Below are 52,690 nucleotides of genomic sequence, written 5' to 3' on the forward strand. Positions count from 1 at the left end.
CGTCTTCCTCTTCCTGCATGACGACTCCGCGAACGGCACCTTCTGGGCCCTGCCCGGCGGCGGCATCGAAAGGGACGAGACCCCGCGCGAGGGCGCCCTGCGCGAACTGCGCGAGGAGACCGGCTGGACCGACCTGACCACGGGCCCCCTCCTCTGCACCCGGGAACACGACTTCACCCGCGTCGGCATCCACATCCGGCAGCACGAGCACATCTACGTCGCCCACGGCCCCCACCGCGAACCCACCGGCCCCGACCTCGCCACCGCCCACGCCGAGGACGGCATCCTCGCCTGGCGATGGTGGACCCGGGAGGAGTTGCGCGGAGCGACCGAGACCGCTTGGCTGCCCGAACTCGCCCGGCTGCTCGACGAGTTGGAGGAGGGGCCGGACACGAGCGCGGGAAACGGATGATCGCGTGACCGACACCGAGGACCGCCGGCAGCCGGACCGTTCGCCGTGGCCCGCCGCCGGTCGAACGGTCCGGGCGGACACGGTCAACTCTCCACAGCAGCACCACAGTTGAACCCGTATATCGACTTGCGTGCCGGCGGCCACTTGGCGTAGTTAATGGACGCCTGTCAGTGATCTCAGGGGGACTCGTGGAGAGAACCGAAGTGTCCGGTTTCCCGGACATCCCGCCGCCGCCCGCCACACCGCCGCAGGGGTTCCGCGCGATCGATCTGCGGGTCGGCAAGCGCCTGTTGTGGGTCGGCACGGCCACCTACCCGCTGGAGAACATCGCCAGGGTGCACACCTACATGCTCATGCCGAGGCGCTGGGAGGCCACGAGGCTCTTCCTGAAGCGTCTCGGGATCATCCTGTCGGTGGCGTTCGCACTGACCATCCTCGGCGGTATCACCGGGCTCGCAAGCCAGAACACGGCGAGCACGCTCATCATGTGGGTGTGGCTGGGCTCGACGGCCGCGCTGATCTTCTGCGCGGTGGAGTGGTTGCAGGTGCTGTCGGCGCACCCGCTGTACGTCCTGGCCGTGGAGACGTCCGGCCCGCCCATGGCCGTGGTGACGAGCGCGAACCCGTACCAGCTCGACCAGTTGGTGGGCTCCATCGTGTACGCGATCGAGCACCCGGAGACGGAGTTCCACGTCACGGTGGACCGGCTCATGGTCAACCCGAAGAACTACTACTTCGGCGACAACGTCAACATGTACGGCGGTACGGGCAACGTGGGAGTGGGACACGCATGAGCGGCAACAACTTCTACTTCGGCGACAACGTCAACATGCACGGCGGCACCGGGAACACGGGCATCGCCAAGCATCAGACACCGGCCGGGCCGCCCTCGGTCGACCCGGCCCTCCAAGCCGCCGTCGAGGAACTTCGCCGACTGGTCGAGACGCTGCGTGGGCAGGTCCCGGCCGCGAGCGCGCAGGCCATCGACGACTCCCTGCCGGCCCTCACCACGGACCCGGGCGCCGCCCCGCAGGACCGGCACCGCGCGCTGATGGCCGTCGCGGGAATCGCGGCGACGGTCGGCGCGGTGGGCCAGCCCGCGCTGGAGGCGGTGAACCGGATCCTGAGCCTGCTCGGCGGCCGGTAGACGGCCGAACAGCCCCCGCCGCCGAACAATGGGATCGTGCGTGCGTCCCTGCGTCCGTCCGTCCCTGCGTCCGTCCGTCTGTCCGTCTGTCCGTCTGTCCGTCTGTCCGTCAAGGGCGGGCCGGTTTCCCCTTCCCGTACAGCCAGTCCTTCCAGATTCCGCTGAAGTCCTTGCCCGGCGCCATCTTCTGCACGTACGCCGTGAAATCCGCCGTGTTCGCGTTGCCGTAGCGGTGTGCGGCTGCCCAGCCCTGGACGATGTCGTAGAAACGCGCGTCGCCGACCGTCTGCCGGATCTTGTGGAGGACCATCGCGCCGCGTTCGTAGACGGGGCTGTCGGAGATGTGGGCGGCGGAGGTGGGGCGGGCTGGGGGGAAGGACCAGATCGCCTCGTTGTCGGACCTGTTGGGGAAGTAGGTGCCCTTGTAGAGGGCGTCGAAGGTCTGCTGGGCCGTGTCGCCGTCGTGGTCCTCGGCCCAGAGCCATTCCGCGTAGGTCGCGAAGCCCTCGTTGAGCCACATGTCGCGCCAGGTCCTCGGGGTGACGGAGTCGCCGTACCACTGGTGGGCGAGTTCGTGGACGAGGGTGGCGGTGTCGGGGGCGCCGGGGAAGAACGGGCGGGTCTGGGTCTCCAGGGCGTAGCCCGCGTCGCCCCGGCGGTCGACGATCGCGCCGGTGGAGGAGAAGGGGTACGGGCCGAAGTTGTACTCCTCCCACTCCATGATCTCGGGGAGTCGGGCCAGTACCTTGCGGCTCGCTGTCGCTTCCTGCGGGTCGACCGCCGTGTACACGGGGAGGCCGTTCTTCGTGGTGGTGCGGGTGATGTCGTAGTGGCCGATCGCCACCGTGGCCAGGTAGGTCGCCATGGGGTGGGTCATGCGCCAGCTGTACGTCGTACGACCGTCCCCCGTCGTCGTCTCCGTCCTCAACTCACCGTTGGAGACCGCCTGTAGGCCCTTCGGGACGGTGATCGTGATGTCGTACGTCGCCTTGTCGGAGGGGTGGTCGTCGGCGGGGAACCAGGTCATCGCGCCGGTCGGTTCGCCGAGGGCCAGTGCGCCGTCCGCCGTGGGGAGCCAGCCCTCTTCCGAGCCGTCGGGGTCGGTGATCGTCTCGGGGGTGCCGGAGTAGTGGACGGTCGTCCTGAAGGTCTTGCCCTGGGGGATGGTGGAGGGTGGGCGGACCGTCAGTTCCTGGTCGGTGCGGGTCCAGGAGGCATTCTTGCCGTTCACCGTCAGCGAGTTGACCCGCATGCCCTTGAGGTCGAGGTCGTAGGTGGAGAGGTTCTGGGTGGCGCGGGCCGTGATGGTCGCCGTACCGGTCAAGGGAGTTGGGGTGTGAGGGGTGTCGGGGGTGTCGGGGGTGTCTGAGGTGTCTGAGGTGTCTGAGGTGTACGCCAGGGTCAGCGCGTAGTGGGTCACGTCGTAGCCGCCGTTGCCCGCCTCGGGGAAGTACGGGTCGGCCACGCCCGCGCTGCCGGCGGTGCCGTGCACGCCCCCTGTTCCACCGCACGCCGTCAGGACGAGGGCCAGCGCGCACGCGGTGACCGTGGGAACAAGCGGTACGGATCGGGACACGTGCGCGATCCTATGAGTTCGGGGCTCGTCGACCTGGAGTACGGCGGTCCTCGTACGCTCGGGTCCATGCCCCGTTCTTCCAAGAAGCCTCGCCGACTTGTTGCCGATGGGCGCGTGTACATGTGGTCGCTGCGTCACAGTCACCGCGACAGCGGCAGCGGCCGGGGCGGCGGCTCCGTGGTGTGTGTCCACACCCTCCCCCTGAATCCCCAGCCGTCCGGCACCGGCGGGGTGCTGCGGATCGTCTTCGTCGCGGGGCCGGGGCGGTTCGTCCCGGGCGGGGCTCCCTTCGGTTCCGGGGACGTGGGCCACGTCCACGGCGCCACCCTCAACCTCCACGAACCCGGCGCCGTCCGCGCCCTCCTCGACGCGGCGGCGGCCCGCGGGTGGCTGCCGGCGCCGGGAGAAACCCGGGCGGTGGAGGTCGACGGCTGGGCCCTGCTGGAAGCGGCCGCCGCCGGGCGGGACGAGGCCCTGTGAGAGGGCAGCTACGGCTGCCGTCAGCTCGCTCTCCGGCCGTGACACCATCTCCTACGTGCTCGACATCGGCTATGCCCTCTCCAACCGCTTCCCCGACCCCCCGCAGACCGACTACCGGCGCGCGGACGTCCACGCGCTGCGGCACGACCTGTTCTGCGGTGACGTGTACCTCGCCGACACCAAGGCGGACCGGGAAGTGTCCACAGCCTGGGGATGGGTACCGGTGCTGGACTTCGCGTGGGCGTTGTGCGACATCGTGGAGCAGATCGATCAGGACCCGGCGGGGTCGCGGGCGTCCCGGCCGCAACGCGCCGAACTGGACTTCACCGAGTCCACCGACCGGATGTTGTTCGAGCGGCGGTTCGGGTGGGTGGATGTCGAGGCGGACTGGATGCGGCGGGACGAGGAGGCGTTGACCTTCTCCCACTCCGAACTCCGGCGTGAGGCGCGGGACTTCCTGCACGACCTGATCGCCGACCTCGTTGATCTGCACGATGCGCTCGGCGAGAATCCGGCGATCTGGACGTTGCAGGCGAGGTTCCCCAGAGTGCCGTGAGCCTCTCGGATGCAGGAACTTCCCGGGTGCCCTGAGCTGGTGGCGCCGTCCCTGGGGGCTGCGCCCCCAGACCCCCATCGGCCCTGAAGAGGCCTCGTCCTCAAACGCCGGACAGGCTGGATATAGGCGGCCTGTGTTGGAGAGGCGCCGGACGGGCTCGATGGTGCGGGCCTACGCTGAAAAGTGACGGACGGCCGGGTGGCGCGGCCCCGTGCCCAAAGAGCGGGCGGACTGGATGGTGTCGGCCCGCGCTGGAAAAGGCGCCTCCTCGAAGCCAAACAGCGCACCCCTCAGTCCCCCCTCCCCTCTACCTCCCGCTCACCCCTCCACCCGAATCCCCATCTGCACAGCCAACACCGGCGCCAGATCCAACAGTTGCCCCATGCTGATCACCGCCCCCGACAACCGATCCACCCCCCGCGCGATCTCCAGCTCCGCCACCCCCCGCAGATCCACGTCCGTGAACGTCACCCCCGTGAAGTCCACCCCCTTCAACGCGCAGTCCACGAACTCGACGCGCTCCAGCCGGGCATCAAGGAAGTCCGGCTCGACGAGGACGCACCCCTCGAAAACAACATCCCGGAGCTTCGCCTTGCGCAGGTTCAGGTAGTCGATCTTGCCCCCGCGAATCACCACCCGCTCCAGCACCGCGCCATGCAACTGCACCCCACCCATCCGCGCGTCGATCACCTCGACGTCACGCAGGGTCGACTCCGCGAGATCCGTACCCACACCCCGTATGCCGGTGAGGACCGAGTCCAGCACCCGCGCGTGATGCAGTCGCGTCTCGTCCAGCGCGCAGTCCGTCAACGCGCAGTCCATGAAACGAGCACCCCCGCCGTCCTGCCCGACGAAGTCCTCGTCCCGGAACTGCAGCCCGTCGTAGTCCCCGTCCGGCTCCAACTCCCCACCCCCGTAAGCCTCCAGAGCCGGCAACCGCACCTCCGGCCGCCGCGCCCCTTTCACTCCACCCGCCCCCTTCACTCCACCCGTCCCCTTCATTCCACCCGTCCCACCCGCCGCTCTCCTCGCCATGCCCCCATCCTGCACCCCACCACTGACATCGAGGACGACGGACAGACGGACACTTGACCTCAAGCGCACTTGAGGTCGAAGAGTGACCCCATGCAGGCCATACGACTCCACGCCTTCGGCCCCGCCGAGAACCTCACCCACGAACCCGTCGACGCCCCCTCCCCCGCCCCCGGCCAGATCCGGATCGCCGTGGCCGCGGCCGGAGTCCACCTCCTGGACACCGTGCTACGGAGGGGAGAGCGGGGCCCGCTCCCCACGCTCCCCGCCCTCCCCACCATCCCCGGCCGCGAGGTCGCCGGTGTCGTCGAGTCGCTCGGTGACGGGGTCTCCGGGCTGTGGCTCGGGAAACGGGTGGTCGCGCATCTCGGGCTCGCGCCGGGCGGATACGCCGAGTCGACCGTGGTCGATGTGGACCGGGTGCACGAGATCCCGGCGAACCTGGACTTCGCACAGGCCGTCGCGATGATCGGGACGGGACGTACGGCGATGGGGATCGTGCAGTTCAGCAAGCTGGACGGCGACTCCGTGGTCGTCGTACCGGCCGCCGCCGGAGGTCTCGGCACCCTGCTCGTGCAGTACGCCGCGCACGCCGGTGCCACCGTCGTCGGCCTCGCGGGCGGCCCGGACAAAGCCGCCCTCGTCCGCGCGAACGGCGCCGATCTCGCCGTCGACTACACGGACCCGGAGTGGCCGGGGAAAGTACGCGCCTGGCTGGGTGGGCGGCACGCGACCGTCGTGTTCGACGGGGTGGGCGGAGCCCTAGCAAGACAGACCGTCGACCTCCTCGGGCCGAACGGCCGGCACATCGTCTTCGGATGGTCGAGCGGGCAGCCGTACACCCGCGAAACCGCAGGTGTGTCCGAACAGGTGCTGGGGCCCGCGATGATGCGGAAGGCCGGCGGCCCGAGCCCCATCCGAACCCTGGAGTTGCGCGCGCTCGCCGAGGCGGCGGAGGGACGACTCACACCGACCGTCCAACGATTCCCGCTGGCCGCGGCGGCGGACGCGCACCGGGCGCTGGAGAACCGGAAGACAACCGGAAAGGTGGTCCTGGAACCATGACCACACCGAACGTACGCACGAATACGACTGGGGATGCGATACCTACCGATTCATGGTCTTCTGACCAGATGAGCGTCACCCGATCAGGTGAATCAAGCGCGGCTACCGGTCCCGATCCCCGGCGCTGGTGGGGCCTGGTGATCATCGCTCTCGCGCAGCTCATGGTCGTCCTCGACGCGACGATCGTGAACATCGCACTCCCCTCCGCACAGCGCGACCTGGGCATGTCCGACGGCAACCGGCAGTGGGTCATCACCGCGTACACGCTCGCCTTCGGTGGACTGCTCCTCCTGGGCGGCCGGATCGCCGACCTCGTGGGCCGCAAACGGACGTTCATCATCGGCCTGATCGGCTTCGCCGGTGCCTCCGCACTCGGCGGCGCGGCCACCACCTCGGGCATGCTCTTCGGCGCCCGCGCCCTGCAGGGCGTCTTCGCCGCCGTCCTCGCCCCCTCCGCGCTCTCCCTCCTCACCACGACCTTCACCGACCCGAAGGAACGCGGAAAGGCCTTCGGGATCTACGGCGCGCTCGCGGGCAGCGGTTCGGCGATCGGCTTCATCGCGGGCGGTCTGCTCACCGAGTACCTGAACTGGCGCTGGTGCCTGTACGTGAACATCCCCATCGCGATCATCGCCGTCTTCGGCGCCGTCGCCCTCCTCCACGACCGCCCGGGCCACTCCGGCGCCCGCCTCGACGTACCCGGCGTACTGCTCGGCTGCGGCGGACTCGTCGCGATCGTCTACGGCTTCAGCGAAGCGGAGCCACGCGGCTGGACGGACTCCCTGGTCCTCGGCCTGTTCGCGGCCGGGGCGGTCCTCCTCGCGTCCTTCGTCTGGTGGCAGACCAGAGCCCCCAGCCCCCTCCTCCCCCTCCACATCGTCAAGGACCGCAACCGGGCCGGCTGCTTCCTCACCATGGGCCTCGCCACCATCGGCATGTTCGGCATGTTCCTGTTCATGACCTACTACCTCCAGGTCATCCTCGACTACTCGCCCGTGAAGACCGGCCTGGCCTTCCTGCCCCTCACGGTCGCGATCATCATCGGCTCGACCCAGATCTCGGCCCGCCTGATGCACCACGTACCGCCGCGCACCCTGATGGTGCCGGGCGCGATCCTCGCGGCAACCGGCATGTCCTTCTTCACCCGCCTGACGGTCAACTCGGACTACACGACCGAACTACTCCCCGGCCTCCTGCTGATGGGCCTCGGCATGGGCCTGATCTTCATGCCGGTCTTCGCGACCGCCACGGCCGGAGTCGCCCCGCAGGACTCGGGCGTGACCTCCGCGACCGTCAACACCGCCCAGCAGGTGGGCGGTTCGATCGGTACGGCCCTCCTCAACACGATCGCCACCACCAGCAGCACGGCCTACATCGCCGCCCACCTCACCAACCCGGCCCAGAAGGCCCTGATCACCAGCAAGGGCATCGTCCACGGCTACACGGTCGCCGTCTGGTGGGCCGTAGCCGTCATGCTCACGGCGGGACTCGTAGCGGGCCTCATGGTGACGGCACGAGCCCCCAAACACGGGGCGACGGCGCAGTCACCGGTACCCGAGCCCAAGTCAGTGGCGTGAGCACCCCGGCCACCCGCGCACGGCGGCAAGGCGACGTGTCGGGGGGGCCGCCCGCAGCGGTTGGCGCGTCAACACGGGTGAGTCGGTGAACGCCGGTCCCCGCGCCAATCCGAGGACGGACACCCCCCGGCGCGGCGCCGACCCCCTACGACGGCCCGGCAAACCACAACGCACCGGCACCCAGACACAGAGCCGCACCCCAACCCCCCCCCAGGGGCGCGGGGAACTGCGCGACCAGCCACACTCAACCCGCACCCGACGACTCTCAGTGCCGCCCAGCCACCCGATCAGCAAGCCGCGCCAACCGACTCGACTCCGCGCTGTACCCGCCCAGTTCCCGCCGATCCGCCGCCCGATACGTCGCGTACATCCCCTGCACCCCCAGCCAACGGAACGGCTCCGGCTCCCACTTCCGCACCTTGTGCCCGACCCACGGCAGCGCGGTCAGATCAGTCGCCCCCGCCTGCCCCGAGTCCAGCTGGACCAGATCCCGCAACGTCCGTGCAGCGAGATTCGTCGTAGCCACCCCAGAGCCGACGTAACCCCCCGCCCACCCCAGTCCCGTAGACCGATCCAACGTCACCGTCGCGCACCAGTCCCGCGGCACCCCCAGAACCCCCGACCACGCATGCGCGACCCGCACCCCCGCAAGCGACGGAAAGAACCGCACGAGAATCTCCCGCAACGCCTCGACCGTCGCCGCCTGCGTCCGCCCGTCGTTGTCGGTCCGCGACCCGAAGCGATACGGCACCCCACGCCCACCCAACGCGATCCGCCCATCGGCGGTGCGCTGCGCGTACATGTACGCGTGCGCCATGTCACCCAGCGTCTCCAGACCGCCCCACCCCACCGACTCCCACTGCGCCGCACTGAGCGGCTCGGTGGCGATCATCGAGGAGTTCATCGGCAACCAGGTCCGCCGCTGCCCCTTGAGACTCGCGGTGAACCCCTCCGTACACCGCAGAACATAGGGCGCGCGAACAGTGCCGTACGGCGTCACCGCGTGCTTGGGCCGAATCTCGGTCACCGGCGTCGACTCATGAATGGTGACGCCCAACCCCTCCACCACCGCCGCAAGCCCCTTCACCAGCTTCACCGGATGCAGCCGCGCCCCGTGCGGCGTCCACGTGGACCCGACGGCGTCCACGACCCGGATCCGCTCACCGGTCTCCCGCGCGCCGTACAACTCGCGATCCGTCTCGCCGTACGACAGCTCGTGCTCGTGGAAGGCCTTCAGCCGCGCCAACTGAGCGGGCGTACAAGCGACTTCGAGCACCCCGCCCCGATGGATGTCGGCCTCGATCCCTTCCGCCTCCGCCACCGCGACGACCTCGGCGACGGTGTCGTTCATGGCCTTCTGCAACCGCACGGCTCCATCCCGGCCATGGAGTTTCGCGTACCGATCGCGACCGGCGATGCCGTTGTACAGCCACCCACCGTTCCGCCCCGAGGCGCCGTACCCGCAGAACTTCTGCTCCAGGACGGTGACCCGGAGGAAGGGCGCCGCCTTCTTCAGGTAGTACGCGGTCCACAGCCCGGTGTACCCGCCGCCGACGATCACGACATCGGCGGAGGCGTCACCCCCGAGCGGCTCCCGTCGCGCCGGAAAGCCGTCATCCGCGTACCAGAAGGAGACGCCACCGTTCACGACACCACTCACCGAGCTGCTCATGCCCGGACGCTAACCCCTGAGCGCGGCGACTGTCTCCTTCGGATTCCATGCTTTTCCACAGCCCCTGACCAGCGGATAACACGCCAGCCCGATCACCACGGACGTGAAATGCCCAAGATCGGTGAAGGTCCGGCCGGTGGCCAACGGCACCCCGTACACGGCCAGTACGACCACCAGATACGGATACCTCCACGGCACCGCGATCCGGTACACCAGCACCCCGACCACCCCCGCCAGTGCGTAACTCACGCCGATATCAAGGGTGTTGACCGCGGACTGCGGCGCCACGCCCCTCCTGATCGCCTCCAGCAGCGCGCCCTCGCTGATCAGCGTGGCCAGCACATGCGCGGCCACGCACACCATCAGCCACCGCGCCGTCCCGAGCCACCGCTCCGCCTGCGCGTGGAACACCGTGTAGAGCACCGCATACGGCAGCCAGCGCCCGCCGTCTATCCACATCGCGCTCGCGAACAGCACCCGCACCGGATTGTTCGACAACTCGTGGATGTTGGTGGACCGCTGCCGCAGGAACTCCTGCTCGAACTCCGGCGACATGTGGTGCACGGCGACCGTGGTGACGAACAGGATCCCCAGCCAGACGTACGTGCCGGGGGCGCTGCGGACGTACGCCCACACCCTGTGGAGGCCCCGGGTAATTCGCATGAGCCGATTCACGCACGCAAGTATCGTCGGAGCCGTGATCGACATTCCGGCCGCGCTGGTCGCCAGTTACGAGAGTTTCGGCGGGAGGGCGGGAGAGGCCTTCGCCACCGCTCTCCGGGAGCGGGCCGCGCGGTTCCTCGACCAGTGGGAGCTGCGCCTCGACGGACCGTCGATGAACGGCCGGTGCGCGCTGGTCCTGCCCGTGCTGCGGGCGGACGGGACACCGGCCGCGCTCAAGCTCCAGGACGTGGACGAGGAGACGGCCGGGGAGCCGGTCGCACTGCGGGTCTGGGACGGCGAGGGGGCCGTACGGCTGCTGGAGGCCGACGCCGACACGGGCACGCTGCTGCTCGAACGGCTGGACTCGGGCCGGGTGTTGGCGGATCTGCCGGACTCCCGCGAGGCCACGCTGGTCATCGCCCGGCTGCTGGCCCGCCTGACAGCCGTCGAGGCACCGGCGGGGCTGCGGCGGCTCGGTGACATCGCGGCACAGTTGCTGGACCGGACCTCGGCGGTGCTGGACCGCGTATCCGACCCGGCCGAGCGGCGGCTGCTCGCGGACTGCGCGGCGGCGGTGCGCGAGGTCGTCGACGAACCGGGCGACCGGCTGCTCCACTGGGACCTGCACTTCGAGAACGTGCTGGCCGCGGACCGCGCCCCCTGGCTCGCCATCGACCCCAAGCCGCTCGCGGGCGACCCCGGCTTCGACCTCCTCCCGGCCCTGTGGAACCGCTTCGACGCGGACGAGGTCGGGTGGCGGTTCGACGCCATGACGGAGGTGCTCGGCCTGGACCGGGACCGGGCACGCGCCTGGACGCTGGGCCGGGTGCTGCAGAACGTGCTGTGGGCGGTGGAGGACGGGCGTCCGGCGGCGCCGGATCACCTGGAGATCGGCCGGCGGCTGCGCGGCTGAGGCGTGGGCGTCACGCCCACGCCGGTGTCCAGGTCTCCGTGTCGGAGGCGGCGGGCCGCGTGGTGTGAAGGTGATCGCGGAGGGCGGCCAACGCGGGATGCCGGTTGTCCCGGTGCCGGACCAGGGAGTGCGGATACACCGGGGTCGGATTCCGTACGGCGATACGGCGCAGGTCGTGACCGGCGGGCCAGACCAGCCGGGTCTGCTCCCCGACGAGGGTCGCCAGCGAACGGGACCCGGCGATGGTGTCCAGCAGCGGCTCCACCCCGAAATCGGGCCCGTTGCTCTCGATGGTGAGTCCGAAGGCCGCGGCGAGCGCGTCGTAGTAGGCCGCCCACTCGGTGCCGGGGACGAGGCCGGGCATCCAGATCCGGTGCCCGACGAGGTCGGCCGGGGTGAGGGTGCGGGCGACGGCGAGTTCGTGGGCCGGGCCGGTGAGGAGCTGGACGGGTTCGTCGAAGGCCCGGCTGACCTCGATGTCGTCGGGGAGCCGGCGTCCGGTCATCGTGACGGCGCGGAAGGACGCGTCGACCGTGCCGGAGCGGATGGCTTCCACTGCCGCGTCGGCGTCGAAGAGGGTCACGACGTCGAGTTCGAACTCGGGGCGGGCGCGATGGAAGTCCCGTAGGAGCGCGGCCGGGGCGAGCCCGCGGCCGATCACGTCGACGCGCAGGGCGCGATGGCCGGGCCGGACGGAGGCGAACGCCCGCGCCTCGGCGCGCAGCAGATCGCGGGCGGGCGGCAGGAACGCCCGCCCGTCGACGGTCAGTTCGGCCCCGCGCGGGGTCCGCGCGAAGAGCCGTACGCCGACGGTCCGCTCCAGCGCGGCGATCCGCTTGGAGACCGCCTGCTGGGTGATCGACAACTCCATGGCCGCGTCCTGGAAGCGGCCCGCGTCCGCGATGGCCACGAAGGTGCGCACAGCGTCGAGATCCACGTCGGCGAAGATACTGGCGGCCACTGACAATCGCCGTTCATCAGCGGATACAACCAGCGGTTGTGGATTCGCGGCGAGTCGGTTGTTTGATCTCGGCGTCCGGCACTCGCTTTGATGCCGGTGGCCGAAGTCGTGGCCGTGGTCGTGGCCGTGGTCGGCGGGTAGGTGTCCTGGAAAAGTGTGTCAGTTTCGCCGAAAGTGTCACACTTTTCGGGAGAGGGTGGGGCAGGGATGGCAGGGAGGCGGGCGCTCGGGCGCCGATTCGGGTGGCTGTGGGCGTCGTTCGCGGTCAGCTCGTACGGCACCGGGCTCGGGTTCGGCGCGTTCCCCTTCATGGCGATCCTCGTGCTGCACTCCGGGCCGACCCAGGTGGCGGTGCTGGCCGCCTCGGGGCGGGCGGTGGGGGCCCTGGTCGCCGTACCGCTGGGGCCGTGGGTGGAGTTCCGCCGCAAGCGGCCCGTGATGATCGCGATGGACCTGACCCGGTTCGCGGCGCTGCTGACGGTCCCCGTCGCGTTCGCGTTCGGGCTGCTCACCTTCGCCCAGCTCCTCGTGGTCTCCGTCGTCGTCGCCGCGGCGAACATCGCCTTCAACGCGGCCAGCGGCTCGTATCTGAAGGCGCTCGTGCCGCCGGAGGACCTGCTCGTCGCCAACTCCCGCTTCGAGTCGACGACTTGGACCTCGACCATGCTCGGACCGCCGCTCGGCGGAGCCGCGATCGGCCTGTTCGGCCCGGTGACGACGGTGGTGGCCGATGCCGCCAGTTATCTGCTCTCGGCCCTCGGCATCCGGGCCATCGGCGGGACGGAACCGCGCCCGCAGCGGAGCGGTGCGCCGCGGCTGCGCGCGGGCGATCTGCTCGACGGCTGGCGCTACCTCCTCGCCCACCCCACCCTGCGCCCGCTGCTCCTCAACGCGATGGTGGTCAACGGCCTGATCATGGCCGCCGAGCCGCTGCTCGCCGTACTCATGCTGGGTCGCCTCGGATTCTCGCCCTGGCAGTACGCCCTCGCGCTCGCGGCCTCCTCCGGCGCCGGGGGCTTCGTCGGCTCGCGCCTCGCGCGCCCGCTCGCGGCCCGGTTCGGGCAGCACAGGGTGCTGCGGGTCTCCGGGGTGCTGCGCGCGTGCTGGCCGGTCGGGCTCGCGTTCGTCCGGCCCGGAGTCCCCGGGATGCTCCTCGTCATCGGCGTCCAACTCGGCCTGGTGACCTGCATCGGCGTCTTCAACCCCCTGCTGGCCACCAGCCGACTCGAACACACCGCCCCCGACCGGGTCGCCCGCACCCTGACCGCCTGGTCGGTCAGCACGAGTGCGGCGATCGCGACGATGACGGCGGCATGGGGGGTGCTGGCAGCCGCGGCCACCCCGCGCACGGCGATCGCGATCGCGGGGGTCCTGCTCCTGGCGAGCCCGCTCCTCCTCCCCCGCCGCGAGCACACTCCCCGTACCGAGCCCGGCAAGGACGCGAGCCCGTCTACCCTCTCGGCATGATCCGCACCGCGACCCCCACCGACATCCCCGTCATCCACGCCCTGATCCGCGAACTCGCCGCCCACTCGAAGGAACCGCAGGAGGCGAAGGCGAGCCCGGAGCAGCTCCACTCGGCCCTCTTCGGCGAACACCCCGCCGCCCACGCCCACATCGCGACCGACGACACCACCGGCGAACCGGTCGGCTTCGCCCTGTGGTTCCTCAACTTCTCCACCTGGCGCGGCGTCCACGGCATCTACCTGGAGGACCTGTACGTCCGCCCGACCGCCCGCGGCACCGGCCACGGCAAGGCCCTCCTCACCGAACTGGCCCGCATCTGCGTCGAACGCGGCTACGAGCGCCTGGAGTGGTCCGTCCTCAACTGGAACCGCCCCTCGATCGACTTCTACGAGGCGCTGGGCGCCCGGCCCCAGGACGAGTCCACGGTGTATCGACTGACGGACGGGGCGTTGCGGAAGTTGGGGGCACCGCACGGGAGTTGAGGGCCGACGGCGAAAATTGGCGCGCACGATCATGTGGAGACTGGGCAGGGTCCGGGCATGAGCTTCACGAATATGCCAACTTTTTTACCGGGCCTCGAACTCTCCCGCCGTTTCTACACAGAGACCGTCCGCCCGCTCCTCGAGGACGCCGCCCCCGACCTCCCGCACTCCGCCGCCCGCATCGGCAGCGGCTCCGAGGTCCTCGGCTACGACACCCCGCGCTCGACCGACCACGACTGGGGCCCGCGGCTCCAGCTCTTCCTCCGCCCCCGTGACGTCCCCCGGCACGCGGGCCGCATCAGACACCACCTCGCCGAGCACCTCCCGAAGGCCTTCCACGGCCACCCGACCCACGACTGCGTCGAAGTCACCCACACCACGGCCTGGTTCACGGCGACCCTCGGCTTCGACCCCACGCACGACATCACCGCCGCCGACTGGCTGAGCACCCCCACGCAACTCCTCGCGGAGGTCACAGGGGGCGCGGTCTTCCACGACGGCCTGCACGAACTGGGCCCCCTGCGCCACAACCTCCGCTGGTACCCCCGTGACGTCTGGCTCCACGTCCTGGCCCGCCACTGGAACCGCATCTCCCAGGAGGAGGCCTTCGTGGGCCGCTGCGGCGAGGTGGGCGACGAACTCGGCTCGGCGATGGTCGCCGCCCACCTCACCCGGCACCTGATGCGCCTGTGCCTCCTCATGGACCGCCGCTACCCCCCGTACAACAAATGGCTGGGCACCGCCTTCTCGCGCACGACGGCCGGCCACCGTCTGATCCCGGTCCTCACCGCGGCCCTCTCCGCCACGGACTGGCACACGAGGGAGAAGCACCTCGCCTACGCCTACGAAGCGGTGGCGGGCATCCACAACCAACTGGACCTGACCGACCGCGTCGACCCGGCCACCCGCCCGTACCACTCCAGACCCTTCCGCGTCCTGCACGCCGAACGCTTCGCCGGAGCCCTCACCGCCCGCATCACGGACCGAGCGCTGAGGGAACTGCCCGACGAGATCGGCGCCGGGTCCACGTACGAAGGCTGACTCGGCCCGGTCCGCGCCGGTCCGCCTGGCCAAGATCGGGCGGGTGGCGGAGCAGGGCGCGGTTTCACGCGGCAGGAGCAGCCATTCCGATGGTCGCCGGGCGGCTCGCTCACGCTCCGTCGCTCACCGAGGCCCCGGCCCGCCGCCGAACGCGTTTGGCGCAGCAGTTCCGCGTCCTGCTTCGGGACCGCGAGGTCGTACGTCCCGGCGCCGGTGACGAGTTCGTACCGCTCGAACTTCGGCGCGAGCCGGACCTTCCCGGCCGCCGGCTTCAGCCGGAACGGTGCCTGGAGGGTCGCGCTTCGGCCGCCCCGCGTATCCCTGCCGGATCCATGTCCAGCGCAGCAGCACGTCCAGCACGGTCTGGGTGCCGGCGGAACGGCGTTCCGCGCGTATGCCCGTCATTTTCCCGCCCCGGTCGCCAGTACCGCGTCCACGAATTCCTGCGGCGGCCGGTACCCGTGGTCCGCCACGTAATGCACGACCAGCGCCGGGGCGGCGTAGACACGGCCTTCGCCGCCCCGCACATGGACCTCTCCGCTGCCGATGAACACATCGCGGAACCTGACGTTCTGCCGCGCTTCCTGAAAGGTCGGGCAGAAGGCGCAGAAATGCATGCCCCGGTAGACGTTCACCGTGTCCTTGGCCAGCTCCAGGAGGGCTTCCACGAATCCCTCGGGAACGTCGCCGCGCGGGACCTCCTGCCCCTCGGCGAGCCACCCGACGTTCAGCAGGGACGCGCCGGAGTCCGCGCCCTCACCCGTCTCGTCCACGTCGTCGGAGTAGTCGTACGGGCTGAGGTCCTTGTAGTACGCCATCGCTCACCTCCTCCTGGGGTCCATATGTTCGCGGCAGATCACGACGCGCGGGGCACCGACCCCCTTGCCCACCCGCAGGCTCCTTGCCGTCCGGTCAGGCCTCGATGTCGACGACGATCTTGGCGTCGGCCGAGCCGTCCTCGACGGCCGTGTGGGCCTGGGTGACCGTGTCCAGGGTGTAGCGGCGGGGGTCCAGCAGTGGCTTGAGCAGGCCCGCGTCGGCCAGGGCGGCGGCTTCGCGCAGGATCTCGCCGTGGTGCTCGCGGCCCTTGCCGGTGAGCATGGGCAGCAGGGTGAAGACCCCGGAGTAGGTGGCGCCGCGGAAGGAGAGCGGGGCCAGGCTGTGACTGCCCCAGCCCAGGGCGCTCAGGACGTGGCCGGTGTAAGTGCGCACCGCGGCGAAGGAGTTGTCGAGGACAGCGCCACCGACGGTGTCGAAGACGATGTCGAAGCCTTCGCCACCGGTGTGGGCGGCGACGTACTCCTCCACCTCGGTGCCGGCGTAGTCGATCGCGGTGGCGCCGAGCCCGCGGACGGTCCCGGCGTCGGCGGCCGAGGCGGTGGCGAAGACCTCGGCGCCGCGGGCACGGGCGATCTGTACCGCGACGTGGCCGATGCCGCCCGCGCCGCCGTGCACCAGGACCTTGTGCCCGGCGCCGACCCGGGCCCGGTCCACCAGGCCCTCCCACGCGGTGACGACCGACAGCGGCAGCGCGGCGGCCTCGCGCATGCTCAGAGCGGCGGGCTTGTGGGCGAGCAGGCGGGCGTCGGCGGCGGCGTACTGCGCCAGCGATCCCTGCAGGTCACCGACGCCGCCGCTCAGCCCGTACACCTCGTCGCCGACGGCGAAGCCGGTCACCTGCGGCCCGACCTCCTCGACCGTGCCGGCCAGGTCCAGGCCCAGCACCGCGGGCAGGACAGCGCGGGCGTGGGCGGCCTGACCGGCGCGGATCTTGGTGTCCAGGGGGTTCACACCGCTGGCGGCGATCCTGACCAGGACCTGGCCGGCGCCGGGCACCGGCTCGGCGATGTCGGCCAGTTCCAGCGGGGTGGCGAATTGTCTGAGCACGGCTGCGCGCATGGTCACTGTCTTTCGGTGGGTGGGGGCGGGTGGTGGCCGCCGTCATACGGGGCGGTGGAGGTGAGGGTGCGTGGCTTCGGTTGGGTGCGGGGTGCGGGGTGCGGGTGGGTGGGGGCTTGTTGTGCCCCGCGTGCGGCATCCGGCGGTGGGCGCGCGGGGTGCCGGGCGCTGCGGATCCCGGGGGCATCGTCGCCGCGGGGATCACGGCTGGAGGAGCCACTGGGCCTCGGTGCTCGCGCGTGAGGGGCGCCAGTCGATGACCGTGTGCGTGGCCACCTCGGCGATGCCGAACGGGTCCAGGGTCAGGATGCGGCCCAGTGCCTCGCGGTCGGCGGCCCGGGCCAGGACGACGCCGCCCGTCCTGGGGTCCTGGCGGCCCGAGGCTAGGAAGTGGCCGGCCGCGTAGTTCTCCTCCAGCCAGGCGTTGTGGGCCTCCAGGTGACGGTCGATCTCTTCGAGCGGCGCGGTGTAGTTCAGGATCACGATGAACATGGCGGGCACTTCCGATCTTCGGACGAGACGGGACGGGAGGGTCAGGGGAGGTGACGGGACGGTCAGGGGAGGTGACGGGGCGGTCAAGGGGGTTGCGGCGGTAGGGGTCAGGCCGGCTGGACCCGGGCCCAGAAGTCGTTGAACTCGACGCTGTCGAAGAACGCGACCGCGCTCACGATCCGTTGCTCACGCATCGTCAGGAACCAGGCGTAGGTGTTGTCGTAGCGCGAGCCGTCCCGCACCGTCGCGCTCGCGTCGAACAGGGCGACCACGGTGTCCCCGTCGGCGTACAGCGCACGGACGGACGGCACCAGGGGGCTGCTCATCCGGGCGTTGAACGGATGGATGACCGCGTCGAGGAACGCCTCGCGGGTGGGGTAGGTGCCGGAGGCGACGCTGTTGCCGACGATGGTCCAGTCGGCGTCCTCGGCCAGCAGGTCGAACACCCCGCCGGTGCCGGCGGCCCAGGCGTCGAACGCCTCCGCGACCAGCTGCTTGTTGGTTTTCTCGGACATGGGGTTTCTCGTTTCATCGGTGAGGGGTGGCGTGCGGACGGTGCGAGATGGTTGGCGGACGGTGAGGGACTCGGCGGCTGTGCCGTCCCTGTGTCCATGGTCGTCGCCGCCCCACCGCCGGGCATGAGTCATCCGACCCGGGTTTCACCGACCCCGGCCCACCTGGGCGGACACGGGCAGCGGCCCGGTGCGCTCGGCACCGGCACCCGGCACACCCGGTGCGGGGATGTCGCCGTAGGCCGCACGGCTCTGACAGCTCCGACCCGAGGGCGGCGCCACGCAAAGACCCTTCGCAGTCAGGTCGGATGACTGGTGCGGTGCGGATGACCCCGGGGCGACGCTTCAGTTGTCCCCGCCGCTCGGCAGGGACGACGCATCCCGACCCACCAAGGAGCACCCCATGCCGTTCGTCAACGTCAAGCTCGTCGACGGAGTGTTCACCACCCAGGAGAAGCACGACATGGCCGCCGCCCTCACCGAGGTCATGGTCAAGTTCGAGGGATCCGAGGCCTTCCGCGAGATCGTCTGGGTCCTCATCGAGGAACTGCACACCGACGGCTGGCACATCGGCGGCAAGCCCTTCGCCGGCCCCGCGACCCTCCTCGACACCCTCGGCCGCTCCGCCGCCACCTACCAGACCATCGACGGCCACCCCGTCACCCGCCCCGACCTCGCCAAGGCCGCCCCCTACCAGGAGAAGTGACCCCACCCGGCACGACTTTCGGCACGACCTGAAGAGGCACCACCTGAAAAGGAACGGCCATGCCCCTCACGCAGATCTCGCCCGTCATCCTCACCCTGGACGACGCGGCCACGGCCACCGCCGCAGGCGTCCACCAGGCCACTGAGCTCGGGGTCCCGTACACCTTCACGGTCCTCGACGGCGGCGGCAACACCGTGCTGGTGACCCGGATGGACGGTGCGGCGCTCGCCTCCATCGACACCTCCCGGGCCAAGGCCCGCACCTCCGTGTACTTCGGCGCCGCGACCGCCGACCTGGCCCCCGCCGTGCAGTCCGGCGCCCCGCTCTCCTCGATCCAGACCGCCACCACGTTCCCGCTGGCCTTCGTCGCCGGTGGCGTCCCGATCACCGACGCCCGCGGGGTCGTCGTCGGGGCGCTGGGCGCCGGCGGCGGATCACCCGCGCAGGACCACGAGGTCGCCGCGTTCGCGGTCCAGGCTCTGCGCCGGCCGTGAACCGGCGGTCCTGAACCGTCGGTCCTCCCGCTCCCCCTCCCCCTTGTTCCCGGCGCCCCCGCCGTCACATCGTCACGCCCACCCCTCTCCCACTCAGAAAGCGAAGCCATGCCCTACATCACCGTCGCCAAGGAAAACACCACCGACGTCGACCTCTACTACGAGGACCACGGCGAGGGCTCCCCCGTCGTGCTGATCCACGGCTACCCGCTGGACGGCAAGTCCTGGGAGCTGCAGATCCCGGCGCTCCTGAAGGCCGGACACCGCGTCATCACCTACGACCGCCGGGGCTTCGGCCAGTCCAGCCAGCCCACCACCGGCTACGACTTCGACACCTTCGCCAACGACCTCGACGTACTGCTCGACGTACTGCGCCTCAAGGACGTCGCCCTGGTCGGCTTCTCGATGGGTACCGGCGAGATCGGCCGCTACATCGGCGCCCACGGCACCGCCAACCTGCGCAAGGTCGCGTTCCTGGCACCCATCGAACCGTTCCTGCTGGAGACCCCCGACAACCCCACCGGCCTTCCGGCCAGCGTGTTCGACGGGATCGTCTCCGCCGCGGAGAAGGACCGGTACGCCTGGTTCACCAGCTTCTTCGACGACTTCTACAACCTCGACGTGAACCTCGGCACCCGCATCAGCGAGCAGGCGGTGCGCGGCAGTTGGGTCACCGCCACGCGCATGTCCCCGTTCGCGTCCTCGGCCGTGGTGCCCAGCTGGCACACCGACATGCGCGCCGACATCGCGAAGATCGACGTGCCGGCGCTCATCCTCCAGGGCACCGCCGACCGGATCCTGCCGATCGACGCCACCGGGCGACAGTTCACGAAGGCGGTGCCCGACGCACAGTACGTCGAGATCGACGACGCCCCGCACGGGCTGCTGTGGACCCACGCGGACCAGGTCAACGCGGCGCTCGTCGACTTCCTGGCTTCCTAGTCGTCACGCGGGCGGGCGGGAGCCCGGCCATTGCCAACTCCCGCCCGCCCGCGTACCACCCGCCCCGCCCGCCACTCCTACTTCCGCGGAGAAGAAATCAACCATGAACGCCAGTCCCCTCGTCCCCCTGCTCGACGCCTGGCAATGGCAGGCAGACGCCGCCTGCCGGGGCATGGCATCGGCCGTGTTCTTCTCGCCTCCCGGCGAACGCGGCCACCGCCGACGCAGGCGCGAACAACGCGCCGTAGAAGTCTGCCGGGCCTGCCCGGTCCTCGACAGGTGCGCCGCGTTCGCGCTGAGCACCCGTCAGCCGTACGGAATCTGGGGCGGCCTGACCGAAGACCAGCGTGACATCCCACGCCCCGAGTCGAGGGCCGCGTGAACGCGGCCGACCCGCCCCGGCAACAGAGGCTCCCGCCGCCCCGCCCGAAGTTTTAGACGAACCCTTATTCGATAAGGAAGGCAGACCATGTCACAGGAAACCGCACGTCCCGCCGACTCCTCCGGGGTCTACCGCCTCGGCGGCGACCTGCCCGTCAACCGGCTCGGCTACGGCACGATGCAGTTGACGGGCCCCGGAGTGTGGGGCGACCCCAAGGACCCCGAGGAGGCCGTGCGCGTGCTGCGCCGGGCCGCCGAGCTGGGCGTGAACTTCTTCGACACCGCCGACTCCTACGGCCCGTTCGTCAGCGAGCAGCTCATCCGCAAGGCCCTGCACCCGTATTCCGAGCACCTGGTGATCGCCACCAAGGGCGGGCTCTCCCGCTCGGGCCCGGGCGACTGGCGCGCGCTCGGCCGCCCCGAGTACCTACGTCAGCAGACCGAGCTGAGCCTGCGCCACCTGGGCGTGGAGCGGATCGATCTCTACCAGCTGCACCGCGTCGACCCCCAGGTCCCGCTGGCCGACCAGGTCGGCGAGCTGCTCCTCATGCAGCAGGAGGGCAAGATCCGCCACATCGGCCTGTCAGAGGTGACCGTGGAGCAGATCGAGGAAGCCCGGAAGATCGCGGACATCGTCTCCGTGCAGAACCTGTACAACCTGGCCGATCGCGGCGCCGAGGACGTCCTGGAGTACGCCGAGCGGGAAAACCTGGGCTTCATCCCGTGGTTCCCGATGGCCACCGGCCGGCTGGCGCGCCCGGGCGGCCCGCTGGACACGCTCGCCAAGGAGCACGGCGCGAGCCCCTCCCAGCTGGCCCTGGCCTGGCTGCTGCGGCGCTCCCCGGTGACGCTGCCCATCCCCGGCACCTCCCGCGTGGCCCACCTGGAGGAGAACACCCAGGCCGCACAGGTCACCTTGACCGACGTCCAGTTCCAGGCACTCAGCCAGGCCGTCTGACCAGCGCCCCGGCCCTGGCGGGCCCAGCGCACTCCCCTCCCCGCAGCCACCCCCTGGGCCGGGTCGCACGAGCCTCCGGCCCAGGGGGTTCCACACGCAAGCGACTGCATGGCACGGCCGACCTGCTGGACCTCGTCCTGACAGCCCATGGAGCACCGCCTGCCCCGGCTTCCCCCTCACCCGCTCACCCTCACCCCCCACCCAAGGAGATCCACCATGTCCATCCCCCGTCCCCGCCCGCGCGCCCTGCTCATCACCGCCGCCGTCACCGCTTCGGCCAGCCTGTCCCTGATCCCGCTGGCCTCCGCCCACACCACCCCAACCGCCACCCCCAAACCCACGGTGGTACTGGTCCACGGCGCCTTCGCCGACGCTTCCAGCTGGAACGGCGTGGTCGAGCGCCTGCAGCGCGACGGCTATCCGGTCATCGCTCCGGCCAACCCCTTGCGCGGCCTGGCCGAGGACTCCACCTACGTCGCCAGCGTGCTGACCAGTGTCAAGGGCCCGGTGATCCTGGTGGGCCACTCCTACGGCGGCGCCGTCATCTCCCAGGCCGCCGCCGGCGACCCCCAGGTCAAGGCCCTCGTCTACATCGCCGCGCTCGTCCCGGACAAGGGCGAGAAACTGAGCACGCTGTCCAACAAGTTCCCCGGTACCAACGAACTGGCCCCCGCCCTGCGCCCGGTGCCCTTCAGCAACTCCGACGGCACCGGCGGCTCTGACCTGTACGTCGACCCCACCCGCTTCCGGGCCGTGTTCGCAGCCGACCTGCCCGCTTCCCAAACCGTCGTGATGGGCGCCGAACAGCGCCCCGTCGCCGCCGCCGCGTTCGCCTCCTCGGCCACGGCCGCCGCCTGGCGCACCATCCCGTCCTGGGCCCTGGTCGCCCGGCAGGACGAGGCGCTGGGCGCACCGCTGGAGCGGTTCGAGGCCCGGCGTGCCCACGCGCACACCGTCGAGATCAACAGCTCCCACGTCGCGCTGATCTCCCATCCCGGCACCGTCACCCACCTCATCGAGGACGCCGCCACGACAACGGCCCGCTAGAGAATCGGTCCCCTGGAGAAGGGAAAGACGCAGTGCGGTGCGGCGTCGAATAGAGTCGGGACCGACAGGAGAAAGAGGCGCCTCCTCATGAGCGCAGAGCACCTGGGCACCGAAGGCCAGGGCGTCGCGACCGGCCTGACCGGCCGGTCCAGCGAACTGGACCTCATCCGAGCGGTGATCGACGACACCGCCCGGCTCGGCGGCTCGCTGACCCTGTTCGGTGATCCCGGTGTGGGAAAGTCCGCCCTGCTCGACGCCGCCGCCGATCTCGCCGACGCCCGGGGTATGAGGACGCTGCGCGCGGCCGGCGCCCAGTTCGAGGCCAATATCGCGTTCGCCGGCCTCAACCAGTTGCTGGTGCCGCTGGTCCCGCTGTTCGCGGAACTCGGCCCGGACCACGAGAGCGCACTACGCGTGGCACTGGGTTTCGGCGAGGGCGCGACGCCCTCACGCATCCTCATCTCGACCGCCGCGCTGTCCCTGCTCCTGCTCGCCGCACGGGAACAGCCGCTGGTCGCCATCGTCGACGACGCCCAGTGGCTCGACGACGCCAGCGCCGACGTCCTGTCCTTCGTGGCCCGACGGGTCGCCGGAACCCGGGTGCGGGTGCTCTCGACCGTCCGTACGACCGGGGAGCCACTGCGCGCTCGCGGCGACGTCAACAGCCTCACCATGCGTTCTCTGGACGACGCCGAGTCCGAGGCCCTGCTGCTCGCCCGCTACCCGGACCTGGCCGAACACGTACGCCGGCGCATCGTCTCCGAGGCCCAGGGGAACCCGCTCGCCCTCGTCGAACTGCCCGCGACGCTGGCCTCGGACCGGTACCCCACGGCGGACATGCTGCCCGCCGTGCTGCCGCTGACCGAACGGCTCACCCGGATCTTCACCGCCCGGATCGCCGCGCTCGCACCGGAGACCCGGGACCTGCTTCTGCTGCTCGCCCTGGACGGTTCGGGCCAGGCGCTGTCCACCGAGAGCGTGGTGGGCCCCGATGCCGCCGACCACCTCGACATCGCCGAACGCGAGCGGATCATCGTCGTCGACAGCCGCCACTCCGTCGTCTTCCGCCACCCGCTGGTGCGCTCCGCCGTCGTAGAACTGGCCCGTCCCGAGCAGCGGCGCAAGGCCCACCGGGCACTCGCCGGGTGTCGGCGTGCCGATCCGGGGCGTCGTGCCTGGCACCTCGCCGACGCCTCCTACGGCCCCGACGAGGAGGTGGCCACCCTGCTTCAGCGCGAGTCGATCCAGGCGCTCAAACGCGGGGACCCGTCCGCGGCGGTGGCGGCGATGACGCGGTCGGCCGATCTGAGCCCGGATCCCGAGCACCGGTCGCAACGCCTGGCCGGGGCCGCGTACTTCGCGGCCGAGGTGATGGGAGATCTCCAGTCGGTCTCCCAACTCCTCGCCGACGCGCGCCGATCGGACGCCGACGTCGGCTCGCTGGCGACCGCCTCGGCCGCGGCCTCGCTCATGCTGTACTCCGACGCAGACGTCGTCTCGGCGTTCCGGGTGCTCACCACCGCCCTGCGGGCCCCCGGGGCGGAGCCGACCGCGGAGGAGATCAACGCCGCGATCTGGGTCCTCTCGGTGATCGCCTCGCTCAACGGGCGCAAGGAGATGTGGGACCCCTACCTCGAACTGGTCGACAAATACCGCGACTTGCTGCCCGAGGGCCTGCTCGTCCGCTCCGAGGTCGTGTCCAATCCGGCCCTCGTCTCCGCGGAGGCACTGCGCACCCTGGACCAGGAGATCGCGACACTGACGACGGAGCTCGACCCCAGCCAGATCATCCGCGTCGGCTATGTCGCCAACGACGTCGATCGCCTCGCCGACCTGCGCGAACCGCTGCTGCGCGTCTGGCAGGACGCCGCCCGCACGGGGGCCGTCGCCTCCGTCACCAACGCGCTCATGCTGCTGTGCGCGGAGAGCTACCTCGCCGGCCGCTGGGACGACACCCAGCGCTTCGCGGAGGAGGGACTGGAGCGCGCCGAGTCGTACGGGTACGTCAACTTCATCTGGTTCCTGCACTACAGCAGGGCTCTCGCCGCGGCCGCGCTCGGTCAGCAGGAGGAGGCCGAGGAACCGCTGGAGGAAATGCTGGCCTGGTCGATCCCGCGCCAGGCCTTCATCGTGCCGCAGCACGTGTACCGCGTACGGACCCTCGCTGCGATCGGCCGCGGCGACTTCGAGACGGCGTACACAGAAGCGGCCAGGATCAGCCCACACGGACTCGAACCGGGCACCGCCCGCCAACTCCAACTCTTCGTCGCCTACGACCAGATCGAGGCCGCCGTCCGAACCGGCCGCACCGAACAGGCCCGGGAGTTCGTCGAAGCGATGCTGCGGATGGACATCACGAAGATCTCCACCCGCTGGGCGCTGCTCGTGGCCGCGGCACAGGGCCTGGTGTCCGAGGGCGAGGCGGCGAACGCCCACTTCGAACGGGCCCTCACAGCCGCGCCCGAGAACCTGTGGCCCTTCGAACGCGGACGCGTCCTGCTGGCCTACGGCGAACACCTGCGCCGGGAACGGGCCACCGTCGAATCACGCGTCCACATCAACGCCGCGCTGACGATCTTCGACCGGCTACGCGCCGCACCGTGGGCGGAGCGCGCCCGAACCGAACTGGGAGCGACCGGCGTCTCCCGGCGCCAGACCGGCTCGACGGACATCGCGCTCACTCCGCAGGAGTTGCAGATCGCCACGCTCGCGGCCTCGGGCCTGACGAACAAGGCGATCGGCGAACGGCTCCACCTGTCCGCTCGCACGGTCAGCGGCCACCTCTACAACGTGTTCCCGAAACTCGGCGTCACCGCCCGCGCGGGGCTGCGCGACGCACTCACGGCGCTCACGACGCGGGAGGATCCGCCGATCCCGGACGCGCCCTCGCCGCGGTCGGCCGCTTCGTGGCGGTCCAGCGGTAGACCGTGACGACCGGTGGGGCAGAGTAGGTCCCATGTCCACGTCCACGTACGAGACCATGCCGTTCCACCTGGAGACCGAGCGGCTGATCCTGCGGCCGTGGGCCGAGTCGGACGCCGCCGAGTTCTGCGCGCTCCTCGCCGAACGCGGCAAGGAGACGCCCACGGTCGAGCACATCCGGACGGCCATCGCCAAGCTGCTCACCGCGACGGAGTCCACAGGGATCGCGCTGTTGCCCATCCAGCGCCGTGTCGAAGGCGACTTCATCGGCTACTGCGGGTTGATCATCGGCCGCTCCAGCGTGGAGGAGCCCGAAATCGCGTACGAGCTGTTCCAGCGCGCGCAAGGGCGTGGCTACGCCACCGAGGCGGCCGGCGCGGTGCTCGACGCCGCTGTCGCGACCGGGCGGAAACGGCTCTGGGCGACCGTCGGCGCGTGGAACACACCGTCGTTCCGTGTCCTGGAGAAGCTCGGGTTCGAGCGGGATCACGTCTCCACGGAGGACAGCGGTGAAGTCGTATGGCTCACCCGCTCGTTGCCGTGACGCGGGGTCGGTGGTCGGTGGTCAGTCGACGGAGGCCATGAAGCGCAGCATCCTGCGGTTGGTCTCCTCCGCGTGGTCGATCTGCGGTCCGTGGCCCGTGTCGGAGATGATCTCGGCTCGGGCGCCGGGGACCAGGCGAGGCACCCGCTCCGTCTGCCGCCGCGGGTGCACGAGGAGGCTTCGCCTGCCGAGCACCAGGTAGAGCGGGGTCCGGACGGTGGACAGCTCCTCCTCGGACAGGGGAAGCGGCGCCGGGCGGCGGACGCGGTAGGCGCGAACGGCGGTTCTGATCATCGTGCGCAGTTCCGGCACGACGAGGACCGGCTGTTCCAGCCAGGCCGCCAGTCGCGGGCGCAGTGCCTTGGGCGCGAAGGTCGCGAAGAGGCTGGCGAAGATCCAGACGAAGAAGCGCAGCCCCACTTTCTCCAGGCCGCCGGGGTCGAGCAGCGTGACCGAGGCGAGGCGACCGGGCCTGCGATGCGCCTGGTTCAGGGCGAGCCAGCCGCCGTAGGAGGAGCCGACGAGGTGGACGCGGTCGAGTCCGAGCCCGGCGAGGGTCTCGTCCAGCCACCGCGCGGCGTGTTCGGGTTCGTGGATGGCCGCGCGCTGCACGCTGCGTCCGGGATCGCCCGGGGTGTCGATCGCGTAGACCGGCCGCTCGGCGCTGAGGGCCGGGGTGTTCGGGTACCACATGGCCGAGCAGGTGCCCGACCCGTGGACCAGGACGACTGGAGTGCGGGATCGGGCCGCCTCGCTCGCGGGCCCGTAGCGGTAGACGTGCGTGGTACCGAAGGACGTCTCCACGTCCTCTTCCGCGAGCGCGGGCGCGCTCAGGGCGTAGACCGCGTCGCAGGCCGTGAAGTACCGCTCCCGCCAGGTATCGCTCACGTAGCGGCCGACATCGGCTTGGGTGCGGGCAGCGGTCTCGGGCATGGCCACCTCCGGCGTCTCGGTTTCGTGATACGAACGTACCACGATGATGATACAGCTGTATCATCAAAAGGTCCCACGGAACCAGAGCAGGACCAGAGCAGGTACGACGAGCGGAGAACGGCCGATGCCCAAGCGCGTGGACCACGCGGAACGGCGTACCGAGATCGCCGAGGCCCTCGTCCGGGTCGCCGGACGACGCGGACTGCATGCCGTGGGGATGCGCGATGTGGCGGCGGAGGCGGGCGTATCGCTGCGGCTGGTGCAGTACTACTTCGAGACCAAGGAGAAGCTGCTGCTGTTCGGGCTGGAGCATCTGGCGGCGAGATTCGGGGAGCGGGTCTCCGCCCGGGTACAGGCCGCCGGAGACGATCCCGGTCCGCGCTCGATGATCGAGGCGCTGCTGACGGCGGCGCTGCCGACGGACGACGAGAGCCGCACCTTCCACCACCTCTACACGTCGTACGCCGTGCTGGCCGTGCACGACCGGGCGCTCGCGGCCCAGCCCTTCATCAAGAACCCCGACGCCGCCGAAGACGCCCTGACCGGACTCCTCCGGCAGGCGCAGGACGCGGACCTGCTCGAACCCGGCGTGGAACCACGGCTGGAGGCGACCGCCCTGCTTGCCATGTCCGCGGGACTCGGCACCGGCATCCTCGTCGGCCAACGCGATCCGGAGTCGGCCATCGCGGTCCTGGACCACCACCTGAACCGGGTCTTCCGCACCGATGCCGCGACCGTGCGTTCCACCGGCCCGGCATGATCAGCGAGCGGACGGATCCTGGTCCGGCGGACGGACCCTAGTCCGGCGGACGGACCCTAGTCCGGCGGACGGACCCTAGTCCGGCGGACGGACCCTAGGACCCTAGTCCGGCGGACGGATCCTGGCCTTGCCGGACAGACCCTAGTCCGGCGGTCGGCTCAGGAGCTGTCGGGACGACTCGAAGCCGAGCCGTTCGTACACCGGCACCGCCTTGCGACCGGAGTGGACCGTCACGCGAAGGGACCCGAGACGTGCCGCATGCTCCGAAGCGGCCGCCACGAGTGCCGAGCCGATCCCCCGACCTCGCTGCTCCGGCCTGACGAAGACGCTCTGGATGTCCGCGGACAGCCGACTCGTCGCTCCGGGTCTCGGCACGCGAGGGACGAGCGCGACCCAGGCCATGCCGACGATCTCGGGTCGGCGGAGCCGGGCCACGAACGCCGGATGCGAGTCCTGACGGTCGGACCACCACTGTGCGAGCTCCGCCGCGAATGCCACGAACGCGTCGACGGACCGCTGTTCCGGCTCCTCCCCACAGGTGTCCAGCCACAACAGCCGGGCAAGGTCCACGGTGTCGTCCGCATTCGCCTGGCTGATCCTCACGAGGTGGGTCCAGGCACGGTTCGGATCATGTGGTCGAGGTGGTGGTGACCGGGGTCCGGGGTGGCAGGCCGGTGCGGCCGTACGATCCCGGTCGGGAGCTTCGTGAGCCGGTCGTCCGCGAGCATCAGTACCTGGTGTTCGGTGTGGCGCCAGACCAACTCGGGTTCCTTTCCTGGCTGTTGACGCCAGAGGTTCAGCGCGTACGGCACGGCATGATCCCTTCCTCGGTGTGTCGACGGATCGGGCGAAGAATCGCAGCAGGAGGTGCCGTACGACCGCTGCGAGCCGCTCCGCGGGGGAGTCCGGGTCTGGGTCCGGCTGCGGCTGCAGCTGCAGCTGCAGCTGCAGCTGCGGACAGTGCAGCCCGCGGCAGGCGCGGGGCAAGGACCAGCATGCCCGGAACCGTCATGAGGGCGAGCGCCGCCAGGGTGCGACCCATGGAGCCGCGCTCGACACCTCGAACGGCAGCGAGGCGAGGGTTGTCGGTTCACCGCCGTGGAGACATCTGTCAGTCGGTCGTGCCGAAGGCTGCTCGCGACGCCGCCGAGGCAGGTGCTGCCGGCGATGCGGGAGGCCTGCGCGGGCACGTTGCTTTCCACCACCGGAGCGGGCTCCATCGACCCCCTCCCCCGTCTACTGGGAGCTGCACACCACCAAGCGCGACCAGGCCGAACTCGTCTTCAGTCTCTAAGAACTGTGGCCAGCCAGTGTCCAAGGGGGCGCGGCCAACGTTCACTTGGCGGCCGCGTCCGGGCCGGGGACTCGCGGCGGGCGCTCGCTCTGTGGCAGACCGTCGACGACCAGGTCGTAGGAGTGCTCGACCGCATCGTTGATCAGTTGCTTCGTGATGCCCCGCCCGGGCCCCAACGAGATCCAGTGCCGCTTGTCGAGGTAGCGGCCCGGGGTGATCGAGGCGTACCCGCGTTCCAGTGCCCGCGCGTGCTCGGGCTCGCACTTGACCGTGATGATCTGTTCCTCCGGGTCGTCGGTGACGATCAGGAACACCTTGTCCGCGACCTTGTACACGTCGAGTCCGGGGGTGAAGGGGCGGCCGTGGCTGACGTCGGGGAGGGCGAGGGCCGCCTTGCGAGCGGTGTCCTGGAGGCGGTCACCGGCCGCGCTCACCAGCCCGCCCGAGTGCCGGTGCCGTAGGTGCGCGGGTCGACCGGCTGATCCGCCTTGGGCAGGTGGGAGACGACCAGCAGGTAGGAGTCGGTGACGAGTTCCCTGACGAGCTTGTCGTCGACGCCTGTCCCGCCCTCCAGCGTGATCCAGTGCCTCTTGTTCATGTGGTAGCCGGGGGTGATGTGGCTGTTGTGTTCCCGGAGAGCCTGGGCCTCGCCTGGGTCCGCCTTGAGGATCACGACGGGGCGCCCGGGGACCTCGGTCATCAGCATGAACACCTTGCCGCGCACCTTGAAGACCTCCCAGTCCGGACCGAAGGGATGCTCCAGCTGGGCTGCGGGAAGTTCCTGCGCGCACTCGGCGGCGAACGTCTGCAGGGTCGATCCGTTCATGAGTGTTTCCTTCCTCGGGGATCGGAGGGACAGAACCGAGGCGTCCTGGTCAGGCCGCCGGGCGGTGAGGGATCGGACGCGGGCCTGTCACCGGTGCTGTGCGGTGCGCAGCTCGTCGGTGAACCGGGCGAGGATGTCCTCGGCCGTGGGGACGGGGCCGAACAGCTGCTCCTGGCGGCGGGGGTCGGCGACGTAGCGTCCGGTGTCGAACCAGCCGAACATCGCGGCCATGTCCCTGACCACCGGGTTGAAACGGCCGACGACGGCTCCTGCGGCGCGGACGACGACGGAGGGGACGGCCCACACCTTGATCTTCCTTCCGGCCCGGTGGCCCATCAGGTCGGCCACCTCGCGCATGCTGACCGGACGGTCCCAGCCGATGTCGATGCGCTCACCGGCCTCGGCATCGGCGTCGACCGCGGCCGCCAGGTACGCCGCGAGATCGGAGGTGCGGACGAAGGTCAGCGGGACGGTGGCCTTGGACATCCAGATCAGACGGCCCTTGTCGAGCGGGTTGCCCGCCATGGTCGCGACCTGGTCGAGGAACGCCCCCGGGCGCAGGGCGACGAAGGGGACGCCGAGCTGTTCGAGCTTGTCCTCGGCGAGCTTCTTGTGCCAGAAGTGCGGGACTTGGGGCGTCTGGTCGCTGGTGAGGATGCTGGTCAGGACGAACCGCCGGATGCCGGTGCGGTGGGCGGCCTCGGCGAGGTTGGCGTTGCCGAGGGTGTCGATGTCGTGGGCGTTCTTGCCGCCGCGGGTGTAGCCGGCGGCGGTGGTGATGACGGCGTCGGCGCCGTTCATGGCGGCGACGAGCGAGTGGAGGTCGAGCATGTCGCCGCGGGCGATCCGAACGCCCCGGCTTTCGAGCCGGCCGGCGTCGGTGGTCGGCCTCACCAGGGCGCGGACGTTCTTGCCGCGTGCCAGGAGTTCGTCGACGACCTTGCTCCCCAGGGAGCCGGTCGCCCCGACGACGAGGACAGGGAGGGCGGTTGAGTCGGTGGCAGGCATGGGAGTCTCACTTTCCATCAGGCCGGTGGGCGGTGGCTGCGGGCATAGGCGCCCACGTGCCGGGCGGGGCTGAGGGAGGCGGGCCGTGGTGGCGCATCCGTAGCGCGCCTCGCCGCCACGTGCCGCGTGCCGCGTGCCACGTCCGGAACATCCGGTACGGGGTGGGTGATACGGCCTGGCTGGAGGTGGTCGCGCCGCATGCGGGACGGTGTGCACCCCAGTCCGCGTGCCCCTCATTCATGTGTGGTGTGGCGTACGCGGACTGAGGTGCACACCGGGGAGTCAGGTGGACTCTTCCCCGGGCAGCGCGCGGTTGCTGATCGCCTCGGTGATGGCGTAGGCGGTCTCGACGAAGGACTCCGCCTGCTGCTCCGACAGATTCCGGGCGGTGGTCTCCTCCAGGGTCTGCCACAGGGCCGTGATGGGCTCGCGCATCGCCCGGCCCTTGTCGGTGAGGTGGACCACCATGACGCGCCGGTCGTGTGCGGCCGGCTCGCGGATGACCAGGCCTGCGTCCTGCATACGGCGTAGCGCCTTGGAGATGGTGGAGTGGTCCACGCCGAGGCATTCGAGCAGTTCGGACTGGGACTGGCCGTCCCGGTCAAAAAGGTGCATCAGCACCAGTTCCTGTCCGGGATGCAGGTCCATCTCGCGCAGCAGGGCGGCGGCGTAGGCGCGGTGGGAGCGGGCGAGTTGGAAGATCGCGTAGCTCATCGGTCCCGCGTCGGCCGTCGTGGGGATGCGGGGTTCGGGGGTGGGCATGTTTCGCTTCCTCAGCCGGTGTGGGTGGGGTAGTCGGCGTAGCCGGCCACCCCACCGCCTGGAGAGGCGGTGGGCGGGCGTGCTCAGTCGACGGTCAGGACGAGCTTGCTCCGCACGTGCCCGGCGACGCTGGCCGACTGGGCCGTGCCCGCTCGGCCGAGCGGGCAGTGCTGACGGTGGTGACGGTGGTGACGGTGGTGACGAGCTTGCCGGCTCTCGCAGCTTGCGACTGGGGCCGCTCACTGTGCGGGGAGTCGGACGATCGCCTGGCTGCACGGCTTGCGCCGGCTGCGGATCCGCTGGGAACGACGCGACGACATCCACGAAGCCTTCCTCGGCTTCGCCGCCTGTCTCATCACTCACGCCGCGTCCAACGCCCAGCTCCGCGAGACGGCTTTGTCAGGACTTCCTGAGCCAGCGTTGCAGCGCCTCGGGCACGTTCGTCGGATGCGAGCTGAAGCTCAACCGGATGTCGGGCTGGAGGTCGATGAGCACGTTGACGATCCGTTCGAACAGGACGGTGTACTCCGGGACGTTCTTGATGCCGCCGCCGATGAGCACCACCCCGAACGAGCGCCCGTCGAACAGTCGGCGCAGCTCGGCCTCAGCCTCGTCGGGGTCCAGGCCGACATAGCCCTCCTCGCCGTCGATGCCTGTGGCCCGGAGCGCGGCCCAGTTGCGCTTCCTCATGGCGACCAGCTCTTCGAGCGTCGTGACCCCCGGCGGGAAATCGTCCGACGAAAGCGCATCAGGGGTGATGCCGAGGGTCAGCACGCGTTGATTGATCGGGGGCTTCACTTGAGAGTTCTCGTGGGACATGGGGTCGCTCCTCCAAGGCAATATGGCCCCCTCCGACGGCACGCCCATGGGGTCTCCTCAGTTCGGTGGGGGAGGTTCCAGAGAAAGTGTGGCTAGCCACATGATTAACGTAGCAGCAATCATGTGGCTAGCCAAGTATTCGCAAATGCGAGGACCGAGGTGGCTCCTACGGCTCACTTCGGTGTGTACCGATCACTTGTATGCCGACCACGTAGACGAACACGGCGACCGCAGCGCGCGAGAAAGGGTCAGCACCCCCTCGGTGCCACGGTCTACCGCATCCCCGCCGGTCGCCGAGATGCGCGGCGGCCCGCTCCGGCTGGTAATCGTTGAACGCCCGCTCGTAGAACGCGATGACGAGCGCCTTGTTGTCGGCAGCGGACACGAGCTTCTCCCGCTCCCCGGGTGCTGGGTCGCGTGTCAGACGGTCATGGCGTCGCGGACGAGCGCGGTGTCGACGAACTGCTCGAAGCGGACGATGTGTCCTGCGCGTACGACGAAGTGGTGGGCGACGCGGACGGCGATCGGCTTCCCGGTCGCCTTGTTGGTCGCGGTGTAGCGGGCGAGGACGACGACGTTCTCGCCGTCGACGACGTAGGTGTCGTCGTGGGCGGTCCAGCCGTCCCAGTCCTGGCCGAGCTTCTCCATCACGCCCGCGGTGACGCCGTCGGGGGTCCGGTACGTGCCGGCGAGGGGGAAGCCGGCCATCTCCGTCCACTCCACGTCGGGGGCGAGGGTGGCCCGAAGCGCCTCCAGGTCACCTGTCGCGGAGGCGAGGTACTGACGCCGTACGACGTCGGCGGGGGCGGTGGAGGTAGCGAACTCGGCCATGGTCAGCCCCACTTCATTTCACCCTTGGCGACCTTCGCGCCGATCTGGGCGGCGATCAGCATGCCGTTGTCGGGGTAGCGCTTGACCAGCGCCTCGGTCAGCGTGGCGCCGTCGGCTGCCGCGGCGAGCTCCTCCTCGAAGGCGAGGAGGTACTCGCGGGTGGCGGTGATGGCGGACGCGTCCGCCGCCGTACCGGGCAGCCGGTGGCCGGGAACAACCAGGTCGGGCTGGAGGGCGGCCATCTCGTCGAGCAGGTCGATCCACGCGGCACGGTCGCCGGGGGTGGGGGTGTCGGCGACCCACACGTGCTCCTGCTGGAAGAGCAGGACGCCACCGAGGAGGGCACGGTGCTCGGCCTGCCACAGGTAGTGGCGGTCGGGCAGCGCGGCCGGGCCGCCCTTGAGCTCGAAGCGGTGGCCCTCCAGGGTCAGGGCGTCGCCGGTCAGCGGGGTGAGGTCGACCAGCCGGGTGGGCAGGTTCGGGCCGAGCGCGGCCCACGCCTTGAGCTTGCCCTCGTAGGAGTGCTGGATGTGCTCGATGACGATCGGCGTGGCGACGAACTTCGCCTCGGGGAAGGCGTCGGCGATCACCTCGGCGCCGAAGTAGAAGTCGGGGTCGGCGTGGCTGACGAAGACGGTGGTGAGCTTCTTGCCGGAGTCGAGGATCTCGGCGGCGAGGCGGTGGCCGTCGGCGCGGGTGAAGGCGGCGTCCACCAGCAGGGCGTCGTTCTCGCCGGTGACGAGGGTGGCGGTCTTGTTCTTGCTGCCGGCCGGGAAGTCGAGGTCGAGGACCTTGAAGGAGAGGGGGCTCATGCGGGGGCTCCTTTGCGCAGGGGATGGGGTGGGGGCAGGGGAAGGTCAGTTGGTGGCGAAGCGTGCGTCGACCTCGTCGGCGGTGGCCTGGCCGTAGGCCAGCGGGGTGACGGAGTCTCCGTCGACGGCCAGCAGAGTGGGGAACCCGGTAACGCCGAGCTGGACCGCGCGGCGGAAGTCGGCGTGGGCCGCGGTCTGTGCGTCGGGTGCTTCGAAGGCGGCAACGACGGCATCCGCGTCGAGCCCGGCGGCCTGGGCGACCTTCCGGTAGGTGGCCGCCTCGGACAGGCTGAGTCCGTCGACGTAGAACGCGGCCTGCAGGGCCGCGGCCAGCTCCGCCGCGCGGTCGGGGGCGATCTGGCGCAGGGCGGCGACACCGCGGGCGGCGGCATCGGAGTCCATCACGAACGAGCCGTCGGCGATCAGCTGCTCGTAGGCCGCGCCGAACTCGGCGCCGGTCAGCTCGGCGATCTTGGCGTTCGCGCCCTGGACGTAGCCGAACTGGCGGATGGGCACCTGCCGCGATCCGGTGAACAGGCCGCCGGAGACGACTTCGACCGGCAGTTCGGGGTGACGGGCTGCGACCTCGCTCAGTGTTCCGGAGAACCCGTGCGACCAGCCGCAGTAGGCGTCGAAGACGTAGACGAGCTTCATCGAAGACCTCGGCAGGGATGTGCGCCCGCGGGTTGCGGGCGATTCACCTGACAGAACAGTAACTGACGCGTCAGATATTTCAAGGTTCGTGTGAGGTGAGGCACATGAGTGTGGCTGACCACGTCAGTACACCACCGCGGCCGCTGGTCCGCAGGTCAGGGCAGTCTGGGCAGCAGGTCCCGGGCCGTGTGGCTGAGGATGCGGAGATCCTCCGCGAACCGCTTTCGGTCCGCTGCGGGCAGCGGGTCCACGAGGTACCGCTTGATGTTCTCCAGGTGGACGCGGGACGCGCGTACGACCGTCTCCTCACCCAGCGGCGTCAGCCGCACCAGCTTTCCGCGCCGGTCGTCGGGAGAGTCCGCGCGCGTCACGAAACCCGCCGCCTGCATGCGATCCACCAGCCGGGTGGCACCGCCCGTGGTCAGGACCTGCTCCTGGGCGATGGCCCGCATCGAAAGCCCCGGCTCGCCCGCACGCCCGAGGATCAGCAGCACCTCGAAGACCAGATGGCTGATGCCGCACTCCACCTCCAGCGCCCGGCCGAGGATGTACTCCAGCCGGTTCGCCGCCCCCTGCAGCCGCCCGAACGCCAGGATGAGCTCATGGTCGGCGGCCTCCTTGGCCGTCCTGATCTCAGCTTCCTCACCCACGGCAGCGCCGCCCCTCTCGTTGTCCCGGTGCCACCGTACCGATCACGTAGGGGCAGGCAGGCCGGCCGAGTCCGCTGGGCCGGTCGCACGACCGCAGCCCCCCCTATTTCAGCGGCGCCATCCGCTCCTGGGCGAAGCTTCGGTGTTTCTCTTGCCAGCCGTCGAGGGAGACTTGCGGACCTCGGCGAGGTAGCGGTGCAGGGCGCCGGCGGTGGTGTCCACGAACTCCTCGGGGATGGCGTCCGCGTCGACCCAGCAGACCTGGGCGTGCTTACGTGGCTCGCGGTTCTCCGGTTCTCCGGTTCTCCGGTTCTCCGGTTCTCCGGTTCTCCGGTTCTCCGGTTCTCCGGTTCTCCGGTTCTCCGGTTCTCCGGTTCTCCGGTTCTCCGGTTCTCCGGTTCTCCGGTTCTCCGGTTCTCCGGTTCTCCGGTTCTCCGGTTCTCCGGTTCTCCCTCATCCGCTCACGCATCGCTCACGCATCACGTGCCGCCGAGCAGCGGCTTCATGGGAACCACCGGGGCGACACCGACAGCCAAGGCGCGCGGTCGTGGGGAGGCCGAGTGCTAGGCCGGGCCGCCGAGGTCGTGCGCAATCCAGCCCGGTGCATCCGGGCGCACGGGCAGGGCGCCGACCAGCGTGGCCAGGTGCGTCTCAAGGGCCGCGAGCTCGGCAGGACCGATCTGCAACTCCCACTGGCCGCGCAACTCGTCGAAGATCGCTTCACCTTGTCGCAAGCACTTCGAAGCCAAGCGCGGTGACCCGAAGGCGTTTGCGGCGAGCGTCAAGGGGGGGGGTCCGTGCCACGTGTCCACGTTCCTGCAGGTCTGGTCCAGCTGTGAGGCTGTCAGGCGTCGCACCGATATCGTCGGCGCCTTCCCGGACCGTACTGTCCTGATCCGGCTGGTCGGCGCGGTGCCGGCCGAGCAGAACGACGAATGGACCGAGACCCCCTGGACTGGCACGGCGTCGACCACTCGGAGCGGGACGCCAACACCGGCGCCGACCTCACCGACGCCTCCACACCGTCACGGACAAGGCGGGCAGCTTCTGCGCGATAGCCCGATGCCTGCTCCGGCATCCCGCTGTGTCCGGTCCCCGGGCGGGGCGGCCCGGGGCAGCTGCCCGGCTGACCGCGTCACCGGGGGAGACGCCTGCGACGGCGGCCCAGGCGCAGGCCAAGGAGGACGAAGTCGGCGACCAGAACCACCACACCGATGACCAACAGGTAGAAGAGGCCCTTCGCCACCACACCGATGATGCCGAGCACGACGGCCACAAGGACCAGTAGGAGAAAGAGAGCCATCGGTGTCACCTCATGGTGGGGCGCATTGGTGGGGGCATCAGCGGCGGGCGAGGCGACGTTCGCCGCCCTCACCAGTTCGGTAGGCGAACTCGTAGTGGGCGAAAACCGTCTTCTCGTCCTCCGCGAGCAGTTCGCCGTCCGTGCCGATCGAGGGTGCTTCCTTGACCCGCTTCTTGTCGTAGGCGACCTTCAGATAGCCGGGACCGACCGTCGCATCGCCCAGGGGGACGAACACCAGCCGGTGCCGGGTCGGCAGGCCGACCATGACCGTCGCGAACGCGGGCTGGTCTGTGGCCGTGTCCACGTAGACCGCCTCCAGGACGCCGATCTTGTGCTGCTCATGGTCGACCACGTCGTGGCCCCGCCATTCCCTGATGTCTTGCGCCTCGAACACGGCAGCCCCTCTGTCGCAGGTCAGCTGAAGACCGCTGGCGTCACGTTCTCCTCCCTCCTTACCTGTCCACGGAGCGTCACACCCTTCAGAGCAGCCAACTTGTAGGCCGGACGGCTGATGACCTTCACGCGCGGCCGGAACGCTGTCGCGGTCAGTAGGCGGCCAGGGAGATGGCGACGTAGTGCGCGGTGAAGGCCGCCACGGTCAGGGCGTGGAACACCTCGTGGAAGCCGAACCAGCGGGGTGAGGGGTCGGGGCGCTGGAGGGCGTAGACCACCGCGCCGGCACTGTAGAGGAGCCCGCCGGCCACGATCAGGATGAGTACGGCCGCTCCCCCGGTGTGCAGGAAGTCGGGCAGGTAACGCACCGGCGCCCATCCCAGGGCCACGTAACACGGGGTGTACAGCCAGCGCGGAGCTCCGACCCAGAAGACCCGGAACGCGATACCGGCCAATGCGCCCGCCCACACGATCCACAGCAGCAGGGACCGCTGGTCCGGCGGGAGGAGAAGCACCGCCAGGGGTGTGCAGGTGCCGGCGATGATGAGGAAGATGTTGGCGTGGTCGAGACGTCGCAGGAGTGCCTCGCCGAGCCGCCCCCAAGTGCCACGGTGGTAGATCGCGCTCGTTGCGAACAGCATCCAGGCGGTGACCGAATACACGGCGCAGGCCAGGGCCGCCTGCGGGGTGCGGGCCAGGCAGACGAGAACGATGCCTGCGATCAGTGAGGCGGGGACCATCGCGGCATGGAGCCAGCCACGCAGCCTCGGCTTGATCGGTTCGGCCAGGTCGGCCGCCCGCTTGACCAGAGCGGCAACCGGATGACCTTCTTTTTCTGCTTCATCGTCTTCTGGTCCGACGGGCGGCCGGTCTTCCCGACTCTCCGCGCTCCGTGAGGCGCCGTGAACGTGTTCGGCTTCAGCGGCGTCGCGGGACACGGCTCCTCGTCCCCCCTCGGACTCCTGGGCATCACCGGCGATCATGGGGTCATGCTAGAAGGCGGCACCGGGACGCCCTTCCGGGAGGTCGGTCGCGAACCTGACGTCCACGTCGTCGGCATGGTGGTCCGCAGCCGTTTCAACTCCGGCCCTCGTTGACACTGCCGTCAATTGACGGGATCTGTGGTGCACAGCATCAGGGCCGCGCAGCAACGGCTGGGCGACCCTGATGTGTTGAGTGAATCTGGGGCCGGCGTGACCTCGGCCGCAGAGTTCTTGAGGTCCGGTCCCCGTTCCCTGCGTCCGGGTGAGCAGCACGGCGCGCGCAGTCGGCGGCAGTCACGGACGCGGCGTGCGGGATCCGTCGGGCAGGGCTGCGAGGTCAGGCCGGGCTGATGTTTTCCGCCTGGGGGCCCTTCTGGCCCTGGGTGACGTCGAACGTCACGACCTGGCCCTCCTGGAGCTCACGGAAGCCCGAGGAGTTGATCGCGGAGTAGTGCGCGAAGACGTCCGGACCGCCGCCGTCCTGGGCGATGAAGCCGAAGCCCTTCTCCGCGTTGAACCACTTCACAGTTCCCGTAGCCATGTCTCATGCCTTCCAGTCGATGAATGCCTTCCACTCCGTGTGGAAGGCGGAGGTGATCGCCCTGGTCCCTGCGGCACAGCACAGCAAAACGCCCACGCCAGGAGCGTGGGCTATAGGGAACTCCGAACCACGACAGCTGACGCAGACGCTACACGCCCACACACCGCGTCACCAGGGAAAGCGATCACCCCGAACACCAGGACCGGGAGATACGGGGGTGCCCGCCGATGCCGACGGGCCCCGTCTCAGGCCGTGGTCGTCGGGTTCGACGATTCTGCGGCGCGGCGGTGTTGTTCGTTGATGCGCTTGGCTTCTTCGAGCTGGTCTTCGAGGATGATGATGCGGCAGGCGGCCTCGATGGGGGTCCCGTGGTCGACGAGTTCCCGGGCGCGGGCGGCGATGCGCAGCTGGTAGCGGGAGTAGCGGCGGTGGCCGCCGGTGGAGCGGAGCGGAGTGATCAGGCGGGCTTCGCCGAGGGCGCGGAGGAAGCCCTGCGTGGTGCCGAGCAGTTCGGCGGCTCCGCCCATCGTGTAGGCGGGGTAATCGTCGTCGTCGATACGGCCGAAGGAGTCGTCTGCTGTCATTTGCACCTCTCTGTGGAACGCGTCGAGGGGCCTTGGTGCCATTTGGCACCAAGGCCCCGAAGGAACTGCTACACCATCTGCCGGCCCTCGTACTGCGCCGGCCCTCTGTTTCCGCAGACCCGACCGGCATGCTGCCGGGGCTGCTGGGATCGCGGTTGCTTGACCGGAGACCACCTCACTATCGATGTCCTGCGGTACCCGGGTTCAAGATGTCGGCCCGGGCGATCCTGATGGCGCTCGGCTCCTCCGTTCTTCCCTCTGGGATCAACTGCTTACAAGCGGGGGTACTGCGCACTACTGGTGATACGTACTGCTGATGATGCGAACTGCTCAGCGGCCTGTGACAGCGCCGCTCTTCGGCAGCCAGCCCCGTCGCCCGTCCTGCGTCTACCCTGGCTTGGAACCCCACTGCCGAACCTCCCGATGCGCGCGTCCGCAGCCGACGCCTTCACCGAGGTACCGCTCACTCACTTCACTGCTGGATACCGCGAACTGCACTTTCGGGTACTGCCACTGCGGTCCTGCTCACGGCGGCCCCTGATCACTGCGGGCCCCCCGGTACGGTCGCCAGTCGCGTCGCCGTCCTGCAACCGCTCTGGCTTCGCGACTCCACCACCGCACCGTCCTGCGAACTTCACTTGCATGTACCGCTCTGCCCGGCAGTTCGTGTCTGCCAGGCCCTGCTGTCTCTCTGGGCTACGAGAGAACCATAACCACGCCCTCGCCCCAATGTCTACTCCGACAAACACAGATTTCCGCGCGTTCGACAGAGAGGCAATCCACCTCGAACAGCGGCAGGCGCAGGAGGAACGGCCGTCACCGCCTGGTTAACGGACCACAGGCGAGGGAACGCGACACGGCAGGCAGAACCGGACATCGACGATCCAGAGACCGGGGAGACCTGATGAACACGATGAGCGTCAACGTCGCAACCGTCCGCTCCGCGACAACCGTCGCCCGCACACGCGAAAGCACCCGGGACTTCCTCGGAGGTCTCCAACGTCCGATCGCAGCCGAGGACGCCGACACCGTGGTCCTGGTCGTCTCGGAGCTCGTCACCAACGCCCTGCGGCACGGCGGCGGCACCTGCACCCTGGACCTGACCGCACACCCCGACAGCATCGAGGTGACCGTGCACGACCACAGCCCCGAGATGCCGCGCATGCGCACCCCCGACCTGAACGACGGCACCGGAGGCTTCGGCTGGCCCATGGTCAACCGCCTCGCACGTACCACCGCGGTCACCCGCCGGGCGGACGGCGGCAAGACCGTGAGCGCCCTCCTGGCCCGGTAACGCCACCGCTGAAGCAGCCGGACGGCCGGCAAATACAATCTGACCCATGTCGAAGCATGACGAGTTGCTCGTTGACGTCGCCACCGTGGTGGAGTCCGGGCAGAGCAACCAGATGTCCCTGACCGTGGTCACCGGCGGCGCTGTCATCACCGGCCGGCTGGCTCCCGAAGCCGTGTGGAGGCGGAGGGTGTCGGAGGTTCTGACGGATTCCGCCCGCCTGGGAGAGTTCTCCGCCGTGTTCGACACCCCCGCGAAGGAGGACGGGCCACCCACTCATCTGCACTTCCACGTCGCCCGAATTCTTCAGGGCACGGTGGGGATCCCGGAGACGGGCGGGATGTACCGGGTTGCGATCGACGACGTCAGCGCCTGGACCGTGGGCGACTTCAGCTATTCCGACCACTGATATTCCGGCCGCCGAGGAACCACGGCGACGGGAACCCGTCGCACGCAGTGTGGGCCCGGCCGACTTGCGTCGGCCGGGCCCACTGCTGTTCAGGTGTCGGCGCGTGCCTGTCGCGTCGGTCAGGCGGACACAGGAGTGCCGAGCATCGCGGAAGCCTGCCGGAGCGAGCCGAGGATGCCTACGGGTACGGCCTCGGGGAGGGCGCGGCAGGTGAAACCGAGCTTGGTCATCGCCCGGCGGACTTCGTCGACGCTGAAGTCGCGGCGGTCCTGGCGGGTGATGACCTGGCCGACCTGCTTGACGGGGTAGTGACGGCGGCCGATGATCACGGACTCACCCATGACCTGCTCGGGCTTGATGCCCTTCATCGATTCCAGCACACCGCTCTTGGTGAGCTCGAAGGGGAAACGGGCGATGACGCAGCGCATGGGGCCTCACAGGGAGAAGGGGAGAACGGTCCGACCAGGTGAGGCGGATCAGCGGGAGAGGGCGAGGACGCCCGGGGCGCCGCCTTGCCCGTCGGCCCCCGGCAGGGCACCGAGCCGCCGACGGGAGCGCATCGCGTGCTCGGCTTCGGCCATCGTCATCACGGGTGACGTGAACGACCGGTGGTCGCCGAGGATGTCGCGCAGGCGGACGCGGTCCGTGTAGGCGGAGTTGTCGCGCACGGCGGTGAGTTCGGTCCGGGTGACCAGGCCGGTGCACTGGCCGTCCTGGTCGCAGACGACCAGTCGGCCCGTGCGGGCGGCGGTCATGACGGACAGCGCCACCTCGACGCTCATGTCGTCCCAGACCTGCGGTCCGGCCGCCTCCATGACCTCAGTCGGCGTCCTGTGCACAGGGCCCGCGTTCGCCGGGCGGGGCTGCGTCTGAACCAGCGTCAAAAGATGCCTCCTGCAGAGATGGGTCAGCTTCCTGATCACGAAGGTTCTAGGCCGCCGCACCGGCGACGGACTGGCGTACGGGCCCGCGCCGTGCTCCCGAAGAGGGGCGGCGCCGGCCCCGGGAGGAGGAGGCGCTGCGCTTGGGGCGTTCGACGACCGGAGCGGTGATGACGACCGGGATGCCGGACGGAGCCTGGGCACCGGTGATGCGGTTCAGTTCGGCCTCGCCGGAGCGGACCTCGGTGATCTGCGGCCGGATCCCGGCGTCCGACATGAGGCGGGCCATGCCGCGTCGCTGGCCGGGTGTCACGAGGGTGACGACGCTGCCGGACTCGCCGGCACGCGCGGTACGGCCACCACGGTGGAGGTAGTCCTTGTGGTCGGTCGGCGGGTCGACGTTGACGACCAGGTCGAGGTGGTCGACGTGAATGCCTCGCGCCGCCACATTGGTCGCCACCAGCACGCTGACGTGCCCCGTCTTGAACTGCGCCAGTGTGCGGGTGCGCTGCGGCTGCGACTTGCCGCCGTGCAGCGCGGCGGCCCGGACCCCACTGTTGAGGAGGTCCTGCGTCAGCCGGTCGACGGCGTGCTTGGTGTCCAGGAACATGATCACCCTGCCCTCGCGGGCGGCGATCTCGGTCGTGGCGGCGTGCTTGTCGGCGCCGTGGACGTGCAGGACGTGGTGCTCCATCGTCGTGACCGCACCGGCCGACGGGTCGACCGAATGCACGACGGGGTCGGTGAGATAGCGGCGCACCAGCAGGTCGACGTTACGGTCCAAGGTGGCGGAGAACAGCATCCGCTGCCCCTCCGGACGCACCTGGTCGAGCAGTGCGGTGACCTGCGGCATGAAGCCCATGTCGGCCATCTGGTCGGCCTCGTCCAGCACCGTGATGCCCACCTGGTTCAGACGGCAGTCGCCACGGTCGATGAGGTCCTTGAGCCGGCCCGGGGTCGCGACGACGACCTCGGCGCCGCCTCGCAGCGCACTGACCTGCCTGCCGATCGACATCCCGCCCACCACGGTGGCCAGCCGCAGCCTGACGGAACGGGCGTACGGAGTGAGCGCGTCGGTCACCTGCTGCGCCAGCTCACGCGTCGGTACGAGGATCAGTCCCAGCGGCTGGCGGGGCTCGGCACGCTGTCCGGCCGTGCGGGCGAGCAGGGCGAGGCCGAAGGCGAGGGTCTTGCCGGAACCGGTGCGCCCGCGGCCCAGGACGTCACGGCCCGCCAGAGTGTTCGGCAACGTCGCACCCTGGATCGGGAACGGTGCGGTCACACCCTGCCTGCCGAGTTCGGCCAGCAGTTGCTCGGGCATGTCGAGATCGGCGAAGCCTTCAACAGCAGGCAGCGCGGGGGTGATCGTCTCGGGGAGCGCGAACTCACCCTGCACCGCGGCGGGCCGGCGGCCGTAGCCGCCGGAACGGACAGGCCCGCCGGAACGGCGCGGTGCCGACGAGCCGTAGCGGCTGCCGCCCTTCCCTGCGTCGGCGCTGCCATTACGGGTGCGGGCGGAGCGGTCGTTCGTACGTGTGCGGTTCATGCGGAACCTTCCTCGATGTGGCACATATCAAGGAATTCCCGCAGCGTTGAGCAGCATGGAGAACCACAAGTATGGACCGACGGCAAAAGCAAAATACAAAAGAAAGCAGATCTGGCCGACGGAAATCCACGCGGGCGCAGGTGCTGAAATGGGTGACGTGACAGGGACGGCAATCGGGGTGTCGACCGCGGTGCGGCTCTTCAGGACGGGGTACATCTCTGAAGGATGAGTCGTGCCTGGCGAGGCCGCGGATTCCTCCGAGCCGTCCCGCAGATGAAACAGTCACGGGAAACGCGTGCAGCTGGGGCCCGCACCCCGAAGGATGCGGGCCCCAGCTACAGAGTGCTCGTCAGCGTCAGGCCGGAACGATGTTCTCGGCCGTCGGGCCCTTCTGGCCCTGCGCGATGTCGAAGCTCACCTTCTGGCCTTCCAGCAGCTCGCGGAAACCCTGGGCGGCAATGTTCGAGTAGTGGGCGAACACGTCAGCGCCGCCACCGTCCTGCTCGATGAAGCCGAAACCCTTTTCCGCGTTGAACCACTTCACGGTGCCAGTAGCCATGTCATATCTCCTTCGGGGCAGTACATCGGAATCCACACTGTGCGGACACCGTGTCGCCGCAATGATTACCCCGCCCGGAAAAAGACCGGTAAATACAAAAGCGCTCTCCCCGGCCGAAGCCGAGTGGGAGCACTTGAAGTTTCGGGAACCAAAACTGCAACTGAGATCAACAGTAGCACGCCGCCACGGCCCCCGTCGGTTAACTAATTCCACTCCGCTCATTGCGACAAAAACTCTCGCTGCATGGTCCGGCAAACTCTCACCTCACAAACACAGTTATTGACTCACTCGCAGTGCAACGTTCCGGAAAAGCGGAGTCGCCAGCCACAACCGGGGCCGCCCGAGCACGGGGAGGTAGGCGGCTGTCCGCAAGGTCGAATTCAACAGGGTCACGTCCCCTGTGATGCGGCACGAGTGCGTTGTGAACCCGGCCGGTGGCGCCGGCGCCAACACCGCCCTCCGCGACGCCACAGCCCTGACCGAAGCCCTCGCCCAGGCCTCCACCGGCGCACCGCTCATCTCCGAACCGCGCCAGTACGAGGCCGACGACCTGACGGCATACGGCGTCGTCGCGGTCCGCGAATCAGCCCGCGACGGTGTCGAACGCTCCCTCCAAAACCCGCTGCCCGTCGCCTGACGGACAGCACCTGCCCGACGAACCGATCGGCAGGGCAGTGCTGCGATCGGGCAGCCCCAAAAGCCTTGCCCACTGGAGCACGTAGATCCAGCGCGGCTTCTCACCCGCACGCTGGTTCGTCGGTACGCGCGCCTCACCACTCCCATCCATCAAGTGGCACCTGAGGCCCGCTATCGAGACAGCAGTGGAGGGCACTGGCAGTTGTGTCCACGAATGCCTCGGGGACGGCGTCGGTATCGACCCAACGAACCTGCGCATGCTTGCGGGGTTCGCGGTTTTCGGGTTCGCCGGTCCACTCGTGGGCGGAGAAGACGACGGCGAGGAAGCCGTTGAGAGCTTCAACGCCCCAGGCGCTGTGGATGAAGTGGGCGACCTTCAGGGATTCCGGCTTCACGGTCAGGCCGGTCTCCTCGTACAGCTCGCGAACTGCGGTTTCGGTGATGGGCTCGCCGGGTTCGTTCTTGCCGACGGGGAGGTCCCACGAGCCGCTGCCCGCCCGGTCCTGGCACGGCCGTGTTCCGCCGGAGTTTCCGTCAGAGTGCTGGTTGATCCAGCCCAGGTCGCCGATGTCGAGGCGGCCGACATGTTCGTGAAGTACAAGGAGACGGCTCGGGGCGGGCTTGCGGTGAACATCATCGAGTGCTGACGGGCTGAGGACCCGGTCGAGGGCTGTCGTGGATGGCGAATGCTTCCGCTACGGCGGTCAGGTAGCCCGGGACGCGCAGGAGGAAGGCGTCGTGGCCCGCCTCCGACGTGATGTCGCGGTGATGGGTCAGCGGCAGCCCGAGTGTCGACAGGTGGGTCATCAGGTGGTCGGTGTCCGTCGCGGCGAAGAGGCGGTCCGACGCGAAGCTGAAGACCTGGACCGTGGGACGGCGGTCTTCCGGCGGGAGTGGGGCCGTGGGGCGGGCGAAGGCATCGTAGTGGTCCATGGCCGCCGTGAGGTGCAGGTAGCTGTTGGCGTCGAAGCGGGTGACGAAGGTGCGGGCCTGGTGTTCCAGGTAGCGCTCCACCGCGTAGGGGCCGTAGGCCGGGTCGGCCGCGGGCGCGAGGGGCTGGGGACGGCGGGCGAATTTGGTCTCCAGGGATTTCGGGGACATGTACGTCAGGTGCGCGATCATCCTGGCCACGCCCAAGCCCTCGACGGGGCCGCGCGCGTCCGGGTGTTCGGGGTAGCGGCCCGCGGCGAAGGCGGGGTCGGCGCGGATGGCGGCTCGGCCTGCCGCGTGGGCCGCGAGGGCGTCCGTGGAGAGGCGGGCTCCGGTGGCGATGAGGAGGAACCGGCGGGCGTCGCCGGGGTGGCGCAGCAGCCACTCCAGGGCCTGCATACCGCCCAGTGATCCGCCGACCACCGCGTGCAGGCCGGTGCTGCCCAGGTGAACCAGCAGGCGCCGGTGGACCGTCACCATGTCGCCCACCGTGATCGCGGGGAAGTCCGCGGCGAGGGGCCGGCCCGTCGGGCCCGGGGTCCAGGGGCCGGTGGTGCCCGCGCAGCCGCCGAGGACGTTGGCGCAGACGACGTGCAGGTGGTTCGTGTCGATCGGGCGTCCGGGGCCGACCATCTCCTCCCACCAGCCGGGGAAGTCGTCCGGACTGTGCCGGGTGACATGGGAAGTGCCGGTAAGGGCGTGGCAGACGAACACCGTGTTCGGCCGGTGCGGGTCAGGGTGTCCGAACTCCTCGTAGGCGACCCGGACTTGGGAGAGGGTGCCGCCCTTCTCCAGCCGTAGCGGGCGGTCGGGAGGGAAGAGAGCGGCGGTGCGCTGGTGGCGGCTCGCCGGGGCGGGGAATCCGTTCATCGGCGGCCTCCGACGGCCGGCTTGGCGTTCCCCTGCGGGATGGGCCCAACTGCCGTACGCCCACGCCTAGTTCGCCCGATGGCCCGGTCTGCCGCCGCCGCGCCGAAGCCCTCGAAGACACGGCGGGAGACCGCGTCCGTGGCCGCGTACCACTCGGGGTGCCACTGGACGCCGAGGGCGAAGGTCTGGGCGGGGTGCACCGACACGGCCTCCAGTACGCCGTCGAGGGCCACCGCCTCTGCCCTCATGCCGGGGGCGAGGCGGTCGATCGCCTGGCCGTGCAGGGAGTTGACGCGGGTGCGGTCGGTGCCGAGGAGTTGGTGCAGTCGTCCGCCGGGGGTGATCCATATCTCGTGGGCGGGCAGGTACTGCTGGTCTCTGGGCAGGGCGAGGTCCTCCCGGTGTGGCGCCGTCGGGCCCAGGTCGCGCAGCGTGCCGCCGTATGCCACGTTCATCTCCTGGAGGCCCCGGCAGATCCCGAGCAGCGGGAGCCCGGCGGCCACCGCGCGCGGTGCCGTCGACAGGGCGAGTGCGTCGCGGTCGGGGTCGTAGGGGCCCGGCGCGGGTGGGCCGGCGTAGTGGGCGGGGGCGACGTTGCTCTCGTGGCCGCCCAGGACCAGGCCGTCGAAGCGGCTCAGTGTTTCGTCGGGCAGGGCGTCGGGGCCCGGGAGCAGGACCACCGAGCAGTCGGCGACCTGTTCCAGCGCGGTGACGTACGCGCGGCGGACCGCGGCGTGCGGTACGCCGTCCCAGGTCTCGGTGGAGCAGGCGAGTGCGACGAGCGGACGGTTCATGATGCCCCGAGTGCCCTTTCGAGATCGGCGAGCAGGTCGTCGATGTCCTCGACGCCCACGGCCAGCCGGATCGAGCCCTGGGTGACACCGGCGGCCAGCTGGTCGGCCTCGGGGAGCTGGGCGTGTGTGGTGGAGGCGGGGTGGGTGGCGAGTGAACGGACGTCACCGATGTTGGTGACATGGGAGATCAGCCGGAGCGCCTCGATGAAACGGCAGCCGGCCTCCCGGCCCCCGGTGAGTTCGAACTGCACCAACGGCCCGCCGTTGTCCCCGAGATAGCGCTCGGTCAGCCGTGCCTCGTCGCCGGTGGCGAGCCCGGGGTAGCGGACGGACGCGACGCGCGGGTGCGCCTGGAGGTGGGCCGCGACCCGCCGGGCGTTCTCGCCGTGCGCGCGCATCCGCAACGGCAGTGTCTCCAGGCCCTGGAGCAGCAGCCACGCGTTGAACGGGCTGAGGCAGGGCCCGAGATCGCGCAGCAGCGTCTCACGGGCCTTGAGGAGATAGGGACTTCGGCCGAGCGGGCTGTCGAGGTCGAGTCCGGTACGGGTCCAGACGACACCGCCGTGTGCCGCGTCCGGGGTGGTGAGGAGGGGGTGCCGGTCGGCGTGGGCGTCCCAGTCGAAGCGACCGCTGTCCAGGATGAGGCCGCCGAGCGTCGAACCGTGGCCGCCGATGTACTTGGTCGCCGAGTAGACGACGATGTGGGCGCCGTGCTCCATCGGCCGGCAGACGTACGGCAGCATCGTGTTGTCGAGGACCAGCGGTACGCCGAGGCCCTCCGCGAGTTCGGCCACCTCCTCGACAGGGAAGATCCGCAGCTTCGGGTTGGGCATGGTCTCGCCGAAGAAGCAGCGGGTCCGTTCGTCGCTCGCCTCCGTGAAGTTCTTGGGGTTGCCGGGGCTGACGAACCGCACCTCGATGCCGAACCGGGCGAAGGTGTTCGCGAGCAGGTTCCAGGTGCCGCCGTACAGCTCGTCGGAGCTGACGATGTTGTCGCCGGCCTGGCAGAGATTGAGCAGGGCCAGGGTGATGGCGGCCTGCCCGGAGGCCACGGCGAGACCGGCCGCGGCGCCGTCCACCGCGGCCATGCGCTCCTCCAGCACGTCACACGTCGGGTTGTTGAGGCGGGAGTAGGCGTGACCGTCCTGCTGGAGGTCGAATATCCCGGCTGCCGCGGCGGCACTGGGGAGTTCGAAGGCGGCGGTCTGGAAGATCGGCGTGACGACCGGTGGGGTGATGCCGAGACGCCATTCGTAACCGCCGTGAATGCTGGCGGACCGCGCGGTGCGGAACGCCTTTCCGGCGGGGCGGACGGAGGGTACGGAGATGTCGTGGTCCGGCATCAGTGGTCTCCTACGGAGTGGTCGAGGTGCGGGCACGCCGTGCCGTACCGCTGAGCACGGCCAACAACAGGACGGTGAGCAGCAGTTCGGCGGCGGGGCCCCGGTGAAAGGCGCGGTGGAAGGCCGCGACGGGCAGGCGTACGGCCACGACGAGCACGGCGACCGCGCACCAGACGGCCAGGTCGTCACCGAGCACGAACTGCCGGAGCGCGCGGAGCCGAGTGGCGGGGGCGTCGCCGTCCGGTACCGGTGCGGGAGGTGCCTTCCGCCGGGTGAGGGCAAGGACGAACAGGCCTGCCATGGGCAGGAGGAGTGCGGGCAGGACACCAACTGCGCCCGCGGTCACGGCTGTTGCTCCGGCAGCGGTCAACAGCACCGCTACCGCGGCCTTGGCGGGACGCTCCGGCAGTCCGCCGGCGGGCCGGTGCCGGATCGCTCCGGGAGCGATGACCGCGACCACGAACAGCAGGGCCGACGCGGGAAGCCATGCGCGAGGAACGGCCGCTGCGGCAACCGCCGTTGTCACTACGAGCACTTCGGCGCCGGCGCGGAGGAGAGCGCCGGCCGTCTCGGTACGGGCGGAGGCGGGGGCAGGAGTGCGGAGGGAGGTACGGACGGGAGTGTGGGCCAAGGACGTGGGGAGCGTCGGGGACGTGGGGTGCGTCGGGGACGTTTGGCCAACTCCCCCGCCCCCAGCGCCCATTCGCAGCCGCACCCCCTCGAACACCACCCCCTCGTCCCGTCCCGCCACCACTCCCGACTCCCGCCGCGCGGCCCACACCAGCCACTGCAGCCCGGCCGTCAACAACACGACCGGGCCGACCAGTTGGGCCCAGCCTCGGGGCAGTACGACGACTCCCGTCGCCCCGCCCGCCAGGGCGACCAGCCCCAGGCCGGGCAGCACCGCAGCGCGGAGCACCGCGCCGCGCCCCCGCGAAGCGGCCACGGCAGCCACCCGCGTCCGCGCCTCCCGTCCCTCGACCGCGACGAGCATCCCCACCGCGGCAAGTCCCACCCCCGCGACCGGAGTCATCCCGCGCCGCCCGTCCGCACCAACGCCCCGCCGCCCCGGACCGGTTGACGGGCGAACCAGTACCCGACGGCCGGTTCCAGGAACTCCGTCCACGGCGGGCAGGGCCGTACCGTCCCCGTCGGCGGCAGGACCCGGTCGTCCTCGAAGTACGGCCGGTACACGCCGATCAGCCGGTCGAGGAACGCCTTGGGCGGCATCGGTATCCCCCGCACCTGCCACGCGTCGAGGGACCGGCGCAGGAACTCCCAGCGGCGGAACGGCACCAGGGTCAACTCCCGTACGGGGGGCCGTTCTGCGTGCACCCTTGCCCGGTTGAGCGCGGCCACCGCCCCGGCGACCAGTTCCTCCAACCGGGGCGCGGCCGTACCCGAGGAGGCCACTACATCCGACGCCGGGCCGCCGTCACCGTGCGCCAACCGGCTCAGCAGCGCGGCCAGTTCGGCCGCGACCCAGTCGACGGGGACGATGTCGATCCGGCGGTCGCGGCCACCCGGCAGCAGCGGCGGCTCGTGCCGGTCGATCAGTCCGAGGAGGGGGTAGATGCCGTGGAAGCGGCTGATCGCGCCGGTGCGGCTGTGTCCGACGACGAGGCTGCACGAGAACACGACCGGCCGCAGGTCGCCGTAGTCGGATCGCAGGAGCCGCTCCGCCTCCGCCTTCGTGGCCTCGTACGTGTTGCGGTACTCCCACCCCTCGACCGCCGTATACGCGGAGGAGACATACACGAACCGTGTGTCGCCGCCGAGCGCACGGGCCAGTTCGGCGACGTTCCGGGTGACCTCCACATTGCCGCGCCGGGCGCCTTCCAGGGACGCCGTCCAGCTGACGTTCGCCGCCGCGTGGACGACCAACGTCCGGTCCGCCGGGCCGAGTTCACCAGCCAGGGACAGGGTCGCCGGGCCGTCGGTGAGGTCGCGGACGACCGGGCGGATCCGGTTCCGTACCGCCTCGGAGGACCGCTCCCGGAAGGCGTCACGCGAGCGTTCGCCGCTGAAGACGCCGACCACCTCGGCCCACGGCGGGGCCGCCGCCAGCGCGTCCGCCAGACCGCTGCCGACCGCGCCGCCGATCCCGGTGACCAGCAGCCGTACGGCGGTCCCGGCGTTGACGGCCGTCACTGCGACACCGGTGACGGGCGGCGGTCGCGGATCGCGGCCAGCATGCTGCGGGAGTTGGACTCGATGGCCTGGATCCCGATGGGGTCCAGGACCTCGGCCAGGGAGGGGATACCGATGTCGAACTCGATCTCCAGGATCACCCGCACACCCGTCGCGGTCTCCTGCAACTCCCAGTACCCGCGGAAGACTTCGAGGTCCCCGTCGGTCTGGTCGAAGTCGATCCGGCGCATCGGGGTGAAGACGTCCCGCTCGTCCCAGGTCAGCTCGCTGCCGTTGAGCAGGACCCGCCAGGAGCTGAGCGCGGTGTCCTGACCGCGTTCCAGGAAGCGGATGCCGAGGACGTCGTCCATGTACCCCGCGTGCGCCTCGAAATCGCACAGCACGGTCCACACGTGCTCCAGTGGAGCGTCGTCGATCTCTACCTCGGTACGGACTACGGGCACGGTGCGGCCCCTCTCGGCGAGTGCGAAGTGAAATGATGGACAGTCAGTTGGGCTGCGCTGAAAGTGCGTTGGGTACGGCGGCCACCGCCGCGGCGATGGTCTCCAGGCCCCGGTCGAGGTCGTCCTGGCCGATCACCGCGGGCGGATAGACCCGTAGGACCTGCGGCGCACTGAGGCAGAAGCTGAGCAGGACACCGCGCTTGGCGGCCTCCAGGAGGATCTGGCCGGCGATACCGGGCGAGGCCGTTTCGAGGCCGATCATCAGGCCCTCGCCGCGGATGTCGCGGATCCTCGGGTCGGCGCCGAGCAGCTCGCCGAGCCCCTTGCGGGCGGCCTCGCCGAGTCGGCGTACGTCGTCCAGGAAGCCGTCCTCGCGGACCAGTTGGACCACGGTGGCGCCTACCCGCCCGGCCAGGGCTCCGCCCGCGAAGGAGGAGGCCAGCACCACGGGGTCACCGGCCGCGCCGCCGATCCGGGTGCCGGAGTACACGACCGCGGCCATCGGGACGAGTCCGCCGCCCAGGGCCTTGCCGACCAGCAGCAGGTCCGGCGGACAGTCGTCGGCCGAGCGCCAGCGACGGCCGCATCTGCCCAGGCCGGTCTGGATCTCGTCCAGGGCGAGCAACGTGCCGGTCTCACGGCAGAGTTCGCGCAGCGCGGTGAGGTAGGGCGGGTCCACGGGCAGCACCCCGCCCTCGCCCCGGACCGGTTCGGCGAAGACCGCGGCGACCGTGCCCCCGGCGAGGACCCGGCGGGCCTGGTCGAGGTCGCCCGGCTCCAGGAAGTGCGCCGGTGCCGCCAGCGGTACCGGTGAGCGCACGGCGTAGGTGTCGGACAGGTGCAGGGCGCCCGCGGTCTTGCCGTGGTAGGAGCCGCGCAGGGCGGCGAACTCGGTGCGGCCGGTGGACAGGGCGGCCATCTTCATCGCCATCTCCACTGCCTCCGCACCGGTGTTGGCGAAGGCGACCTGGTCGAGGCCGGGGGGTGCGATGTCGATCAGGGCCTCTGCGCAGCGAGTTGCTTCCGCGTTGCCGAGGACCTTTCCCGACAAGCCCATGTGCGCCAGCTGGTCCCGTGCCGCCGCGACGGTCGCCGGGTGCCGGTGGCCGATCAGGTGGACGCCGAAGGAGCCGAAGTCCAGCCAGCGGCGGCCGTCGGTGTCGGTGATCCAGGCACCCTGGGCCTCCTGTTCGGCGGCGAGCAGCCCGGACATGCGCAGCAGCAGGGCCTTGGAGCGGCCGAAGGCGGCGCCGTAACGCTCGACGAAGCCCATGTCAGGCGTCCTTGAGGAACGGTTCGAGGAACGCGGCGTCGGTACCGGCGGCGACGCACAGCTTGGACCAGTTCCGCAGCGCGCGCAGGACCTCGCTCTGTCCGCTCGCCACCAGCGGGTCGGGGATCTTTCCGGGGAAGGCCTCGCACAGCGCGTCCCACAGCTCGCGCACTCCGGCGTCGTCGGCCTCCTCACCGCCGAACTCCTGCTCCAGGGCGAAGAGTTGGGCCAGCTCCTGGCCCGAGGCGTGGCAGACCTCGTGCAGGCCGTACTCCAGGGCCAGCGCCAACTGGTGTGCCTCTCCGGCGGGTTCGGCTCCGGTGAGCCGGGTGTCCATCTCCGACAGCAGCTCCAGCAGCCGGAGTTTGACGACCTGGCGCAGTTGCGGCTGGTCCGCGCCGCCGTCCAGGTCCTCGACGTAGGCACGGCCGTCGACGGACATCAGCCAGGCGACGGTGGCCCAGGCCCGG

At 70.1% G+C, this 52,690-nt stretch carries 66 protein-coding genes and 4 pseudogenes (2 of these 70 cut by a window edge); 27 read left to right on the forward strand and 43 right to left on the reverse strand.

Going from position 1 to position 52,690, the window contains the following annotated elements:
* The 3 genes from OG588_RS21885 to OG588_RS21895 all read left to right on the forward strand — a co-directional run.
* Positions 1–412 carry the final stretch of a GNAT family N-acetyltransferase gene (locus OG588_RS21885; RefSeq protein ID WP_405948773.1) on the forward strand. It extends 560 nt beyond the left edge of the window, so only the last 412 of its 972 coding nucleotides appear in the window; its start codon lies off the left edge, out of view; the stop codon is at positions 410–412.
* Positions 413–600: 188 nt separating this feature from the next.
* Entirely contained in the window at positions 601–1,206 is a 606-nt protein-coding gene (locus OG588_RS21890) for a DUF6232 family protein (protein ID WP_405948774.1), read from the forward strand.
* The gene (locus OG588_RS21895; protein ID WP_405948775.1) at positions 1,203–1,559 is read left to right on the forward strand and encodes a hypothetical protein; all 357 of its coding nucleotides are present in this window, start codon (positions 1,203–1,205) and stop codon (positions 1,557–1,559) included. Before OG588_RS21890 ends, OG588_RS21895 begins: the two co-directional genes overlap by 4 nt.
* A 109-nt stretch (positions 1,560–1,668) precedes the next feature.
* Here the strand turns inward: OG588_RS21895 and OG588_RS21900 are convergent, their stop codons facing one another.
* Complete coding sequence (locus OG588_RS21900; protein WP_405948776.1) at positions 1,669–3,135, reverse strand: M1 family metallopeptidase; 1,467 nt, start codon at positions 3,133–3,135, stop codon at positions 1,669–1,671.
* 66 nt (positions 3,136–3,201) lie between these two features.
* On the opposite strand from OG588_RS21900, the gene OG588_RS21905 reads away from it, so the two are divergent.
* Entirely contained in the window at positions 3,202–3,615 is a 414-nt protein-coding gene (locus OG588_RS21905; RefSeq protein WP_405948777.1) for a hypothetical protein, read from the forward strand.
* A gap of 55 nt (positions 3,616–3,670) precedes the next feature.
* Positions 3,671–4,171 (forward strand): hypothetical protein, encoded by a 501-nt coding sequence (locus tag OG588_RS21910; protein WP_366093533.1) that lies wholly within the window; start codon positions 3,671–3,673, stop codon positions 4,169–4,171.
* A gap of 318 nt (positions 4,172–4,489) precedes the next feature.
* On the opposite strand, the gene OG588_RS21915 is transcribed toward OG588_RS21910, so the two are convergent.
* Positions 4,490–5,173: a pentapeptide repeat-containing protein gene (locus OG588_RS21915; protein ID WP_405953183.1), complete on the reverse strand. Its 684-nt coding sequence runs from the start codon at positions 5,171–5,173 to the stop codon at positions 4,490–4,492.
* A gap of 123 nt (positions 5,174–5,296) precedes the next feature.
* Between OG588_RS21915 and OG588_RS21920 the strand changes: the two genes are divergently transcribed.
* Together OG588_RS21920 and OG588_RS21925 are read left to right on the forward strand one after the other, a co-directional pair.
* Entirely contained in the window at positions 5,297–6,268 is a 972-nt protein-coding gene (locus OG588_RS21920; RefSeq protein ID WP_405948778.1) for a zinc-binding dehydrogenase, read from the forward strand.
* Between the two features lie 68 nt (positions 6,269–6,336).
* On the forward strand, positions 6,337–7,845 hold the full coding sequence (locus OG588_RS21925) for an MFS transporter (protein ID WP_405948779.1): 1,509 nt from the start codon (positions 6,337–6,339) through the stop codon (positions 7,843–7,845).
* A 265-nt stretch (positions 7,846–8,110) separates the two neighbouring features.
* Here OG588_RS21925 and OG588_RS21930 read toward each other — a convergent pair whose 3' ends face one another.
* Positions 8,111–9,517 carry an NAD(P)/FAD-dependent oxidoreductase gene (locus OG588_RS21930; protein WP_405948780.1) on the reverse strand — a complete coding sequence of 469 codons (1,407 nt, stop codon included), beginning with the start codon at positions 9,515–9,517 and terminating at the stop codon, positions 8,111–8,113.
* 9 nt (positions 9,518–9,526) lie between these two features.
* Entirely contained in the window at positions 9,527–10,180 is a 654-nt protein-coding gene (locus OG588_RS21935) for a rhomboid-like protein (protein ID WP_405948781.1), read from the reverse strand.
* Between OG588_RS21935 and OG588_RS21940 the strand changes: the two genes are divergently transcribed.
* Positions 10,179–11,093 (forward strand): aminoglycoside phosphotransferase family protein, encoded by a 915-nt coding sequence (locus OG588_RS21940; protein WP_405948782.1) that lies wholly within the window; start codon positions 10,179–10,181, stop codon positions 11,091–11,093. The genes OG588_RS21935 and OG588_RS21940 overlap by 2 nt on opposite strands.
* 10 nt (positions 11,094–11,103) lie before the next feature.
* Here the strand turns inward: OG588_RS21940 and OG588_RS21945 are convergent, their stop codons facing one another.
* Positions 11,104–12,030, reverse strand: a complete 927-nt coding sequence (locus OG588_RS21945) for a LysR family transcriptional regulator (protein ID WP_405948783.1) — start codon at positions 12,028–12,030, stop codon at positions 11,104–11,106.
* A gap of 231 nt (positions 12,031–12,261) precedes the next feature.
* On the opposite strand from OG588_RS21945, the gene OG588_RS21950 reads away from it, so the two are divergent.
* The 3 genes from OG588_RS21950 to OG588_RS21960 are packed head-to-tail and all read left to right on the forward strand — an operon-like array spanning position 12,262 to position 15,044.
* Complete coding sequence (locus tag OG588_RS21950) at positions 12,262–13,521, forward strand: MFS transporter (protein ID WP_405948784.1); 1,260 nt, start codon at positions 12,262–12,264, stop codon at positions 13,519–13,521.
* The gene (locus OG588_RS21955) at positions 13,518–14,003 is read left to right on the forward strand and encodes a GNAT family N-acetyltransferase (RefSeq protein WP_405948785.1); all 486 of its coding nucleotides are present in this window, start codon (positions 13,518–13,520) and stop codon (positions 14,001–14,003) included. The genes OG588_RS21950 and OG588_RS21955 overlap by 4 nt, the downstream gene beginning before the upstream one ends.
* Positions 14,004–14,060: 57 nt before the next feature.
* Positions 14,061–15,044: a DUF4037 domain-containing protein gene (locus tag OG588_RS21960; RefSeq protein WP_405948786.1), complete on the forward strand. Its 984-nt coding sequence runs from the start codon at positions 14,061–14,063 to the stop codon at positions 15,042–15,044.
* 401 nt (positions 15,045–15,445) lie between these two features.
* Here OG588_RS21960 and OG588_RS21965 read toward each other — a convergent pair whose 3' ends face one another.
* The 4 genes from OG588_RS21965 to OG588_RS21980 all read right to left on the reverse strand — a co-directional run bounded on the left by OG588_RS21965 (position 15,446) and on the right by OG588_RS21980 (position 17,950).
* A complete protein-coding gene (locus OG588_RS21965) occupies positions 15,446–15,862 on the reverse strand; it encodes a hypothetical protein (protein ID WP_405948787.1) in 417 nt (138 codons plus the stop codon).
* A gap of 94 nt (positions 15,863–15,956) precedes the next feature.
* On the reverse strand, positions 15,957–16,943 hold the full coding sequence (locus OG588_RS21970; protein WP_405948788.1) for a zinc-dependent alcohol dehydrogenase family protein: 987 nt from the start codon (positions 16,941–16,943) through the stop codon (positions 15,957–15,959).
* Positions 16,944–17,144: 201 nt separating this feature from the next.
* Complete coding sequence (locus OG588_RS21975; RefSeq protein WP_405948789.1) at positions 17,145–17,435, reverse strand: YciI family protein; 291 nt, start codon at positions 17,433–17,435, stop codon at positions 17,145–17,147.
* A gap of 107 nt (positions 17,436–17,542) precedes the next feature.
* Complete coding sequence (locus tag OG588_RS21980; RefSeq protein ID WP_366093264.1) at positions 17,543–17,950, reverse strand: nuclear transport factor 2 family protein; 408 nt, start codon at positions 17,948–17,950, stop codon at positions 17,543–17,545.
* Positions 17,951–18,350: 400 nt separating this feature from the next.
* Here OG588_RS21980 and OG588_RS21985 point away from each other — a divergent pair, with 400 nt between their 5' ends.
* The 8 genes from OG588_RS21985 (at position 18,351) to OG588_RS22020 (ending at position 25,941) form a co-directional block, all read left to right on the forward strand.
* Positions 18,351–18,653: a tautomerase family protein gene (locus OG588_RS21985; protein WP_019064730.1), complete on the forward strand. Its 303-nt coding sequence runs from the start codon at positions 18,351–18,353 to the stop codon at positions 18,651–18,653.
* Positions 18,654–18,712: 59 nt separating this feature from the next.
* Complete coding sequence (locus OG588_RS21990) at positions 18,713–19,147, forward strand: heme-binding protein (protein ID WP_405948790.1); 435 nt, start codon at positions 18,713–18,715, stop codon at positions 19,145–19,147.
* Between the two features lie 108 nt (positions 19,148–19,255).
* Complete coding sequence (locus OG588_RS21995) at positions 19,256–20,089, forward strand: alpha/beta fold hydrolase (RefSeq protein ID WP_405948791.1); 834 nt, start codon at positions 19,256–19,258, stop codon at positions 20,087–20,089.
* Between the two features lie 103 nt (positions 20,090–20,192).
* Positions 20,193–20,471, forward strand: a complete 279-nt coding sequence (locus tag OG588_RS22000; protein ID WP_405948792.1) for a WhiB family transcriptional regulator — start codon at positions 20,193–20,195, stop codon at positions 20,469–20,471.
* Positions 20,472–20,558: 87 nt separating this feature from the next.
* On the forward strand, positions 20,559–21,428 hold the full coding sequence (locus OG588_RS22005; RefSeq protein WP_405948793.1) for an aldo/keto reductase: 870 nt from the start codon (positions 20,559–20,561) through the stop codon (positions 21,426–21,428).
* A 216-nt stretch (positions 21,429–21,644) separates the two neighbouring features.
* A complete protein-coding gene (locus OG588_RS22010) occupies positions 21,645–22,475 on the forward strand; it encodes an alpha/beta fold hydrolase (protein ID WP_405948794.1) in 831 nt (276 codons plus the stop codon).
* A gap of 87 nt (positions 22,476–22,562) precedes the next feature.
* Positions 22,563–25,406, forward strand: coding sequence for an AAA family ATPase (locus OG588_RS22015; protein ID WP_405948795.1), 2,844 nt, complete (start codon positions 22,563–22,565; stop codon positions 25,404–25,406).
* Positions 25,407–25,431: 25 nt separating this feature from the next.
* A complete protein-coding gene (locus OG588_RS22020) occupies positions 25,432–25,941 on the forward strand; it encodes a GNAT family N-acetyltransferase (protein WP_405948796.1) in 510 nt (169 codons plus the stop codon).
* A gap of 21 nt (positions 25,942–25,962) precedes the next feature.
* On the opposite strand, the gene OG588_RS22025 is transcribed toward OG588_RS22020, so the two are convergent.
* Positions 25,963–26,874 carry an alpha/beta fold hydrolase gene (locus OG588_RS22025; RefSeq protein WP_405948797.1) on the reverse strand — a complete coding sequence of 304 codons (912 nt, stop codon included), beginning with the start codon at positions 26,872–26,874 and terminating at the stop codon, positions 25,963–25,965.
* A gap of 124 nt (positions 26,875–26,998) precedes the next feature.
* Here OG588_RS22025 and OG588_RS22030 point away from each other — a divergent pair, with 124 nt between their 5' ends.
* Complete coding sequence (locus OG588_RS22030) at positions 26,999–27,634, forward strand: TetR/AcrR family transcriptional regulator (RefSeq protein ID WP_405948798.1); 636 nt, start codon at positions 26,999–27,001, stop codon at positions 27,632–27,634.
* A 141-nt stretch (positions 27,635–27,775) separates the two neighbouring features.
* Here the strand turns inward: OG588_RS22030 and OG588_RS22035 are convergent, their stop codons facing one another.
* The 6 genes from OG588_RS22035 to OG588_RS22060 all read right to left on the reverse strand — a co-directional run bounded on the left by OG588_RS22035 (position 27,776) and on the right by OG588_RS22060 (position 31,524).
* Complete coding sequence (locus OG588_RS22035) at positions 27,776–28,237, reverse strand: GNAT family N-acetyltransferase (protein WP_405948799.1); 462 nt, start codon at positions 28,235–28,237, stop codon at positions 27,776–27,778.
* Positions 28,234–28,446, reverse strand: coding sequence for a hypothetical protein (locus OG588_RS22040; protein WP_405948800.1), 213 nt, complete (start codon positions 28,444–28,446; stop codon positions 28,234–28,236). Before OG588_RS22040 ends, OG588_RS22035 begins: the two co-directional genes overlap by 4 nt.
* Before the next feature lie 523 nt (positions 28,447–28,969).
* The gene (locus OG588_RS22045) at positions 28,970–29,362 is read right to left on the reverse strand and encodes an MmcQ/YjbR family DNA-binding protein (RefSeq protein WP_405948801.1); all 393 of its coding nucleotides are present in this window, start codon (positions 29,360–29,362) and stop codon (positions 28,970–28,972) included.
* Positions 29,359–29,754, reverse strand: a complete 396-nt coding sequence (locus OG588_RS22050) for an MmcQ/YjbR family DNA-binding protein (protein ID WP_405948802.1) — start codon at positions 29,752–29,754, stop codon at positions 29,359–29,361. Before OG588_RS22050 ends, OG588_RS22045 begins: the two co-directional genes overlap by 4 nt.
* 87 nt (positions 29,755–29,841) lie before the next feature.
* Positions 29,842–30,762, reverse strand: a complete 921-nt coding sequence (locus OG588_RS22055; protein WP_405948803.1) for an SDR family oxidoreductase — start codon at positions 30,760–30,762, stop codon at positions 29,842–29,844.
* A 282-nt stretch (positions 30,763–31,044) separates the two neighbouring features.
* Positions 31,045–31,524, reverse strand: a complete 480-nt coding sequence (locus tag OG588_RS22060; protein ID WP_405948804.1) for a MarR family winged helix-turn-helix transcriptional regulator — start codon at positions 31,522–31,524, stop codon at positions 31,045–31,047.
* A gap of 255 nt (positions 31,525–31,779) precedes the next feature.
* Between OG588_RS22060 and OG588_RS22065 the strand changes: the two are divergent.
* Positions 31,780–31,881: pseudogene (locus OG588_RS22065) on the forward strand (IS5/IS1182 family transposase); the annotation flags it as partial.
* 42 nt (positions 31,882–31,923) lie between these two features.
* Here the strand turns inward: OG588_RS22065 and OG588_RS22070 are convergent.
* The 8 genes and pseudogenes from OG588_RS22070 to OG588_RS22105 form a co-directional block, all read right to left on the reverse strand.
* Complete coding sequence (locus OG588_RS22070; RefSeq protein ID WP_405948805.1) at positions 31,924–32,343, reverse strand: hypothetical protein; 420 nt, start codon at positions 32,341–32,343, stop codon at positions 31,924–31,926.
* 166 nt (positions 32,344–32,509) lie between these two features.
* Positions 32,510–32,728, reverse strand: coding sequence for a hypothetical protein (locus OG588_RS22075; protein ID WP_405948806.1), 219 nt, complete (start codon positions 32,726–32,728; stop codon positions 32,510–32,512).
* A gap of 35 nt (positions 32,729–32,763) precedes the next feature.
* Positions 32,764–33,174, reverse strand: a complete 411-nt coding sequence (locus OG588_RS22080; protein ID WP_405948807.1) for a nuclear transport factor 2 family protein — start codon at positions 33,172–33,174, stop codon at positions 32,764–32,766.
* A 2-nt stretch (positions 33,175–33,176) separates the two neighbouring features.
* Entirely contained in the window at positions 33,177–33,986 is an 810-nt protein-coding gene (locus OG588_RS22085; RefSeq protein ID WP_405948808.1) for an MBL fold metallo-hydrolase, read from the reverse strand.
* A 45-nt stretch (positions 33,987–34,031) separates the two neighbouring features.
* On the reverse strand, positions 34,032–34,640 hold the full coding sequence (locus tag OG588_RS22090) for a DsbA family protein (protein WP_405948809.1): 609 nt from the start codon (positions 34,638–34,640) through the stop codon (positions 34,032–34,034).
* Positions 34,641–34,795: 155 nt separating this feature from the next.
* Positions 34,796–35,290: a MarR family transcriptional regulator gene (locus tag OG588_RS22095; protein WP_328825881.1), complete on the reverse strand. Its 495-nt coding sequence runs from the start codon at positions 35,288–35,290 to the stop codon at positions 34,796–34,798.
* Between the two features lie 103 nt (positions 35,291–35,393).
* Positions 35,394–35,593, reverse strand: a pseudogene (locus OG588_RS22100) (hypothetical protein); the annotation flags it as partial.
* 260 nt (positions 35,594–35,853) lie between these two features.
* On the reverse strand, positions 35,854–36,024 hold the full coding sequence (locus OG588_RS22105) for a hypothetical protein (protein WP_405948810.1): 171 nt from the start codon (positions 36,022–36,024) through the stop codon (positions 35,854–35,856).
* 109 nt (positions 36,025–36,133) lie between these two features.
* Between OG588_RS22105 and OG588_RS22110 the strand changes: the two are divergent.
* Positions 36,134–36,229, forward strand: a pseudogene (locus OG588_RS22110) (transposase); the annotation flags it as partial.
* A 196-nt stretch (positions 36,230–36,425) separates the two neighbouring features.
* Here the strand turns inward: OG588_RS22110 and OG588_RS22115 are convergent.
* The 3 genes from OG588_RS22115 to OG588_RS22125 form a co-directional block, all read right to left on the reverse strand.
* The gene (locus OG588_RS22115; protein WP_405948811.1) at positions 36,426–36,593 is read right to left on the reverse strand and encodes a hypothetical protein; all 168 of its coding nucleotides are present in this window, start codon (positions 36,591–36,593) and stop codon (positions 36,426–36,428) included.
* 37 nt (positions 36,594–36,630) lie between these two features.
* Positions 36,631–36,987, reverse strand: a complete 357-nt coding sequence (locus tag OG588_RS22120) for a PRC-barrel domain-containing protein (protein WP_405948812.1) — start codon at positions 36,985–36,987, stop codon at positions 36,631–36,633.
* A gap of 151 nt (positions 36,988–37,138) precedes the next feature.
* The gene (locus OG588_RS22125; RefSeq protein ID WP_405953184.1) at positions 37,139–37,795 is read right to left on the reverse strand and encodes a hemolysin III family protein; all 657 of its coding nucleotides are present in this window, start codon (positions 37,793–37,795) and stop codon (positions 37,139–37,141) included.
* On the opposite strand from OG588_RS22125, the gene OG588_RS22130 reads away from it, so the two are divergent.
* Both OG588_RS22130 and OG588_RS22135 read left to right on the forward strand, forming a co-directional pair.
* Positions 37,733–37,882 carry a hypothetical protein gene (locus tag OG588_RS22130; protein WP_405953417.1) on the forward strand — a complete coding sequence of 50 codons (150 nt, stop codon included), beginning with the start codon at positions 37,733–37,735 and terminating at the stop codon, positions 37,880–37,882. The genes OG588_RS22125 and OG588_RS22130 overlap by 63 nt on opposite strands.
* Positions 37,883–37,888: 6 nt before the next feature.
* Positions 37,889–38,083, forward strand: coding sequence for a hypothetical protein (locus tag OG588_RS22135; protein ID WP_405953418.1), 195 nt, complete (start codon positions 37,889–37,891; stop codon positions 38,081–38,083).
* Between the two features lie 223 nt (positions 38,084–38,306).
* Here the strand turns inward: OG588_RS22135 and OG588_RS22140 are convergent, their stop codons facing one another.
* On the reverse strand, positions 38,307–38,510 hold the full coding sequence (locus OG588_RS22140) for a cold-shock protein (RefSeq protein WP_266771059.1): 204 nt from the start codon (positions 38,508–38,510) through the stop codon (positions 38,307–38,309).
* Between the two features lie 245 nt (positions 38,511–38,755).
* A complete protein-coding gene (locus OG588_RS22145; RefSeq protein WP_405948813.1) occupies positions 38,756–39,094 on the reverse strand; it encodes a MerR family transcriptional regulator in 339 nt (112 codons plus the stop codon).
* A 904-nt stretch (positions 39,095–39,998) separates the two neighbouring features.
* On the opposite strand from OG588_RS22145, the gene OG588_RS22150 reads away from it, so the two are divergent.
* Positions 39,999–40,388, forward strand: a complete 390-nt coding sequence (locus OG588_RS22150) for an ATP-binding protein (protein WP_405948814.1) — start codon at positions 39,999–40,001, stop codon at positions 40,386–40,388.
* A 46-nt stretch (positions 40,389–40,434) separates the two neighbouring features.
* Positions 40,435–40,794, forward strand: coding sequence for a hypothetical protein (locus OG588_RS22155; RefSeq protein WP_200677240.1), 360 nt, complete (start codon positions 40,435–40,437; stop codon positions 40,792–40,794).
* Positions 40,795–40,913: 119 nt separating this feature from the next.
* Here the strand turns inward: OG588_RS22155 and OG588_RS22160 are convergent, their stop codons facing one another.
* The 5 genes from OG588_RS22160 to OG588_RS22180 all read right to left on the reverse strand — a co-directional run bounded on the left by OG588_RS22160 (position 40,914) and on the right by OG588_RS22180 (position 43,780).
* Positions 40,914–41,222: an SCO5918 family protein gene (locus OG588_RS22160; RefSeq protein WP_405948815.1), complete on the reverse strand. Its 309-nt coding sequence runs from the start codon at positions 41,220–41,222 to the stop codon at positions 40,914–40,916.
* A 48-nt stretch (positions 41,223–41,270) separates the two neighbouring features.
* Complete coding sequence (locus OG588_RS22165) at positions 41,271–41,678, reverse strand: CBS domain-containing protein (RefSeq protein WP_405948816.1); 408 nt, start codon at positions 41,676–41,678, stop codon at positions 41,271–41,273.
* A gap of 46 nt (positions 41,679–41,724) precedes the next feature.
* On the reverse strand, positions 41,725–43,221 hold the full coding sequence (locus OG588_RS22170) for a DEAD/DEAH box helicase (RefSeq protein WP_405948817.1): 1,497 nt from the start codon (positions 43,219–43,221) through the stop codon (positions 41,725–41,727).
* A gap of 27 nt (positions 43,222–43,248) precedes the next feature.
* The gene (locus OG588_RS22175; protein ID WP_405948818.1) at positions 43,249–43,437 is read right to left on the reverse strand and encodes a hypothetical protein; all 189 of its coding nucleotides are present in this window, start codon (positions 43,435–43,437) and stop codon (positions 43,249–43,251) included.
* Positions 43,438–43,576: 139 nt separating this feature from the next.
* Entirely contained in the window at positions 43,577–43,780 is a 204-nt protein-coding gene (locus tag OG588_RS22180; protein ID WP_004986771.1) for a cold-shock protein, read from the reverse strand.
* 421 nt (positions 43,781–44,201) lie between these two features.
* Between OG588_RS22180 and OG588_RS22185 the strand changes: the two genes are divergently transcribed.
* On the forward strand, positions 44,202–44,417 hold the full coding sequence (locus tag OG588_RS22185; RefSeq protein ID WP_405948819.1) for a hypothetical protein: 216 nt from the start codon (positions 44,202–44,204) through the stop codon (positions 44,415–44,417).
* A gap of 133 nt (positions 44,418–44,550) precedes the next feature.
* On the opposite strand, the pseudogene OG588_RS22190 reads toward OG588_RS22185, so the two are convergent.
* From OG588_RS22190 to OG588_RS22230, 9 genes and pseudogenes are all read right to left on the reverse strand, one after another.
* Positions 44,551–44,904, reverse strand: a pseudogene (locus OG588_RS22190) (NUDIX domain-containing protein); the annotation flags it as partial.
* Between the two features lie 145 nt (positions 44,905–45,049).
* Positions 45,050–46,216 carry a homoserine O-acetyltransferase gene (locus OG588_RS22195; RefSeq protein WP_405948820.1) on the reverse strand — a complete coding sequence of 389 codons (1,167 nt, stop codon included), beginning with the start codon at positions 46,214–46,216 and terminating at the stop codon, positions 45,050–45,052.
* Positions 46,213–47,010, reverse strand: a complete 798-nt coding sequence (locus OG588_RS22200; protein WP_405948821.1) for a gamma-glutamyl-gamma-aminobutyrate hydrolase family protein — start codon at positions 47,008–47,010, stop codon at positions 46,213–46,215. The genes OG588_RS22195 and OG588_RS22200 overlap by 4 nt, the downstream gene beginning before the upstream one ends.
* Entirely contained in the window at positions 47,007–48,353 is a 1,347-nt protein-coding gene (locus OG588_RS22205; RefSeq protein ID WP_405948822.1) for an O-acetylhomoserine aminocarboxypropyltransferase/cysteine synthase family protein, read from the reverse strand. Before OG588_RS22205 ends, OG588_RS22200 begins: the two co-directional genes overlap by 4 nt.
* A gap of 10 nt (positions 48,354–48,363) precedes the next feature.
* Positions 48,364–49,386: a hypothetical protein gene (locus OG588_RS22210; protein ID WP_405948823.1), complete on the reverse strand. Its 1,023-nt coding sequence runs from the start codon at positions 49,384–49,386 to the stop codon at positions 48,364–48,366.
* Positions 49,383–50,504, reverse strand: coding sequence for an SDR family oxidoreductase (locus OG588_RS22215; protein ID WP_405948824.1), 1,122 nt, complete (start codon positions 50,502–50,504; stop codon positions 49,383–49,385). The genes OG588_RS22210 and OG588_RS22215 overlap by 4 nt, the downstream gene beginning before the upstream one ends.
* Entirely contained in the window at positions 50,501–50,947 is a 447-nt protein-coding gene (locus tag OG588_RS22220) for a type II toxin-antitoxin system RatA family toxin (RefSeq protein WP_405948825.1), read from the reverse strand. The genes OG588_RS22215 and OG588_RS22220 overlap by 4 nt, the downstream gene beginning before the upstream one ends.
* Before the next feature lie 43 nt (positions 50,948–50,990).
* Positions 50,991–52,220: an aspartate aminotransferase family protein gene (locus OG588_RS22225; RefSeq protein WP_405948826.1), complete on the reverse strand. Its 1,230-nt coding sequence runs from the start codon at positions 52,218–52,220 to the stop codon at positions 50,991–50,993.
* 1 nt (position 52,221) lies between these two features.
* Positions 52,222–52,690 carry the 3' portion of a DUF6031 family protein gene (locus OG588_RS22230; protein ID WP_405948827.1) on the reverse strand. It continues 62 nt past the right edge of the window, so only the last 469 of its 531 coding nucleotides appear in the window; the start codon falls outside the window, past its right edge; the stop codon is at positions 52,222–52,224.

This window comes from Streptomyces prunicolor, from assembly GCF_045162825.1.
Taxonomy (GTDB): Bacteria; Actinomycetota; Actinomycetes; order Streptomycetales; family Streptomycetaceae; genus Streptomyces; species Streptomyces prunicolor.

What these genes read in the sequence shown, in the direction of transcription:
- OG588_RS22150 (WP_405948814.1), top strand. Translation starts at nt 39,999, where the DNA reads ATGAACACGATGAGCGTCAACGTCGCAACCGTCCGCTCCGCGACAACC.
- OG588_RS21915 (WP_405953183.1), bottom strand. Translation starts at nt 5,173, where the DNA reads ATGAAGGGGACGGGTGGAGTGAAGGGGGCGGGTGGAGTGAAAGGGGCG.
- OG588_RS22090 (WP_405948809.1), bottom strand. Translation starts at nt 34,640, where the DNA reads ATGAAGCTCGTCTACGTCTTCGACGCCTACTGCGGCTGGTCGCACGGG.
- OG588_RS22070 (WP_405948805.1), bottom strand. Translation starts at nt 32,343, where the DNA reads ATGTCCCACGAGAACTCTCAAGTGAAGCCCCCGATCAATCAACGCGTG.
- OG588_RS21990 (WP_405948790.1), top strand. Translation starts at nt 18,713, where the DNA reads ATGCCCCTCACGCAGATCTCGCCCGTCATCCTCACCCTGGACGACGCG.
- OG588_RS21980 (WP_366093264.1), bottom strand. Translation starts at nt 17,950, where the DNA reads ATGTCCGAGAAAACCAACAAGCAGCTGGTCGCGGAGGCGTTCGACGCC.
- OG588_RS22015 (WP_405948795.1), top strand. Translation starts at nt 22,563, where the DNA reads ATGAGCGCAGAGCACCTGGGCACCGAAGGCCAGGGCGTCGCGACCGGC.
- OG588_RS22170 (WP_405948817.1), bottom strand. Translation starts at nt 43,221, where the DNA reads ATGAACCGCACACGTACGAACGACCGCTCCGCCCGCACCCGTAATGGC.
- OG588_RS22055 (WP_405948803.1), bottom strand. Translation starts at nt 30,762, where the DNA reads ATGCCTGCCACCGACTCAACCGCCCTCCCTGTCCTCGTCGTCGGGGCG.
- OG588_RS22175 (WP_405948818.1), bottom strand. Translation starts at nt 43,437, where the DNA reads ATGTACCCCGTCCTGAAGAGCCGCACCGCGGTCGACACCCCGATTGCC.
- OG588_RS22140 (WP_266771059.1), bottom strand. Translation starts at nt 38,510, where the DNA reads ATGGCTACGGGAACTGTGAAGTGGTTCAACGCGGAGAAGGGCTTCGGC.
- OG588_RS22020 (WP_405948796.1), top strand. Translation starts at nt 25,432, where the DNA reads ATGTCCACGTCCACGTACGAGACCATGCCGTTCCACCTGGAGACCGAG.
- OG588_RS21930 (WP_405948780.1), bottom strand. Translation starts at nt 9,517, where the DNA reads ATGAGCAGCTCGGTGAGTGGTGTCGTGAACGGTGGCGTCTCCTTCTGG.
- OG588_RS22085 (WP_405948808.1), bottom strand. Translation starts at nt 33,986, where the DNA reads ATGAGCCCCCTCTCCTTCAAGGTCCTCGACCTCGACTTCCCGGCCGGC.
- OG588_RS22195 (WP_405948820.1), bottom strand. Translation starts at nt 46,216, where the DNA reads ATGAACGGATTCCCCGCCCCGGCGAGCCGCCACCAGCGCACCGCCGCT.
- OG588_RS21935 (WP_405948781.1), bottom strand. Translation starts at nt 10,180, where the DNA reads ATGCGAATTACCCGGGGCCTCCACAGGGTGTGGGCGTACGTCCGCAGC.
- OG588_RS22080 (WP_405948807.1), bottom strand. Translation starts at nt 33,174, where the DNA reads ATGGCCGAGTTCGCTACCTCCACCGCCCCCGCCGACGTCGTACGGCGT.
- OG588_RS22145 (WP_405948813.1), bottom strand. Translation starts at nt 39,094, where the DNA reads ATGACAGCAGACGACTCCTTCGGCCGTATCGACGACGACGATTACCCC.
- OG588_RS22000 (WP_405948792.1), top strand. Translation starts at nt 20,193, where the DNA reads ATGAACGCCAGTCCCCTCGTCCCCCTGCTCGACGCCTGGCAATGGCAG.
- OG588_RS21895 (WP_405948775.1), top strand. Translation starts at nt 1,203, where the DNA reads ATGAGCGGCAACAACTTCTACTTCGGCGACAACGTCAACATGCACGGC.
- OG588_RS22200 (WP_405948821.1), bottom strand. Translation starts at nt 47,010, where the DNA reads ATGAACCGTCCGCTCGTCGCACTCGCCTGCTCCACCGAGACCTGGGAC.
- OG588_RS22210 (WP_405948823.1), bottom strand. Translation starts at nt 49,386, where the DNA reads ATGACTCCGGTCGCGGGGGTGGGACTTGCCGCGGTGGGGATGCTCGTC.
- OG588_RS21985 (WP_019064730.1), top strand. Translation starts at nt 18,351, where the DNA reads ATGCCGTTCGTCAACGTCAAGCTCGTCGACGGAGTGTTCACCACCCAG.
- OG588_RS22030 (WP_405948798.1), top strand. Translation starts at nt 26,999, where the DNA reads ATGCCCAAGCGCGTGGACCACGCGGAACGGCGTACCGAGATCGCCGAG.
- OG588_RS22130 (WP_405953417.1), top strand. Translation starts at nt 37,733, where the DNA reads ATGGAGCCAGCCACGCAGCCTCGGCTTGATCGGTTCGGCCAGGTCGGC.
- OG588_RS22060 (WP_405948804.1), bottom strand. Translation starts at nt 31,524, where the DNA reads ATGCCCACCCCCGAACCCCGCATCCCCACGACGGCCGACGCGGGACCG.
- OG588_RS22005 (WP_405948793.1), top strand. Translation starts at nt 20,559, where the DNA reads ATGTCACAGGAAACCGCACGTCCCGCCGACTCCTCCGGGGTCTACCGC.
- OG588_RS21950 (WP_405948784.1), top strand. Translation starts at nt 12,262, where the DNA reads ATGGCAGGGAGGCGGGCGCTCGGGCGCCGATTCGGGTGGCTGTGGGCG.
- OG588_RS21925 (WP_405948779.1), top strand. Translation starts at nt 6,337, where the DNA reads ATGAGCGTCACCCGATCAGGTGAATCAAGCGCGGCTACCGGTCCCGAT.
- OG588_RS22205 (WP_405948822.1), bottom strand. Translation starts at nt 48,353, where the DNA reads ATGCCGGACCACGACATCTCCGTACCCTCCGTCCGCCCCGCCGGAAAG.
- OG588_RS21920 (WP_405948778.1), top strand. Translation starts at nt 5,297, where the DNA reads ATGCAGGCCATACGACTCCACGCCTTCGGCCCCGCCGAGAACCTCACC.
- OG588_RS21965 (WP_405948787.1), bottom strand. Translation starts at nt 15,862, where the DNA reads ATGGCGTACTACAAGGACCTCAGCCCGTACGACTACTCCGACGACGTG.
- OG588_RS21955 (WP_405948785.1), top strand. Translation starts at nt 13,518, where the DNA reads ATGATCCGCACCGCGACCCCCACCGACATCCCCGTCATCCACGCCCTG.
- OG588_RS21995 (WP_405948791.1), top strand. Translation starts at nt 19,256, where the DNA reads ATGCCCTACATCACCGTCGCCAAGGAAAACACCACCGACGTCGACCTC.
- OG588_RS21940 (WP_405948782.1), top strand. Translation starts at nt 10,179, where the DNA reads ATGAGCCGATTCACGCACGCAAGTATCGTCGGAGCCGTGATCGACATT.
- OG588_RS22025 (WP_405948797.1), bottom strand. Translation starts at nt 26,874, where the DNA reads ATGCCCGAGACCGCTGCCCGCACCCAAGCCGATGTCGGCCGCTACGTG.
- OG588_RS22225 (WP_405948826.1), bottom strand. Translation starts at nt 52,220, where the DNA reads ATGGGCTTCGTCGAGCGTTACGGCGCCGCCTTCGGCCGCTCCAAGGCC.
- OG588_RS22050 (WP_405948802.1), bottom strand. Translation starts at nt 29,754, where the DNA reads ATGAACGGATCGACCCTGCAGACGTTCGCCGCCGAGTGCGCGCAGGAA.
- OG588_RS22010 (WP_405948794.1), top strand. Translation starts at nt 21,645, where the DNA reads ATGTCCATCCCCCGTCCCCGCCCGCGCGCCCTGCTCATCACCGCCGCC.
- OG588_RS22160 (WP_405948815.1), bottom strand. Translation starts at nt 41,222, where the DNA reads ATGCGCTGCGTCATCGCCCGTTTCCCCTTCGAGCTCACCAAGAGCGGT.
- OG588_RS22180 (WP_004986771.1), bottom strand. Translation starts at nt 43,780, where the DNA reads ATGGCTACTGGCACCGTGAAGTGGTTCAACGCGGAAAAGGGTTTCGGC.
- OG588_RS22115 (WP_405948811.1), bottom strand. Translation starts at nt 36,593, where the DNA reads ATGGCTCTCTTTCTCCTACTGGTCCTTGTGGCCGTCGTGCTCGGCATC.
- OG588_RS21905 (WP_405948777.1), top strand. Translation starts at nt 3,202, where the DNA reads ATGCCCCGTTCTTCCAAGAAGCCTCGCCGACTTGTTGCCGATGGGCGC.
- OG588_RS21960 (WP_405948786.1), top strand. Translation starts at nt 14,061, where the DNA reads ATGAGCTTCACGAATATGCCAACTTTTTTACCGGGCCTCGAACTCTCC.
- OG588_RS21970 (WP_405948788.1), bottom strand. Translation starts at nt 16,943, where the DNA reads ATGCGCGCAGCCGTGCTCAGACAATTCGCCACCCCGCTGGAACTGGCC.
- OG588_RS21975 (WP_405948789.1), bottom strand. Translation starts at nt 17,435, where the DNA reads ATGTTCATCGTGATCCTGAACTACACCGCGCCGCTCGAAGAGATCGAC.
- OG588_RS22155 (WP_200677240.1), top strand. Translation starts at nt 40,435, where the DNA reads ATGTCGAAGCATGACGAGTTGCTCGTTGACGTCGCCACCGTGGTGGAG.